This window comes from Frankia sp. ACN1ag (assembly GCF_001414035.1).
Classification (GTDB): domain Bacteria; phylum Actinomycetota; class Actinomycetes; order Frankiales; family Frankiaceae; genus Frankia; species Frankia torreyi.
Genome location: NZ_LJPA01000024.1, coordinates 56,516 through 112,425, shown reverse-complemented (window position 1 = coordinate 112,425; position 55,910 = coordinate 56,516). Strand labels below are relative to the sequence as shown.

Annotated in this window: 49 protein-coding genes and 13 pseudogenes (2 of these 62 running past the window's edge); 39 read left to right on the top strand and 23 right to left on the bottom strand. The window is 72.4% G+C overall.

Going from position 1 to position 55,910, the window contains the following annotated elements; translation table 11 throughout:
* The 16 genes and pseudogenes from UK82_RS20950 to UK82_RS39085 form a co-directional block, all read left to right on the top strand.
* Window positions 1–214 carry the final stretch of an MsnO8 family LLM class oxidoreductase gene (locus tag UK82_RS20950; RefSeq protein WP_044885005.1) on the top strand. 857 nt of this gene lie to the left of the window's left edge, so 214 of the gene's 1,071 nt are visible here — the last part of the coding sequence; its start codon lies off the left edge, out of view; it ends in the stop codon at window positions 212–214.
* 91 nt (window positions 215–305) lie between these two features.
* Complete coding sequence (locus UK82_RS20945; RefSeq protein WP_044885004.1) at window positions 306–1,415, top strand: Gfo/Idh/MocA family protein; 1,110 nt, start codon at window positions 306–308, stop codon at window positions 1,413–1,415.
* 144 nt (window positions 1,416–1,559) lie between these two features.
* On the top strand, window positions 1,560–1,964 hold the full coding sequence (locus UK82_RS20940; protein WP_044885003.1) for a PPOX class F420-dependent oxidoreductase: 405 nt from the start codon (window positions 1,560–1,562) through the stop codon (window positions 1,962–1,964).
* 136 nt (window positions 1,965–2,100) lie between these two features.
* Window positions 2,101–2,595, top strand: a pseudogene (locus UK82_RS20935) (NADPH-dependent F420 reductase); the annotation flags it as partial.
* Between the two features lies 1 nt (window position 2,596).
* Window positions 2,597–2,793, top strand: a pseudogene (locus UK82_RS43025) (NADP oxidoreductase); the annotation flags it as partial.
* Window positions 2,794–2,967: 174 nt separating this feature from the next.
* Window positions 2,968–3,816 (top strand): aldo/keto reductase, encoded by an 849-nt coding sequence (locus tag UK82_RS20930; protein WP_055408846.1) that lies wholly within the window; start codon window positions 2,968–2,970, stop codon window positions 3,814–3,816.
* 247 nt (window positions 3,817–4,063) lie between these two features.
* A complete protein-coding gene (gvpO, locus tag UK82_RS20925; RefSeq protein WP_082121838.1) occupies window positions 4,064–4,366 on the top strand; it encodes a gas vesicle protein GvpO in 303 nt (100 codons plus the stop codon).
* Between the two features lie 27 nt (window positions 4,367–4,393).
* Window positions 4,394–4,942 carry a gas vesicle protein gene (locus UK82_RS30740; protein ID WP_082121837.1) on the top strand — a complete coding sequence of 183 codons (549 nt, stop codon included), beginning with the start codon at window positions 4,394–4,396 and terminating at the stop codon, window positions 4,940–4,942.
* Window positions 4,920–6,161 (top strand): GvpL/GvpF family gas vesicle protein, encoded by a 1,242-nt coding sequence (locus tag UK82_RS20915; RefSeq protein ID WP_055408844.1) that lies wholly within the window; start codon window positions 4,920–4,922, stop codon window positions 6,159–6,161. Before UK82_RS30740 ends, UK82_RS20915 begins: the two co-directional genes overlap by 23 nt.
* Window positions 6,121–6,441: a gas vesicle protein gene (locus UK82_RS41610; RefSeq protein WP_313949820.1), complete on the top strand. Its 321-nt coding sequence runs from the start codon at window positions 6,121–6,123 to the stop codon at window positions 6,439–6,441. The genes UK82_RS20915 and UK82_RS41610 overlap by 41 nt, the downstream gene beginning before the upstream one ends.
* Window positions 6,438–6,836, top strand: coding sequence for a gas vesicle protein GvpK (gene gvpK / locus UK82_RS20905; protein ID WP_082121836.1), 399 nt, complete (start codon window positions 6,438–6,440; stop codon window positions 6,834–6,836). The genes UK82_RS41610 and gvpK overlap by 4 nt, the downstream gene beginning before the upstream one ends.
* Entirely contained in the window at window positions 6,833–7,264 is a 432-nt protein-coding gene (locus UK82_RS20900) for a gas vesicle structural protein GvpA (RefSeq protein WP_044885000.1), read from the top strand. The genes gvpK and UK82_RS20900 overlap by 4 nt, the downstream gene beginning before the upstream one ends.
* Before the next feature lie 5 nt (window positions 7,265–7,269).
* A pseudogene (locus UK82_RS39090) lies at window positions 7,270–7,384 on the top strand (gas vesicle protein GvpFL); the annotation flags it as partial.
* 1 nt (window position 7,385) lies between these two features.
* The coding region (locus UK82_RS20895) for a GvpL/GvpF family gas vesicle protein (protein WP_236706228.1) at window positions 7,386–8,088 on the top strand (703 nt) is incomplete at its 5' end.
* Entirely contained in the window at window positions 8,085–8,735 is a 651-nt protein-coding gene (locus UK82_RS20890) for a hypothetical protein (RefSeq protein WP_044884998.1), read from the top strand. The genes UK82_RS20895 and UK82_RS20890, both read left to right, overlap by 4 nt.
* Before the next feature lie 188 nt (window positions 8,736–8,923).
* The gene (locus UK82_RS39085; RefSeq protein ID WP_313949821.1) at window positions 8,924–9,766 is read left to right on the top strand and encodes an SRPBCC family protein; all 843 of its coding nucleotides are present in this window, start codon (window positions 8,924–8,926) and stop codon (window positions 9,764–9,766) included.
* A gap of 138 nt (window positions 9,767–9,904) precedes the next feature.
* Here the strand turns inward: UK82_RS39085 and UK82_RS20880 are convergent, their stop codons facing one another.
* On the bottom strand, window positions 9,905–10,402 hold the full coding sequence (locus UK82_RS20880) for an SRPBCC domain-containing protein (RefSeq protein WP_044884996.1): 498 nt from the start codon (window positions 10,400–10,402) through the stop codon (window positions 9,905–9,907).
* Window positions 10,399–10,788: a helix-turn-helix domain-containing protein gene (locus UK82_RS20875; RefSeq protein WP_236706227.1), complete on the bottom strand. Its 390-nt coding sequence runs from the start codon at window positions 10,786–10,788 to the stop codon at window positions 10,399–10,401. The genes UK82_RS20880 and UK82_RS20875 overlap by 4 nt, the downstream gene beginning before the upstream one ends.
* Before the next feature lie 174 nt (window positions 10,789–10,962).
* Here UK82_RS20875 and UK82_RS20870 point away from each other — a divergent pair.
* Window positions 10,963–11,403: pseudogene (locus UK82_RS20870) on the top strand (transposase); the annotation flags it as partial.
* A 398-nt stretch (window positions 11,404–11,801) separates the two neighbouring features.
* Here the strand turns inward: UK82_RS20870 and UK82_RS20865 are convergent.
* Window positions 11,802–12,389 carry a DoxX family protein gene (locus UK82_RS20865; protein WP_052681055.1) on the bottom strand — a complete coding sequence of 196 codons (588 nt, stop codon included), beginning with the start codon at window positions 12,387–12,389 and terminating at the stop codon, window positions 11,802–11,804.
* A 259-nt stretch (window positions 12,390–12,648) separates the two neighbouring features.
* Between UK82_RS20865 and UK82_RS20860 the strand changes: the two genes are divergently transcribed.
* The 8 genes and pseudogenes from UK82_RS20860 (at window position 12,649) to UK82_RS20830 (ending at window position 19,748) form a co-directional block, all read left to right on the top strand.
* On the top strand, window positions 12,649–13,272 hold the full coding sequence (locus UK82_RS20860) for a TetR/AcrR family transcriptional regulator (protein ID WP_055408860.1): 624 nt from the start codon (window positions 12,649–12,651) through the stop codon (window positions 13,270–13,272).
* A 363-nt stretch (window positions 13,273–13,635) separates the two neighbouring features.
* Window positions 13,636–14,378, top strand: a pseudogene (locus UK82_RS39080) (aromatic ring-hydroxylating dioxygenase subunit alpha); the annotation flags it as partial.
* Between the two features lies 1 nt (window position 14,379).
* Window positions 14,380–15,036: SRPBCC family protein (locus UK82_RS39075; RefSeq protein ID WP_304438065.1), on the top strand; the 657-nt coding region annotated here is incomplete at its 5' end.
* Complete coding sequence (locus UK82_RS20850; protein WP_044884993.1) at window positions 15,033–15,443, top strand: 2Fe-2S iron-sulfur cluster-binding protein; 411 nt, start codon at window positions 15,033–15,035, stop codon at window positions 15,441–15,443. The genes UK82_RS39075 and UK82_RS20850, both read left to right, overlap by 4 nt.
* Window positions 15,444–15,497: 54 nt before the next feature.
* The gene (locus UK82_RS20845) at window positions 15,498–17,354 is read left to right on the top strand and encodes an FAD-binding protein (RefSeq protein ID WP_255354331.1); all 1,857 of its coding nucleotides are present in this window, start codon (window positions 15,498–15,500) and stop codon (window positions 17,352–17,354) included.
* Window positions 17,351–18,379 (top strand): thiamine pyrophosphate-dependent dehydrogenase E1 component subunit alpha, encoded by a 1,029-nt coding sequence (locus UK82_RS20840; protein WP_082121835.1) that lies wholly within the window; start codon window positions 17,351–17,353, stop codon window positions 18,377–18,379. Before UK82_RS20845 ends, UK82_RS20840 begins: the two co-directional genes overlap by 4 nt.
* Window positions 18,376–19,386, top strand: coding sequence for an alpha-ketoacid dehydrogenase subunit beta (locus UK82_RS20835; RefSeq protein ID WP_044884992.1), 1,011 nt, complete (start codon window positions 18,376–18,378; stop codon window positions 19,384–19,386). The genes UK82_RS20840 and UK82_RS20835 overlap by 4 nt, the downstream gene beginning before the upstream one ends.
* 131 nt (window positions 19,387–19,517) lie before the next feature.
* Window positions 19,518–19,748: a lipoyl domain-containing protein gene (locus UK82_RS20830; protein ID WP_044884991.1), complete on the top strand. Its 231-nt coding sequence runs from the start codon at window positions 19,518–19,520 to the stop codon at window positions 19,746–19,748.
* A gap of 472 nt (window positions 19,749–20,220) precedes the next feature.
* Here UK82_RS20830 and UK82_RS20825 read toward each other — a convergent pair whose 3' ends face one another.
* On the bottom strand, window positions 20,221–21,048 hold the full coding sequence (locus UK82_RS20825; RefSeq protein ID WP_044884990.1) for an SDR family oxidoreductase: 828 nt from the start codon (window positions 21,046–21,048) through the stop codon (window positions 20,221–20,223).
* Window positions 21,049–21,572: 524 nt separating this feature from the next.
* Here UK82_RS20825 and UK82_RS20820 point away from each other — a divergent pair.
* On the top strand, window positions 21,573–21,743 hold the full coding sequence (locus UK82_RS20820) for a hypothetical protein (RefSeq protein WP_370657147.1): 171 nt from the start codon (window positions 21,573–21,575) through the stop codon (window positions 21,741–21,743).
* A gap of 38 nt (window positions 21,744–21,781) precedes the next feature.
* Here the strand turns inward: UK82_RS20820 and UK82_RS20815 are convergent.
* Window positions 21,782–22,027, bottom strand: a pseudogene (locus UK82_RS20815) (SDR family NAD(P)-dependent oxidoreductase); the annotation flags it as partial.
* Here UK82_RS20815 and UK82_RS20810 point away from each other — a divergent pair.
* Window positions 22,008–22,247 (top strand): annotated as a pseudogene (locus UK82_RS20810) (LysR family transcriptional regulator); the annotation flags it as partial. The pseudogenes UK82_RS20815 and UK82_RS20810 sit on opposite strands and share 20 nt — an antisense overlap.
* 64 nt (window positions 22,248–22,311) lie before the next feature.
* On the opposite strand, the gene UK82_RS20805 reads toward UK82_RS20810, so the two are convergent.
* The 5 genes from UK82_RS20805 to UK82_RS20780 form a co-directional block, all read right to left on the bottom strand.
* Window positions 22,312–22,761: an SRPBCC family protein gene (locus UK82_RS20805; protein ID WP_055408837.1), complete on the bottom strand. Its 450-nt coding sequence runs from the start codon at window positions 22,759–22,761 to the stop codon at window positions 22,312–22,314.
* A 75-nt stretch (window positions 22,762–22,836) separates the two neighbouring features.
* Window positions 22,837–24,087 (bottom strand): NAD(P)/FAD-dependent oxidoreductase, encoded by a 1,251-nt coding sequence (locus UK82_RS20800; RefSeq protein ID WP_055408835.1) that lies wholly within the window; start codon window positions 24,085–24,087, stop codon window positions 22,837–22,839.
* 33 nt (window positions 24,088–24,120) lie between these two features.
* On the bottom strand, window positions 24,121–25,779 hold the full coding sequence (locus UK82_RS20795) for a carotenoid oxygenase family protein (RefSeq protein ID WP_044884986.1): 1,659 nt from the start codon (window positions 25,777–25,779) through the stop codon (window positions 24,121–24,123).
* A 177-nt stretch (window positions 25,780–25,956) separates the two neighbouring features.
* A complete protein-coding gene (locus UK82_RS20790; protein WP_055408833.1) occupies window positions 25,957–28,242 on the bottom strand; it encodes a hypothetical protein in 2,286 nt (761 codons plus the stop codon).
* Window positions 28,243–31,141: 2,899 nt separating this feature from the next.
* Window positions 31,142–33,028 (bottom strand): hypothetical protein, encoded by a 1,887-nt coding sequence (locus tag UK82_RS20780; protein WP_055408828.1) that lies wholly within the window; start codon window positions 33,026–33,028, stop codon window positions 31,142–31,144.
* 304 nt (window positions 33,029–33,332) lie between these two features.
* Here UK82_RS20780 and UK82_RS43020 point away from each other — a divergent pair.
* The 4 genes and pseudogenes from UK82_RS43020 to UK82_RS20760 all read left to right on the top strand — a co-directional run.
* A partial coding sequence (locus tag UK82_RS43020; RefSeq protein ID WP_396230604.1) for a CATRA conflict system CASPASE/TPR repeat-associated protein occupies window positions 33,333–34,930 on the top strand: 1,598 nt, incomplete at its 5' end.
* A 98-nt stretch (window positions 34,931–35,028) separates the two neighbouring features.
* Window positions 35,029–36,024 (top strand): annotated as a pseudogene (locus UK82_RS43015) (caspase domain-containing protein); the annotation flags it as partial.
* 89 nt (window positions 36,025–36,113) lie between these two features.
* Entirely contained in the window at window positions 36,114–36,590 is a 477-nt protein-coding gene (locus UK82_RS20765; RefSeq protein ID WP_044884980.1) for a hypothetical protein, read from the top strand.
* Between the two features lie 33 nt (window positions 36,591–36,623).
* The gene (locus tag UK82_RS20760; RefSeq protein WP_152989959.1) at window positions 36,624–37,067 is read left to right on the top strand and encodes a hypothetical protein; all 444 of its coding nucleotides are present in this window, start codon (window positions 36,624–36,626) and stop codon (window positions 37,065–37,067) included.
* 259 nt (window positions 37,068–37,326) lie between these two features.
* Here the strand turns inward: UK82_RS20760 and UK82_RS20755 are convergent, their stop codons facing one another.
* Both UK82_RS20755 and UK82_RS20750 read right to left on the bottom strand, forming a co-directional pair.
* On the bottom strand, window positions 37,327–37,986 hold the full coding sequence (locus UK82_RS20755; protein WP_052681052.1) for a hypothetical protein: 660 nt from the start codon (window positions 37,984–37,986) through the stop codon (window positions 37,327–37,329).
* Window positions 37,987–38,176: 190 nt separating this feature from the next.
* Window positions 38,177–40,132 carry a bifunctional 3-(3-hydroxy-phenyl)propionate/3-hydroxycinnamic acid hydroxylase gene (locus tag UK82_RS20750; protein ID WP_236706223.1) on the bottom strand — a complete coding sequence of 652 codons (1,956 nt, stop codon included), beginning with the start codon at window positions 40,130–40,132 and terminating at the stop codon, window positions 38,177–38,179.
* 249 nt (window positions 40,133–40,381) lie between these two features.
* On the opposite strand from UK82_RS20750, the gene UK82_RS20745 reads away from it, so the two are divergent.
* Window positions 40,382–41,197, top strand: a complete 816-nt coding sequence (locus tag UK82_RS20745) for an SDR family NAD(P)-dependent oxidoreductase (RefSeq protein ID WP_044884978.1) — start codon at window positions 40,382–40,384, stop codon at window positions 41,195–41,197.
* A gap of 603 nt (window positions 41,198–41,800) precedes the next feature.
* Here the strand turns inward: UK82_RS20745 and UK82_RS20735 are convergent.
* From UK82_RS20735 to UK82_RS20725, 3 genes are read right to left on the bottom strand one after another with little or no spacing between them, the layout of a single operon-like run.
* On the bottom strand, window positions 41,801–42,505 hold the full coding sequence (locus UK82_RS20735) for a TetR/AcrR family transcriptional regulator (RefSeq protein ID WP_055408819.1): 705 nt from the start codon (window positions 42,503–42,505) through the stop codon (window positions 41,801–41,803).
* Window positions 42,502–43,563: a phosphotransferase family protein gene (locus UK82_RS20730; RefSeq protein ID WP_044884975.1), complete on the bottom strand. Its 1,062-nt coding sequence runs from the start codon at window positions 43,561–43,563 to the stop codon at window positions 42,502–42,504. The genes UK82_RS20735 and UK82_RS20730 overlap by 4 nt, the downstream gene beginning before the upstream one ends.
* On the bottom strand, window positions 43,560–44,933 hold the full coding sequence (locus UK82_RS20725; RefSeq protein WP_236706222.1) for an acyl-CoA dehydrogenase family protein: 1,374 nt from the start codon (window positions 44,931–44,933) through the stop codon (window positions 43,560–43,562). The genes UK82_RS20730 and UK82_RS20725 overlap by 4 nt, the downstream gene beginning before the upstream one ends.
* A 207-nt stretch (window positions 44,934–45,140) precedes the next feature.
* Between UK82_RS20725 and UK82_RS20720 the strand changes: the two genes are divergently transcribed.
* The 4 genes from UK82_RS20720 to UK82_RS20705 all read left to right on the top strand — a co-directional run bounded on the left by UK82_RS20720 (window position 45,141) and on the right by UK82_RS20705 (window position 48,777).
* The gene (locus UK82_RS20720) at window positions 45,141–46,109 is read left to right on the top strand and encodes an LLM class flavin-dependent oxidoreductase (protein WP_236706221.1); all 969 of its coding nucleotides are present in this window, start codon (window positions 45,141–45,143) and stop codon (window positions 46,107–46,109) included.
* Between the two features lie 61 nt (window positions 46,110–46,170).
* Complete coding sequence (locus UK82_RS20715) at window positions 46,171–47,028, top strand: SDR family NAD(P)-dependent oxidoreductase (protein ID WP_044884973.1); 858 nt, start codon at window positions 46,171–46,173, stop codon at window positions 47,026–47,028.
* A gap of 73 nt (window positions 47,029–47,101) precedes the next feature.
* Window positions 47,102–47,596 (top strand): nuclear transport factor 2 family protein, encoded by a 495-nt coding sequence (locus UK82_RS20710; RefSeq protein WP_044884972.1) that lies wholly within the window; start codon window positions 47,102–47,104, stop codon window positions 47,594–47,596.
* Complete coding sequence (locus tag UK82_RS20705) at window positions 47,593–48,777, top strand: cytochrome P450 (RefSeq protein WP_044884971.1); 1,185 nt, start codon at window positions 47,593–47,595, stop codon at window positions 48,775–48,777. Before UK82_RS20710 ends, UK82_RS20705 begins: the two co-directional genes overlap by 4 nt.
* Window positions 48,778–48,850: 73 nt before the next feature.
* Here the strand turns inward: UK82_RS20705 and UK82_RS20700 are convergent, their stop codons facing one another.
* Window positions 48,851–50,056, bottom strand: a complete 1,206-nt coding sequence (locus tag UK82_RS20700; protein ID WP_055408816.1) for an ABC transporter substrate-binding protein — start codon at window positions 50,054–50,056, stop codon at window positions 48,851–48,853.
* Window positions 50,057–50,419: 363 nt separating this feature from the next.
* On the opposite strand from UK82_RS20700, the pseudogene UK82_RS20695 reads away from it, so the two are divergent.
* Window positions 50,420–50,674, top strand: a pseudogene (locus UK82_RS20695) (nuclear transport factor 2 family protein); the annotation flags it as partial.
* A 115-nt stretch (window positions 50,675–50,789) separates the two neighbouring features.
* Here UK82_RS20695 and UK82_RS20690 read toward each other — a convergent pair.
* From UK82_RS20690 to UK82_RS43010, 6 genes and pseudogenes are all read right to left on the bottom strand, one after another.
* Window positions 50,790–51,633, bottom strand: a pseudogene (locus UK82_RS20690) (D-alanine--D-alanine ligase); the annotation flags it as partial.
* A 1-nt stretch (window position 51,634) separates the two neighbouring features.
* A pseudogene (locus UK82_RS39065) lies at window positions 51,635–51,758 on the bottom strand (D-alanine--D-alanine ligase); the annotation flags it as partial.
* Between the two features lie 94 nt (window positions 51,759–51,852).
* Window positions 51,853–51,972, bottom strand: a pseudogene (locus tag UK82_RS41865) (hypothetical protein); the annotation flags it as partial.
* Between the two features lies 1 nt (window position 51,973).
* Window positions 51,974–52,298 (bottom strand): annotated as a pseudogene (locus tag UK82_RS39060) (PLP-dependent aminotransferase family protein); the annotation flags it as partial.
* Window position 52,299: 1 nt separating this feature from the next.
* Window positions 52,300–53,058 (bottom strand): PLP-dependent aminotransferase family protein (locus UK82_RS39055; protein ID WP_236706233.1); only part of this gene is annotated, 759 nt, incomplete at its 3' end.
* A complete protein-coding gene (locus UK82_RS43010) occupies window positions 53,045–53,368 on the bottom strand; it encodes a DUF1028 domain-containing protein (protein WP_370657146.1) in 324 nt (107 codons plus the stop codon). The genes UK82_RS43010 and UK82_RS39055, both read right to left, overlap by 14 nt.
* 106 nt (window positions 53,369–53,474) lie before the next feature.
* Here UK82_RS43010 and UK82_RS20680 point away from each other — a divergent pair, with 106 nt between their 5' ends.
* Together UK82_RS20680 and UK82_RS20675 are read left to right on the top strand one after the other, a co-directional pair.
* Window positions 53,475–53,939, top strand: a complete 465-nt coding sequence (locus tag UK82_RS20680; protein WP_055408812.1) for a Zn-ribbon domain-containing OB-fold protein — start codon at window positions 53,475–53,477, stop codon at window positions 53,937–53,939.
* On the top strand, window positions 53,936–55,111 hold the full coding sequence (locus UK82_RS20675) for a thiolase family protein (RefSeq protein WP_055408810.1): 1,176 nt from the start codon (window positions 53,936–53,938) through the stop codon (window positions 55,109–55,111). Before UK82_RS20680 ends, UK82_RS20675 begins: the two co-directional genes overlap by 4 nt.
* A 37-nt stretch (window positions 55,112–55,148) precedes the next feature.
* Here the strand turns inward: UK82_RS20675 and UK82_RS20670 are convergent, their stop codons facing one another.
* On the bottom strand, window positions 55,149–55,910 hold the 3' portion of the coding sequence (locus tag UK82_RS20670; RefSeq protein WP_044885028.1) for an SDR family NAD(P)-dependent oxidoreductase. The gene runs 30 nt beyond the window's last position; the window shows 762 of its 792 coding nt (coding positions 31–792); the start codon falls outside the window, past its right edge; the stop codon is at window positions 55,149–55,151.

The following is a 55,910-nucleotide window of genomic DNA, read 5'->3' as shown; positions in this document are numbered from 1 at the left end:
GTTCGTCGCCGGCGACGTCGACGGGGTCCGAGCCACACTGGAGCGGATGCTCGCGGAGAGCCGGGCCGACGAGCTGATGGTGCAGAACCTCATCGCCGACCCCGCCGACCGGCGCCGCTCCCACGAGCTGCTGGCCGCCATGTTCGACCTCCAGCCCGCCGCGGGCGTGGCGCCGGCGGGCGCGCACCCCGACCTGAGCGGCACCCCGACCTGAGCGATACCCCGACCTGGCCGACGGCAGGCCGCCTGAGTGGCAGCCCGCCAGAGTGGCACCCCGACTGAGAAACCGAGAAGAGGACATTCTGATGGCATCGGATCTCGAACGCACGGTGGGCGTCGGCATCGTCGGCCTGAGCGCCAACGGCGGCTGGGCGGCCGGGGCGCACGTGCCCGCGCTGGCCGCCGTCGACGGCTTCGCGCTGCGGGCGGTCGCCGCCAGCAGCCCGCAGTCGGCGCGCGCCGCGGCCGAGGCCCACGGCGTGCCCGCGGCCAGCGGGAGCGTCGAGGAGTTGGCCGGGCGCGACGACGTCGACCTGGTCGTCGTCTCGGTGAAGGTGCCGCGCCACCGCGAGCTGGTCCTGCCCGCGCTGGCGGCGGGCAAGGCGGTGCTGTGCGAGTGGCCGCTGGCGGCCGGTCTCGACGAGGTCCGGGAGCTCGTCGAGGCCGCCGCGGGCGTGCGGTCGTTCGTCGGTGTGCAGGGGCGCTTCGCCCCCGCGGTGCGCTACCTGCGCGACCTCGTGGCCGACGGGTACGTGGGCGAGGTGCTGTCGACGACGCTGGTGGGCAACGGCGGCGTGTGGGGACCGGTCATCCACCCCGGCGGTGAGTACCTGCTCGATCGAGACCTGGGCGCCACCATGCTGACGATCCCGTTCGGCCACACCGCCGACGCCGTCGCCAGCGTGCTGGGGGAGTTCGCCGACGTCGTCGCCACCACCGCGACCCGGCGGCCCCAGGTCCGCAACGCCGAGACCGGCGCGTCCGTCCCGATGACCGCCGAGGACCAGATCGCCGTCTCCGGCACCCTCGTCGGCGGGGCCGTCGCGAGCATCCACCTGCGCGGCGGGACGCCACGCGGCACCAGCTTCCTGTGGGAGATCAACGGCACCGACGGCGATCTCCAGGTGACCTCGTCGACCGGCAGCCTCAACTACGGCCAGATCACCATCCTCGGCTCCCAGGGCGGCGAGCCGCTCGCCGAGCTGACCACGCCGGCGTCGTACGACGCCTTCCCCGCCCTGGCCGGGCAGCCGGCCGCCGCCGTCGCCCACGCCTACGCGCAGATCGGCCGCGATCTCGCCGAGGGCACCACGGTGGCGCCCGACTTCACCCACGCGCTGCGCCGCCACCAGCTCCTCGACGCGGTCTCCCGGTCCGCCGCCACCGGCCGGCGCGTCCAGGTTCCCGAGAAGTGACGTCCTCTCCCGGCGGAGGCGTCAGGGCGGGGCATCCACGCCGACACCATGGTGAGCCGTCGCGTAGGACGGGACCGGGCGCCCGCGCGGCGGTGCCCGGCCCCGCCGGTGCGCAGGGCGGGCAGAGGAGGTAGGCATACAGGGGTGAGCACACCCGAGCCGGCCGAGTTCCCGGCCTCCCACCGCGACCTGATCGACAACCCGCTGACCGGCGTCCTGACCACGATCGGCGCGGGCGGTCGGCCCCAGTCGACCGCCGTCTGGTTCCTCCCCGACGGGCCGACGGTCAGGGTCTCGATGATCAGTACCCGGCAGAAGCTGGCGAACCTGCGACGCACCCCGGTGGCGACCCTGTTCGTGTTCGACCCCACCAATCCGGGGCGCACCCTGGAGATCCGTGCCGACGTCGAGCTCGTGCCCGACCCGGACAAGTCCGTCCTGGCCCGGATGACGGACCGCTACGGCGCCGACTTCGCCCGGCTCAGCGCCCTCGACCCCGAGCGGACCACGGCCGTGCTGCATCCGCGCCGCGTCGTCGTCCGCGGCTGAGGCCGGGCCGCGGCAGGCCGGGCCGCGGCAGTGCGGGCCGCGGCAGTGCGGGCCGCGGCAGTGCGGGCCGCGGCAGTGCGGGGTCGGAACAGTTTCCCGATCGGCAAGGTTGGAGACGGCGCGTGGCGAGGCGCAGGTGCCTCGCCCCGGTCGTCGAGGAGCGCGGACCATGAAAATCGGGATCATCGGGGCGGGTCAGATCGGCGGGACGCTGACGCGGCGGCTGAGCGAGCTCGGCCACGAGGTGCGGGTGGCCAACTCGCGCGACCCGCAGACCCTGGCGGAGCTCGCGGAGCAGAGCGGGGCCACGGCCGTGTGGGCGGCCGACGCCGCCGAGGACGCCGACGTGGTCATCATCAGCATCCCGCAGAAGAACGTTCCGAACCTGCCCGCGGGCATCCTCAAGGGGGCGAAGCCGGGGGCGCCGGTGATCGAGACGAACAACTACTACCCCCAGCAGCGCGACGGCCGCCTTGACGCGATCGAGGCCGGCACCACGGAGAGCGTCTGGGTCGCCGAGCAGATCGGCGCGCCGGTGATCAAGGTGTTCAACGGGATCTTCTGGAAGCACCTGCTGGAGCGTGGCCGGCCGAAGGGCGCCGAGGGCCGCATCGCGCTGCCGATCGCGGGCNCGGACGGCCCCGGCAAGGAGCTGGTGTTCGCGCTGGTCGACGAGCTGGGCTTCGACCCGGTCGACGGCGGCACGCTGGCGGAGTCCTGGCGTCAGCAGCCCGGCACCCCGGTCTACGGCGCGGACCTCGACGCCGCCGGCACCGTCAAGGCCCTGGCTGCCGCCTCCCCGGACCGCCCGGCGGACTTCCGCGCCTGACAGCAGCCGCCGCGGACTCGACCGCGTCAGCCGACGGTCCCGCGCCGCCGACGCCGGTGGCGCCGGTGGCGCACTGGCCGCAGGGCCCTACCGTGAGAGGTACGGGAGGGTCCGCGACCGGACGGTCTCCGGCAGGCGGGGACCGTCGGAGCGCACCCGGTCCGGGAGGTCTGCATGCCGACCGCCGCCCTGCGCACCGTCAATCTTCCGTCCGGCGAACCGATCCCCGCCTTGGGCCTGGGAACCTGGCGTTTCGCCGAGGATCCCCGCCTGCGCGATCAGGAGATCGAGGCGATCCGGACCGGGTTGGATCTCGGGATGTCCCTGATCGACACCGCGGAGATGTACGCCGACGGGGCGGCGGAGGAGCTCGTCGGCGAGGCGATCGACGGCCGCCGCGAAGGCGTGTTCCTGGTGAGCAAGGTGCTCCCGCAGCACGCCACGGCGCGCGGGACGATCGCCGCCTGCGAGGCCAGCCTCGCCCGGCTGCGCACCGATGTTGTCGACCTCTACCTCCTGCACTGGCGGGGGCCGGTCCCGCTGGCCGAGACGCTGGAGGCGTTCGCCGAGCTGGTGGAGGCCGGCAGGATCCGGCGCTGGGGGGTCAGCAACCTCGATGTGGAGGACATGGCGGAGCTCGTGGAGCTGCCGGGCGGCGAGGCCGTGCAGACCGACCAGGTGCTGTACAACCTGAACCGCCGGGGCACGGAGCTCGACCTGCTTCCGTGGTGCCGCGAACGGGGAATCCCGATCATGGCGTATTCCCCGCTCGAGCTCGGCCGCCTGGCCCACGAGCCGGCGCTCACCGGGATCGCGACCAGCCATGGCGTGACACCGGCCCAGGCCGCGCTCGCCTGGGTGCTGGCGCAGGAAGGCGTGGTCGCGATCCCGCGCTCCCACGATCCCCGCCACGTCCGCGAGGACCGGGAGGCTCTCGACCTGCGGCTGGCCCCCGACGAGCTCGCCGACCTCGACCGTGCGTTCCCGCCGCCGCCCGAGCCGGTGCCGCTGGAGATGCACTGAGCCCGGTCGGCCCGCAGGCCGGCCGGCCCCGCCGCGGGTCGGTTCCCCGGGTCGGCGGCGGTGGTCACCTTCTCCGCTATAGCGGCACTTCTCCTGTCCTGCCAGGAAATGTCTCCGCCGGTTCTTCCGCCCGGGGAGCCGTGTTTGGAGCGAGCGTTCCTGGGCAGATGCGCGTTGTCGATGTTTTCTCGGTGTGATTCCGATCCCCTGGCCCGGAGACGGGCCTTCGACGGGGGGTTTTCGCGCCATGCACCCGGACGACGACCCACCACGGCGCCGAAGTCCGGATCACGCGATACGTGGCGAGTTGGCGACGGTGCTGCCCGACGCGCTCGCCGAGTTCGAGTCCATTCTCGGTCATACTCCAGAGCGAATTTCGGGGGTGCGGAGGACGGACGACGGTTGGTCGATCCTGGCGGATGTCGTGGAACTGGATCGCATACCGTCCACGACGAGCGTGCTGGCTACGTATCGGCTCGATGTGGATGCTCGCGGCGCGCTCGTGGGTTATGAGCGCCTACGACGATTCGTTCGGGGTGCTACCGACTAAGTTCCCTTGACCGTGCCAGGACCGCTGATGACCGTCGATCGAAGCCTCGCCACCGGGCCGTCTCGGGCACGGGCGTGGAGTGGGCCACGTTCCGACTCCCTCGCGGATGTGCTGGAACGGGTGCTCGACAAGGGCATCGTGATCGTCGGTGACGTGGTCGTCAGTGTGCTGGACGTCGAGCTGCTCACCCTGAAGCTGCGACTGTTCATCGCCTCGGCGGACACGGCCCGCGAGATGGGTCTGGACTGGTGGACGGCCGATCCCTTCTTCAACTCCAAGGCACGCTCGTTGCGGGAGGAGAACGAGGAGCTGCGCAGCCGGCTGGCGGCCCTGGAGGCCGCCGGCCGTATGCCTGCGACCGAGGTCGGGCGGGGTCTGCCGGACCGGGCCGCGGTCGAGGCGCCGGCGAGGATGGTCGACGAGCGGCGATGGGCGGCCTCTGCCCCGGTCGCCGCCGCCTCTCGACGGCCGTATCTGCCCTGGGCCGATTCCGTGGCAAGCGGAGGAGCGGTGAGCGCAGGAGCGCCGGACGCGACGAGGGGGGAGAGCCGCCATGCCCGCGGCGAGCGACGCTGACAGCCTCGCCGCCCTTGCCCGACAGCTCGCACCCGGCGTGCTCGAGGAAGCCGTCTCCGAGGCGCGCAGTGTGGCCCGGCGCCAGGTCGCGCAGCGCCTGGCGCAGGAGATCACGCGGGTCGTGTTCGACGCGGGGGTGCCGGGACTCGCGCAGGGGTGGACGGCCCTCGCGGAAGGGCTGCCGGGCGAGGCGCCGCCGAAGCCCGACGAGGGGCTGCCGGGTGAGCGCGGGCTCGTGCGGGAGGCCGAGGTCCCCACCGACGACCGCGTGTCAGACGACCGCGTGTCAGACGACCGCGTGTCAGACGACCGCGTGTCAGGAGACCTCGCGGTCCCGGGCGGTGAGGGGACTGCGGCCGCATCCACGGGCGGGTCTCGCGGGCGCGGTTGCGGCGTCGACGTAGACCACGGGCTGTACGCCTACGGGATCGTCCCGGAGCAGAGCCGGCACGTGTCCGATCTCGAAGGTCTGGTGGCCGGGACCGAGGTGCGCGCCGTGGTTCGCCCGCCGGTGGCCCTGGTGGTCTCCGACATCGAGCTCGCCCTGCTGCGTGACCTTGAGGAGGACGTCTCGGAGACGGGACGGCTTGCGGACCTTGCCCGCCGGCACGATCAGGTGCTGCGGGCGTTGGCGGAACGCGGTGGGGTGCTCCCGCTGCGTTTCGGCACGGTCCTGCCGGACGCGGAGCACGCCTACGCGGTGCTCGATGATCCGGAGCAGACGCTTTCCCGCACGCTGGCCCAGGTTCAGGACACGAGGGAATGGGGCCTACGGGTCGACGCGCCTCAGCCGGTGGCCGACGCGGCGCCTCTCGACCAGCCCATCGATCTTCCGGTGGAGGTGGCGGGACTCGCGCCGGGATCGGGGACGGCCTATCTTACGGCCCGGCGCCGGGAGATCCGGGCGCAGGAGGCACGCCGGGAAGAACTCGGCACGCTGATCGAACAGGCGGACGAGGAACTGACCGCCTTCGCCCGGGACACCGCGCGACGCCGGGGCGGCCGGGTCGGGCGGATGCTCGACTGCGCGTACCTCGTGCCGCGCTCGGCCGACGAGGAGTTCCTCGCGGCGGCGCGGACGCTGGTGCGGCGACTGACGCAGGCCGGTCTCGACGCCGAGATCACGGGGCCCTGGCCGCCGTACTCCTTCGTGCACGTCACCCTCGGCGGTGGTGCGGATGGCGGCGGTGGTGGGGATGGTGGTGATGGGGATGGCTGAGTCGGGTCGGAGGTGCGAGCCGGGCGGCGGGCCCGTTCCCCGGGGCCGGGCCGGTGTCGCCGGTCTGGTCCGACCCCGCACCCCGGCCACCGCCGGCACGCCCTGCTCTGCGGCCCAGCCGCTCGCAGACCTGTTGGACCGGCTCGTGGATCGCGGTGTCGTGATCAGTGGAGACGTCGTGATCGCCCTGGCCGGGGTCGACCTGATCCGGCTCGATCTGCGGCTGCTCCTCGTCGGCATCCAGACGGCCGTGGAGGGTGCTGGGGAGGTGGCGGAATGAGTGGTTCCGGCGGTGCCGGTCGCCCGTTGCGCCTCAACGCCGACCCGGACCAGGTCGGTCGAGGTCTGGGACAGCTCGTCGTGGTCGTCCTCGAACTGCTGCGCGAGGTCCTGGAACGCCAGGCGATCCGCCGGATGGACGGCGGCGAGCTGACGGTGCAGCAGCTCGACGACCTGGGCCAGGCACTGATCGAGATCCGGCACAGCCTCGAGCGGGTCCGCACCTCGCTCGGTGTCACCCAGCGGGAGGCCGACGACGCCGTCGCCCGGGCGCGTCGCCTCGTCGAGACCGGCTCCGAGGCGGTCCCGGACCGCGGGCCGATGGCACCCACGCGGCGCTCCGCCCGATCCTGCGCCGACCAGCAATCCTGTCAGAAGGCGAGGTCAGCGCCATGACCGTTGCCAGTCGTCCGATCAATCGAGCTCCCCAGCCGAGCAGTCTTGCCGACGTCCTCGACGTGGTTCTCGACAAGGGGATCGTCATCGACGCCTACGTTCGCGTCGCGCTGGTGGGAATCGAGATCCTCACGATCGACGCGCGGATCGTCATCGCCAGCGTCGATACCTACCTGCGGTTCGCGGAAGCGGTGAACCGGCTCGATCTGCAGCCCAGGGAGCAGGTCGCCGGACTTCCCGGGCTCATGCACGAGGTCACCGAGGGCACCGCTCGGCACAAGACGAGCGGAGCACTCGCTGGACTCAAGGACACGGCCGAGGACGTGGTCGACGCTCTGCGCGGCGCGCCCGCCGAGGAACGTCGCGGGCGGGACCTGCCGGCAGGTCGCGAGGCCCCGGCAGAGCGCCGCGGCGGCAAGAAGGAGTGAGGGCCATGCCCGTCATCGTGTATGGCGTCACGCGAGCGGGGCATCCGGCTCCCGAACCCGCCCCGCCCGGCCTTGGACACCCCCCGGAACCGGTGCATCTGGTGCGGTTCGGGCCGTTGTNGGCCGCGGTGAGCTGCACCGCCGACGTCGGGGTCCTCGGCGACCAGGAGGCGGTGCACCATCTGGACATCCTGCAGCGGCTGCTGGCGCGAGGCCCCGTGCTGCCCCTGCGGTTCGGCACGGTCGCTCCCGACGAGGATGCCGTGCGCGAGGAGGTCCTCGCGCCGCTGGTCGAGGTGATGCCGGAGCGGCTCGACGCCGTCGATGGTCTCGTGGAACTGCGTCTTGACGTGGACGAGGACGAGCAGTCCGCGTTGCAGGCGGTGCTCCCCGGGTCGCCGGCGGCCGCGTATCCGCCACCGGACGATCTGGACGAGCGGATCAGGTTCGGGCAGGAGATCGCCGAGCTGGTCGTGCAGCGGCGGCAGCGGCAGGCCGACGAGATCCTCAGTGAGCTGCAGCCGCTGGCCCGCTCCGATCGGCCGAGACGGCGACACGGCGGGGCGGAGGATCCCGTGCTCAGCTGGGCCTTTCTGCTGGCCGCCGACGACATCGAGACCTTCGACGCCGCGGTCGCGCGGCTGCGTCGGGCCCGACCGGAGCTCTCGATCGAGTACGTCGGGCCGTTGCCCGCCATCGATTTCATAGAAATCCCCACCATCACCCGGGCTTCAGCGGCAGGACCCGCCGACTCGTTTGCGGGCACCGGCCGCTGGGGCTGGGGACCGGAGGGGGACGAACGCAAGGGAGATGACCAACCGTGAGCAATGCGAAGATCGCCGCGGCGCTCGTCGGTGGCTACGTCCTCGGCCGGACCAAGAAGGCGAAGGCGGCCATCGGCGTGGCGCTCTGGCTCACCGGACGCAATCACGATCCCAAGGATGTCCTGCGGGATCAGGCCGTGAAGCTGCTGAAGTCCCCCCAGGGCGAGCAGCTGCTCGCCCAGGTGCGCGGGCCGGTCGTGGAGGCCAGCCGGCGCGCCGCCCTGTCGGTGTACGAGGCCCAGGTCGAGCGTCTCACCGAGAACCTGCAACAACGTACCCAGCAGTTCACGGAGACCCTCACGGAGAAGGGCGGCACCACCGCGAAGGCGGCGGCCGGAGCCGTGAGCGACGTCCTGAAGACAGTGCCCGGCGCCGGCGGAAAGACCGACGAGCAGGCACCCGCGGGACAGGAGACGGACGGCGGCCCCGGCGATCAGGCGGACGGGACCACCAGTGATCAGGCGGACAGCGGCCCCGGCGATCAGACCGAGGAATCCGACCAGGGGCCGGCGGAAGCGGAGCAGGAGGAGGCGGAGACCGAGGAACAGGGGCCCGACGACGGTGATGAGGGCCGCCGCCCCGCCGGCCGTGCCCCCGCACCCGATCGCGGCGCTCGTCGTCGCCCTCTCATGGCGGAAGCCGAGTGACGGCAGATCGACGAGGAGGGGACATGACGCAGACGACTGCGAAGCAGACGGGCATCATCGGCGCCNTGCGCGAGAACCCGGCGACGAAGAACCTGGTCGACCAGGCGAAGAACCTGGCGAAGGCGCGGGGTGCCCAGCTGGTCGGGAAGACGACGGAGCGGCTCACGTCGAGTACGGAAAAGCTGAACGTGCTCGCCGACCAGGGTGGTGCGGTCTCCGCGCTCAAGGCTGGTTCCCAGCAGCTGGCCAGTGGGAAGTCGCCGCTGCGGGCCGCGTTCGCGACGGCGGCCTCGGCGGCGAAGGACAAGGTCACGTCGGTGCTGCATCTCGGTGGCAAGGGGTCCGGTGGAAAGGGTGGGCCGCCGAAGGCCACGAACATCGAGGAGACGATCGACGTCGGGGTGCCGGTCTCCGTGGCGTATGACCAGTGGACGCAGTACCCGCAGTTCTCCCGCTTCATGAAGGGTGTCGAGGCGGTGGACGCGAAGAGCGAGACCGAGCAGAACTGGCGGGTCAAGGTCTTCAAATCCCGCCGGACCTGGGCGGCCAAGGTCCAGGAGCAGATACCGGACCGGCGGATCGTGTGGACCTCAGAGGGCCCGAAGGGCTCCACCAAGGGAGCCGTCACGTTCCACCCGCTTGCCGACGACCTGACCCGGGTGCTGCTGGCCATGGAATACTATCCGTCCGGACTCATGGAGAAGATCGGTAATATCTGGCGGGCCGGTGGTCGACGGGCCCGGCTCGATCTCAAGCATTTCCGCCGCTACATCACGATGCAGGGTGAGGCGAGCGGTTCGTGGCGGGGTGTGATCCGCGACGGCGAGGTCGTCCAACAGCCCGACGAAGGAGAACAGGGCGCGGAGGAGTCCGAGGGCACGCGGGACGCCGACGACGCGGCCGACTCGGGCCGCGGCGACGCCGGGCGGCCCGCGGGCGCGACACCCGGGCCCTCGGACGAGGACACCGGCGGCGAGTCCGAACAGACCTCCGACGCTGAAGCCAGGCCCAAGGCGTCGGTCGGCGGCTGATCGTCCATGCCGGCGGGACGTGCCGGAGGGTGATCTCGGCAGGCGGGCCGGGCCCGACGCCCGGGAGCCTCGTCGTCGCCGGCGAGGCTACGGCCGCGCGCAGGGCACGCGGTCAGGGCACGCGGTCAGGGCACGCGGTCAGGCCGGGGCTCCGGCCAGCAGGGCCTCGATCTGTCCCAGGGCCTCGGACATGCCCTCGACCATGCCCATGGACACCATCTGCTCCATCGCCTCGGACGAGGGGAAGGTGCTCTCGATCGTCATCACGGTCGCCGACTCGCCGTCCGCGGTGAGCTGGACGCGAACGATCGTGGTGGGCAGGTCGAGGTTGGGGCGGCCCGAGTCGTCGGCGAAGCCGTCCTCGAACTCCAGCCGGTGCGGGACGTCGACCGTCCGGACGCGCCACCAGCCATAATGCTTGTCTCCCTCCGGCCCGGTCATGAAGTACGTGACCGAGCCGCCGGGAGCCAGGTCGTGGTCGACGACGGTCGCCGGGTACGTCGGCGGCCCCCACCACCGCTCGAGCTGGCGCGGGTCGGCCCAGATCCGCCACACTCGCTGCGGCGGCGCCTCGAACCTGGAGCTGATGGCGAGACTGAGGGCCTCAGGATCCTTCTTCACGTCGATCACGGTCATGCGCGTCGCTCCTCGCCGTCTGCTCGTTCGTTGTCTGCTGGCCTGCCGTCTGCCGTGTCGCTGCTGGCTGTGTCGCTGCCTGCCCTGTCGCTGCCTGCCATGTCGCTATCGGATGGGTCGCTGTCGAACGGGTCGGGTTCGGCGAGGATCGCGGCCATCCGGTCGATGCGTCCCCGCCACAGAGCCGCGAGCTCGTCCAGCAGCCGATGAACCTCGCGCAGTGCGTCCGCGTTGCCCCGCACGCGCTGCTCCCGACCCTGCCGTCGCTTCGTGACCAGCCCGGCGCCCTCCAGTACCGCCACGTGCTTCTGAACGGCCGCGAAGCTCATCGGGAACCGCCGGGCGAGCTCGGAGACCGAATGCTCACCGGTCAGGGTGAGCGCCACGATCTCGCGCCTCGTCGCGTCGGCCAGGGCATGGAAGAGGCGATCGGCGTGCTCGACGGGGCCCTGATCTACAACCATTGAGTTGTACGTTAGCGGACACCGGCGAGCGAGGCAAGACGGGCGACTCCGGAACCGTCGGTCCGTGCGGTGGCCGCCGACCCGCCCGCCCCGCCCGCACCGGTGCTGCCGATGATGCCGGGCACGCTGGCGCGGATGACCCATGGCTACGTTCGGCGCGGCACGACCAGCCTGTTGACCGCCCTCGATCCGGTGTCGGGGTCAGTGATCGCCCAGACCTACCGGCGGCACCGCCACCCGGAGGTCCTGCGTTTCCTCAAGCTGATCGACTCCTCGGTCCCGGTCGGCTACGACCTGCGCCTGATCTTGGACAACTACGCCACCCGCAAGACCCCGGCAGTGAAGAACTGGCTGCTGCGCTACCCGCGGCTCCACCTGCGCCTCGCCCCGACCTCGGCGTCGTGGATGAACCTCGTCGAGCGCTGGTTCGCTGAACTGACCACCCGCAAGCTGCGCCGTTCCACCCATCGCCGTGTCGTCGAACTCGAAGCCGACATCCACAAACGGATAAACGCGTGGAACAAACGAAAGGTCCCGCGACAAGCATCTGTCACCCCGGCCTGCGATCAACCAAGAAACGTGGGACGCGGTGTGATGATGCAAGAGTATTCTTCCGAGTAGAGTCGCCGTTGCGCATCCGGGAATGGGAGTGTGTCTGCGGGGCGGTACATGATCGGGATGTGAAAATGGCGAGGACGGTCGGCTTCGGGGGAGGGTGGTCGTCCGCGCGGGGACGGCCGGCCGGTCTGCGGTCCGCATCGCCTTGCCGGCCGGCCGCCACGACCCACGCCCAACCCGTGGCTGTCGCGGATGCCCGGTACGCGCCCCTCATCCGGCCCTCATCCGGCGGTTGTCCGCGCGGTGCCGCCGCCGGGACGTCACAGTCGACGATCCCCGGTCAGCCCCGGGCGAAACCCCGACGGTCGCCGACCCGCTCAGCCGCGGATGAGCAGTACGACGGCTGCGGTCACGCCGCCCAAGGCGACGGCGCCGACGGCGACGTCGAGGCGGTTGTCGCGCAGGACGGGCAACCGGGCGTCGACCGAGAGGCGACCCGGGCCGGTCAGGGCGAGGGACAGGGCGGCCATGGCGATCAGGATCTCGTACTCGATGCCGTCCGGTACGAAGAAGCCGCCGCCCCAGCGGGTCGCCATGGCGTTGATGAGCGTGCCGAGAAGCGCGGCGGCGGCGAGCGGGGTGAGCAGGCCGAGGGCCAGGCCGATTCCGCCGAGGGTCTCGGTGAGCCCGGCGACGACGGCGAAGGCCCGGCCCGACGGGTAACCGGCGCTGGTGAAGAACGCCGCAGTGCTGTCGAGGCCGCCGCCGCCGAACCAGCCGAACAGCTTCTGGGTGCCGTGGCCGGCCATGGTGACGCCGACGGTCAGGCGCAGCAGGAACAGGCCGAGGTCGAACCCCATCGGCGCCGGACGTCGTCGTGCCTTCTCTGCGCGTGCGTCGCCTGCTCCGATGATCGCTTCGTCTCCCGTCCGGCCAGGGGCTGCTTGGTGCGCATCCAATGTCATTAACGCATCGTATACAAGCGATCACTTTTCGCATCCGCTGCTCCGGCCACGATCGACCCCTGGGGAGGGATCACATCCGGCTGGATGCGTCGAGGTCCTCGTAGAAGTCGCGGACGGTCTGTGCGGTGAGCGACGTCCCACGTCCCACGTCCCGAGGCGCGAACGCGGGCCGGTGCACGCCGGGGATACTCGGGGTTGGCCCGCACCACACCGGGCGGTGGCGACCTCGGCCCGGCGGGCCGACCTGGAGGAGCGTCGGATGAAGTCGTCGGCCCGCCTCGGCCGCCCGGTGAACGCCGACGCCGAGCGCACCCGGCGGCGCATTCTGCTCGCGGCGATGACGCATGTGGCCGAGGTGGGGTACTCGAGGGCGACGATGAAGTCCATCGCCGAGCAGGCGGATCTGACGAGCGCGGCGATCTACCGGTACTTCCCGTCCAAGGCGGATCTGGTCCTCCAGGCGCTCGACGACGTCTTCGCCGACGTGGTGGGGCGGCTCGAGGCGGCGGCCTTCTCCGCGGGGGGTTTCCGAGACCGCCTGGTCGCGTTGCTGGAGGAGGCCCTCGCATGCATGGCGGATCACCCCGCGATGACCCGTTTCGAGGCGAGCCTGCTGTTCGAGTCGACCCATTCCCCGGAGTTCGCGGCCGCGGTGGGATACCGCCGCCACACCGAGGAGACGCTCTACCGCCGGCTGGTCGTCGAGGCGGTCGAGGTCGGTGAGCTGCCCGGCGGCACCTCCGTCCAGGCCATGGTCGACCTGCTCACCTCGGTGAGCTGGGGGTTGACTCATCTGTCGGTGACCGCCACGGCCGACCGGCATCGGGCGGCCATCCGACTGACCGAGTCGCTGCTCGCCCAGGGGTTCCCGGTCGGCTCCTGAGCCCGCCCCCACCCGGCGGGGACCCGCTCGCCCAGCGCGAACCCGCCCGCGCCCCGCATCGGCACCGGCCCGCGTCCCGCATCGGCACCGGCCGGCGCCCCGCGTCGGTACCCGCGCGGCTTCGCGTCGGCCTCCACGCGGTGCCGCATCAGCACCTGCGCCGGGCCCGCGAGCCTGTCGCGAGTTCCGCGCCGCGAGTTCCGCGCCGCGAGTTCCGCGCCGCGGGTGTCGGGCGGGTCGCGCCGCCGACGTGGCCGATTCCTGCCGATCCATCGTCGTTCGACCGTTGACATGAGCTGCGTCACATCTTAAAGTAAGTAACTGTTCATTTACTTCCTCGCAGTTGCCGAACGATGCCGCCGGATGTGGCGCGCCGGGGGACCGGACGCGCACCGCAGCGGGCGCACCCTCGAAGGAGGAGATGAGTTGACCATCCACGCCGAACCAGAAGCTCCCGGGCGGGCGGCGCCGGCCTTCCCCCACGCGATCACCGATCCCTCGCGCGTACCGGTCGAGCGGTACTTCGACCGGGAATTCGCCCGGCGGGAGAAGGAGAAGCTGTGGCCGCACGCCTGGCAGTTCGCCTGCCGACTCGACGAGATATTACGCCCCGGTGACTTCACCGAATACCGCATCAACGACCAGTCCATCCTCATCGTGCGGGAGAGCGCCGACACCGTGAAGGCGTACTTCAACGCCTGCCGGCACCGGGCGACCGCGCTGGGAAACGGCACCGGCACGTTCCACGGTGGCCAGATCGTGTGCCCCTACCACGGCTGGCGGTGGAATCTGGACGGGTCGAGCTCCTACGTCTACGCGCGACGCGGTTTCGCGCCGGACTGCCTCGCCCCCGACTCCCTGCGCCTGCGCGAGTGCCAGGTCGGGACCATGTTCGGGCTGGTCTTCATCAACATGGATCCCGCGGCCCCTCCGCTGGCCACGGCGATGGCCGGAATCGCGTCGACCCTGGCCCCGATCGGGTTCGAACGGATGCGGGTCCGCTGGTGGCGCCACCTCGTTCTTCCGGCGAACTGGAAGATGGCGCAGGAGGCCTTCATGGAGGCCTACCACATCATGCAGGCGCATCCGTCGCTGAGCATGGGCGCNGCGGACGACGACTACGACATCGACGTGCTCGGCGGCAACTTCGAGTGCTTCGCCGGCGGGCATGCGCACCTGCGGCCCAGTGACGGTTCGGTGCCCGTCCCCGGCATGTCCGTGGCCGACTACTTCACCCAGTTCAACAATGCGCTGTACGTCGGGACCGACGCGTACGCGACCGATCGGGAGATGTTTCTCCAGCAGAGCCTGGCGAAACGCGACATCGACCCGGACGAGTACCCCATGGCCTTCTTCGGGGCGCTCTACGAGTATGCCGCCGGCGCCGGCATCCCGCTCCCGCCGCCGGCCACCGACACCACCGGCTACGCGCACATCTTCCCGAACATGACGGTGCTCCCCGCGTACGGGAACTCCATCATCTACCGGGTGCGGCCGAACGGGGACGATCCCGAGTCCTGCCTGTTCGAGGTGTGGGCGGTCCAGATTCCCGCCGACGGCGACGACGAGCCCGACCCGCCGGTTCTCGAAGGCCCGATCGCGATCGAGGACTGGCCGCAGATCTTCAAGGAGGACTTCCAGAACATCTCGGCCCAGCAGAAGGGCGTGCACACCCAGGGTATGCGCGACCTGGTCCTCTCCGGCCGGTACGAGTCGATGATCGTGAACAGCCATCGGGTGATCGACGAATACCTGTCCCGATGACGCGTCGCCCGTCGCGGGTCCGGGTCGAGCCCGCCGGGATCGACCTGCAGGTCGGGGTGGGGGAGACCGTCTTCGCCGCCGCGCTGCGCACGGACCTGACCTGGCCGACGATCTGCTACGGCCAGGCCCGGTGCACCGCCTGCGCGCTGCGGGTCATCGACGGCCACCAGAACCTCGTCCCGCCGGATTCCGTCGAGCAGGGTGTACTGCGCCAGCTCGCCAGCCGACACGGCAGGCGGTCCAGCCGCGACACCAGGCTGGCCTGCCGGCTCACCGTCACCGGCGACGTGACGGTCGAGAAACGGGGCGTCCGACCGAATTCCCAGGACGCCCCGGACGACGGTTCCGTGGTGGCACCGGCGCGGACCGCGGCCACCCTCCCCGAACCGGAAAGCCTGAATCCCTGACAGTCGTGCCGGAGCTCACCGAGGGAGTGCTCCGGAACCGAGGAGCGAGCATCCATGGATTCATCTGAACCGGCCCACTTAGCTGAGCCGACCCACTTATCTGAACCGGCCCACTTAGCCGAACCGGCCCGCTTGTCCGCGACCGCTGGTTCCGAGACAGCCGCCGGCGAGACAGCCGCCGAGAAAGCCGCCGAGACTGCCGCACAGAAAGCCGCCGAGACGTTTGACGTGGTCGTGGTCGGGTTCGGCGGGGCGGGGGCGTGCGCGGCGATCGCGGCCGCCGAGCGCGGCGCCTCCGTCGTCGTCCTGGACCGTTTCTACGGCGGCGGTTCGACGGTGCACTCGGGCGGCGTCGTCTACGCCGGCGGTGGCACGGCCCAGCAGACCCAGGCCGGGGTCACCGATACGGTCGAGGGCATGTACGAGTACCTCCGCCTGGAGGTCGGCGACGCCGTCTCCGCCGAAACGCTGCGCCAGTTCGTCGAGGGCAGCCGGGAGATGGTCGAATGGCTCGGCCGGCAGGGGGTCGAGTTCGAGGGCAGCCTGTGCCCCTACAAGACGTCCTACCCGACGAACCGGCATTACCTCTACTACTCCGGCAACGAACTGGCCTCCGGCTACGCCGACGTCGCGCCCCCGGCGCCGCGGGGGCACCGTACCCACGCGAAGAACTTCTCGGGGGCGACCTTCTACGGCCGGCTGCGGGATTCGGCGCTGCGCCTGGGAGTCACGTTTCGCCCGCTCGCCGAGGCCCGCGGCCTCGTCGTGGAGAACGGCCGCGTGGTCGGCGTCGACTACGACGCGCCACCGCCGGGACGCCAACCGGGCGGATGGCACCGGACGTACACGGAGCTCGCGGCGAAGGCCCACGTGTGGAATCCGGCGCTCGGGGCCCGACTCGGCGCGGTCGGGGTCGCCGCCGCCCGCCGGCGTTCGGTGCCCCGGCGGGTCCGGGCGACCGGCGGGGTGGTGCTGACCACCGGCGGGCACGGCTTCAACCGGGAGCTCGTCGCGCGCCACGCCCCCGCCTGGGCTGGGCTGACGGCGCTCGGCACGGCCGGCGACACCGGGGCCGCCCTCGACCTCGCCGCCACGGTGGACGCCGCCACCTCGCACCTGGAGAAGATGTCCGGCTGGCGGTTCCTCTCCCCGCCCTCGGACTTCATGCGCGGGATCGCCGTGAACGACCAGGGCGACCGCTTCGCCAACGAGCAGCTCTACGGCGCGACCTTCTCGGCGCCCCTCGTCGAGGAGCAGCACGCCCGCGGCTACCTCATCGTCGACGCCGAGACGTGGCGTCGGGCCCGGGGCCAGATCCGCACGCAGTCGGCGTTCTTCCACCTCCCCCAACTGGCCTACCTGTTCGGCCCCGCCGGCCACCGGCGCGCCGCGACTCTCGGCGAGCTGGCCCGCCGGGTGGGCATCGACCCGGCCGGTCTGGACAAGACGGTCCGGGAGTACAACGACACGGCGGCGGCCGGCCTGCCGGACCGGTTCGGCAAGACCGGCGAGTTCCACCGTGCGATCGGCGACGGCCCCTACTACGCGGTGGACGTCTCGGCCCGCACGTCGTCGCTCTACCCGTTCCCGTTCATCACCCTCGGCGGCTTGGTGGTCGACGGGGACAGCGGCGCGGTTCTGCGCCGCGACGCATCGATCGTGCCCGGCCTGTACGCCGGCGGTCGGGCGGCGGTCGGCCTGTGCAGCAACAGCTACGTGTCCGGGCTCTCCCTCGCCGACGCCGTCTTCTCGGGCCGGCGCGCCGGTGCACATGCGGCGGGCAGAGCCGGCCATTTCGGTCAAGCCGTCCATTCCACGCAGTCGGGCCACTCCGCGCAAGCCGGCGGCCATTCCAGTCAAGCCGGCCGTCCCGGCCACGCCGTTCACTCCAGGCAAGGGGAGCTCACGTGAGCATCTCGGCACCCCCGGACTCCGCCGACGCGGTCGACTTCTCCGCGTCGCCGGGGATCGACGTCCAGCTCGGCCTGTTCCGCACCGCCACCCGGATCGCGCGGTTCGACGAGAAGTACCGCTCCCTGATGACCAGCGGCGCAATCGGGGGCATGTACTACTCGCCGCGCGGGCAGGAGTTCGCCGCCGCGTCCGTCGCCGCCCACCTGCGTCGCGACGACTACGTCGTCACCACCTACCGCGGGTTGCACGACCAGATCGCCAAGGGTGTGCCGCTGCGCGAGCTGTGGGCCGAGTACCTCGGCAAGGCGGCCGGCACCTGCGCGGGCAAGGGCGGCCCGATGCACGTCACCGCGCCCGAGTACGGGCTCATGGTGACCACCGGCGTCGTCGGGTCGGGCCTGCCGATAGCCAACGGGCTGGGCCTGTCGGCCCAGCTTCGCGGCACCGACCAGGTCACCGTGGTCAACTTCGGCGACGGTGCGTCCAACATCGGTGCCTTTCACGAATCGTTGAATCTGGCGTCGATCTGGCGCCTGCCCGTCATCTTCGTCTGCCAGAACAACCAGTACGCCGAATACACCCCGCTGCGCGAGGGAACGTCGGTCGACCGGATCGCGAAAAGGGCGGCCGCGTATTCCGTTCCCGGGGTCACGGTGGACGGCAACAATCCGATCGAGCTGTACAACGCCGCCGGCGCCGCGGTCGAGCGGGCCAGGTCCGGCGGCGGCCCGACGCTGCTGGAGGCGATGACCTTCCGGTTCTGCGGCCACATCATGGGCGACCAGCAGGTCTACATGCCCGCGGAGGAACTGCGGGCCGCCATCGCCGCCGACCCGCTGGTCCGCTTTCGGGCGCAGCTCGCCGTCCACGTCGGCGAGGACGAGCTCGCCGCGGTCGAACGCGCCGCCGCGGACGAGGTGGCGGACGCCTGGGAGTTCGCGCGGACCGCCGAGCTGCCCGCGGTGAGCGAACTGACCACCGACGTGTACGCGGACACCGCGCAGGACGGAGTGACGGCATGACGACCGCAGGGACGGCGACGCCCGAGACGGCCCGCACGCTCGGCATGGTGCAGGCCATCAACGAGGCCCTCGACGTCGCGCTGAGCACCGACCCGGCGGTCTTCGCGCTCGGGGAGGACATCCAGGAGCCCGGCGGCGGGGGGTTCGGCGTCCACAAGGGCCTGGGCGTGAAGCACGGCGCGCACCGGGTGCGCATGACCCCCATCTCCGAGCAGGCCATCATGGGCGCGGCCATCGGTGCGGCCATCTCGGGCCTGCGGCCGGTCGCCGAGATCATGCTGATGAACTTCGTGCACGTCTGCATGGACCAGCTCGTCAACCACGCCGCGAAGCTGCGCTACATGTCCGGCGGCCGGACCCCGGTGCCGCTGACCGTGCGCACCGCCACCGGCGCGGGCGGCGGCTTCGGCGCGCAGCACTCGGACATGCTCGAGGCCCAGCTCGTGCACGCGGCCGGGCTCAAGGTGGTGGTGCCGAGCAACCCGGCGGACGCCAAGGGCCTGCTGCTGTCTTCCATCTTCGACGACGACCCGTGCGTGTTCGTCGAGGTGACCGGGCTGTACTTCGCCGCCCGCGGCCCGGTGCCCGAGGGGGACTACCGGGTTCCGCTGGGCCAGGCGAACATCGCCCGCGCGGGCGATGACGTCACGGTGATCACCTACGGACGCCAGGTGGCCGACTGCCTGGCGGTCGCCGAGCAGCTCGCGGGCGAGGGGGTGGGAGTCGAGGTGATCGACCTGCGCACCCTGCAGCCACTCGACACCGCGACCCTGCTCGGCTCCGTCGCCCGGACCCGCCGGGCCGTGATCGTCCACGAGGCGGTGCGGCGCAACGGCTTCGGCGCCGAGCTCTCCGCGACGATCCACGCCGAGCTGTTCGGCCAGCTCGCGGCACCCGTCGTCCGGGTCACCGCGCCCGACACGCCGGTGCCCTACGCGCGGTCCCTCGAGGAGGCCTACATCCCGAGCCGGTCGCGGATCGCGGCGGCCATCCGATCCACGCTCTGACCGAGCCGGCGATCCGTGCACGGATCGGTGCCCCGGACCGTGCACGGATACCTGCACCCAACCGTGCGCCCAACCATGCGCCAAAGCAGGCACCGGCCGAGGGCCGCGAACAGTCGAAGGAGACACGCCCGGTGGCGGAGGAACTGCGCATTCCCCAGCTCGGAGTGACGATGACCGAGGGCATCATCGGCGAATGGCTCGCCGACGACGGCGCCGCCGTCGAGGCGGGCCAGCCGCTCTACGTCCTGGCGACCGACAAGACCGAGACCGAGATCGAGGCGCCCGCCGCGGGCACGCTGGAGATCCTCGGTGTGCCGGAGGAGACCTACCCGGTGGGCACCCTGGTCGGCCGCATCGAATGACNGCGGGGCACCCCTGCGCCGGATTCACGTCCGTCGTCAGACACGTCCGCCGTCAGACAGGTCAGGCGTCAGACAGGTCAGGCGTCGACGCGCTCGAAGGCGGAGACGCGCCGGTTTCCGCCTGGTCCGCTGCCCGCGCACGACGACCAGCAACTGAGGTGACCGTGACAACGACGTCAGCTGCGGCCGTTGCGTCCCGAAACCCGATGCGGGTGGGCCTGCGGTGCGACATGCGGGTGCCGGCCGAGTTCGGGCGCTCGACACAGGAGCTGTACGGTGCCGCCGCGGCACCACGGTCCGGGTGACACCCGTGCCGGTGCGGCAGCCGGGGCCGCCGGTGCTTCTGGGCGGCTCGTCCCGCGCGGCGGCCCGGCGCGCGGAACACATCGCCGATGGATTCGCGCCGATCGACGCACCGCTGATCGACTGATCGCGGGGTTCCCGCCCGGCCGGGCGGGAACCCCGCCGCGGTCTACCAGGCGGGGTGCAGCTCGCGGGCCCGGCAGAGGTCCTGGGCCTCGATCGTCGTGCCCAGCAGGGAGTCGGCGTCGGGGCTGTCCAGCAGCCAGCGCACGGTCGCGCCGATCGCCGAGGGGGGAGCGGCCCCGACGAGTTCCCGGCCGTAGTCGCGTACCGAGATCTCGTTGCGCTCGGTGGCGACGAAGCCGGGCTCGACGTTGAACACGCGCAGCCCACGCCCGGCGTATTCGGTGTGCAGGACCCCGACCAGCGGGTTTCCCGACGCCTTGCCGACGGCGTAGGCCAGCCCCCAGCCGCCCTGCCCGGCCGGGGCGGGCGGGACGAGCCACGCCGCGCCGGAGGTGATGGTGACGACGGCCCCGCCGCCGCGGGCGAGCATCGCCGGCAGCAGCGCGCGGGTGAGGATGACCGGGGCGATGCAGTGGGCCTCGAACATCTTCTCGTAGGCCTCGAGCGGGGTGTCGAGGAAGACGTCCATGATCCCGGGGCCGATGTAACGCCCGTTGTGGACGATGACGTCGACGCCGCCCCAGGTGTCGAGGAGGCGACGCGCGGCCGCCTCGACCGACGCCCGGTCGGTCAGATCGCACGGCACGATCAGGGCCTCGCGACCGCGGGCCTCGACCTCGGCGGCGGTCTCGGCCAGGCTGCCGGGTAAGGGTCGGGAATCGGTGTGGTGCACCGTCAGCGCGTTGTCGCGGATCTCGCCCGGCTGGACGGTGCGGGCCGAGACGGCCAGGTCGTAGCCGGCGTCGGCCAGGGACAGGGCGATCGCCTTGCCGATGCCCCGGCTCGCGCCGGTGACGAAGGCTGTAGCCATGGAACCTCCAGAGCAGAATTGGATCATCGTCAACCTATCGCCCTGCGGTGATCGCCGTCACGTCTGGCGGGGAGCCGGGCGACCTGCTGCGGCTGCTGGCGAGCCGGGTGCAGTTCCTGGTGGGCGCAGGGATCGCGTGCCCGGTGGCGCGACGACGAGCTGAGCAGGGTCGAGCGGCGCAGCTCGCCCGGTCCGAGCTGGTGTCCTGGACGACGCACAGCCGGCTGACGACCCGACCCCGGGGGCGGCCGACCTTGACAGGACGATCCGCTTTCGCCAGAATCGAATGTATGTTCGATCTCTTCGGAGTCCGGCCCCGCCTCGCCCCCGAGGGTCGCATCGCGCCCAAGAGCCACCTCGCGCCCAGGGGTCACGCCGCCCCTACGGATCATGCCGGTCCTACGGGTCGCGTCACGCCGGACGGTCGGATCCCGTCGCAGGTGGTCGGTCCCGGCGATGGCCGCCCGCTGTCGGACCGGGCGTCCTGCGGCCTCCCGCCGAGCGTGGCGCGGGTGGCGGCGCGGATGAGACTGTCCGCGGAGCTCCTCGCCGCCATCCTCGAGGTGGAGGGACGATCCCGGGCCACCCTCGACGACATGGAACGCGCGGACGCCCTCGCGGATGTCCTCCTCGCCCGCCGGCGGCAGCGGATCAACCGGCATCGCCCCGAGCTTGCCCGGACCGGTAATCCGTGACCACGGCCCGGCGGGCTGATCGCGGGCAGCCGGGCACGTCACCAGGGCACCACCCCCGCGTCGTCGAAGAAACCGCCGGTCGGGCCGTCGTCGGGCAGGGTCGCGAGCCGGATCGCGATCGCCGCGCCCTGCTCCGGGCTGCGGACGCCGCGGAAGCCGTTGAGGCCGGTCGCGGTGAATCCGGGGCACGCCGCGTTGATCAGGATGTTCGTGTCGTGCAGTTCCTCGGCGTACTGGACGGTGACGGCGTTGAGGAACGTCTTCGACGGCGCGTACCCGGACGGCCCCGGTCCGCCGGTTCGCGACCACACGCAGTTGCTGCAGCTCATCGCGCTCGGTCGCGCGTGCGCGATCCTGCCGGACTCGTGCCGAGCCCACCTGCGCGGCGACCTCGCCGCCGTGCCGGTGCTGGACGCGCCGACGGTTACGACGGTCATCGCGTGGCCACCGCACAGCCGCTCCAGAGCCGTCGCCGGCCTCGTCCGGACCGCGACGCGTCTCTAGCCAGGGCGGCCGGGCGGCCGGCGGGCGTTCCGAGCGGACCGGAGGAGGCGCCGGCCGGGCGGGGTCATTCCACGGGGTCGGCGGCAGGGTCGGCGGCGCCCTCGGTCAGCAGGCGGGCGAGGTTGGCGAGCCCCTCGACGGACTGCGCCCGCATCGCCTCGGCGAACGCGGGGCCCAGCTCGGGGAAGTCCACCGTCCGGCGAAAGCGGGTCCGTCCGTCGGCCAGAACGGCGAGGTCGTAGCCGATCCGCACCCGGCCGGCGTCGACGTTGGTGGTCAACTCCAGCCGGTGCGGACGGTCGCAGCCGACGATCGTCCAGGTCACGGTGTTGTCGACACCGGCGACAGTGACCTGCTCGCCGATTCGGTCGCCGAGTTGGGCCGGGCGGTCGACCTCCCCCGCGACACGTCGGGCGGCCGGGTGCCACCGCGGCCAGTACCCGGCCGTCGTGGTGAAGTCGAACACGGCCTCGATCGGCCGGTCGGTGACGAGCTCATCGCTTACCTGCGGCATGACAGCTCCCGAATGGCTGGTCAGGACTGAATGGCTGGTCAGGACCGAGTGGCTGGTCAGGACTGGGTGGCTTGGTCAGGACGGGGTGACGGGCGCCGGAGCGGGGGGCAGCAGGCGCAGGGCGGGGGGCATGCCGACCTCCTCGTAGAGGTCGGCGAGGCGATCGGGGGCGAAGAACTCCTCGCCGGGGTAGCCCCCGCCGACCATGGCGAAGAACTTCGCGCGGTAGGCCGGGCTGCGCGTCGCCGCGGACAGCGCCGCGTGCAGGAACGGCGGCAGCGTGAGTGCCGCCACGGCGACGGTGAACGCGAAGGTGCCCGCGCTTTCCCGGTCGCGTTGTGACGCGTAGTCCGCGACGGCCCCGTCGATCGGGGACTCGTCGGCCAGCCCTCGGTGCAGGGCCTCGGCGAGCAGCTCGGCGTGGCGGAAGGCGTCGGTGATGCCCCAGGCGGTGAGCGGGTCCTTGTGGTAGCCGGCGTCGCCGACCAGGGCCCAGCCGGGTCCGTGGGACCGGCGGTAGAAGCTGTCGGCGTAGCGCAGCCCTCGGAAGCGTTCCGTCCGCGTGGCGGCCTGCAGGTCCGCGCCGAACTCGGGCACGACGGCGGCCAGCACGGACCGGAAGCTGCCCTCGACGTCGGCTCGGAACTCGCCGTAGGCGTCCCGACGGCGCATGACCGCGACCATGGTGCGCCCGTCGTGGGTGGGGCAGCTCGCGAACTGCCGCCCGTGCGCCGTCCGGTTGTGGAAGCCCCAGTCGAGGCCGTCGAAGTAGGAGTAGTAGACGAACCCGCTCGCGGGCACGTCGCGGTAGACCTCCGCGCCCACCAGCCGGGCGATCGCCGATTCGACACCGTCCGCGCCGACGACGAACCGCCCGGCGAAGGCGTGCTCGGTGCCGTCGGAGTGGTATCCCCGGATCCCCGCCACCCGGCCGTTGGCGACGATCGTGGCGGTGACGGTGAAGCCCTCGATCACCTCGGCCCCGGCCGCGCGGGCCGCGTCGACGAGCAGCGCGTCGAGCACCGTGCGGCGTGGGCAGAGGACCTCGGTGATGCCGTCGATCGCCTCGGCGAAACCCTCGGCGTGGATGCCGTCGTAGGAGAAGGTCATGTGCCGCACCGGCGGCACCCCCGTCGCCCGCAGGCGGTCGAGCAGCCCCCAGTCCCGCAGCCGGGCGAGGCCCGTCTGGTGGATGAAGTGCGTCGACACGGTGTCGCTCGGGAAGGTGGCCCGGTCCACGACCAGCACCCGGTGGCCGCGGCGGGCCAGCAGCATGGCCAGCGGCGAGCCCGCGCAGCGCGCCCCGACGATGATCACGTCGTACATCGCTTCCTCGCTTCCTCGCTCCCTCGTCGTGCCTCAGCCGTACTGCTCGAGAACCCGGGCGATCACCGTGCGGGCGGCCGCGGGCAGGTCCCTCCAGCTCGGGTCGAGGTCATCGGCGAAGGAGCGCCGGTAGTCGGCCGGGCGCGTACGCAGCGTCGGGCTGTAGGCGGAGTGGAACTGGACGGAGAGCTTCAGCCCGGGTGCGCCGGCGATCGCCACCGGTCCGGCCCCCAGCGCCAGCGCGTCGAAGACCTGCAGTTCACTGCGGTCGGCGTGGTGCACGACGATGACCGCCCAGCCTGCGCCGCCCGCCGGATCGGGCACGTACACCGGCGACTCGCCCACCGTGCCGGCGGGGAACGACCAGGAGGACTGCTCCGTCATCGCCTCCGCGTCGAGGCAGACCAGCGAGGACGGGATCTCCTGGGACGGCAGCCGGTGCACGGGGACGACGCGCCAGGGGTGCGCGGCGTACAGGTCGACGATCCGGTCGACGAGCATCTCCGGGTCGCATCCCCAGTACGCCTGCCAGAGGTACCGGCCTCGTTCGAGCGCGCCGCGGCGCAGGTCGCGGCCGTACAGCAGGGTCGCCCAGTGCTGGTGCGGGGCCAGGAACAGCCGGCTGTCGCGGACCTCGCCCGTCCGACCGTCGATGACGTAGCGCCCGACGGGCGAGGCGTCGACGGGCGCCGAGATGAACCCGTGCAGCCCCGGGGCGAGGGCGGCGCCCGACCGCCAGACCCGGTCGGTGGCGGCCAGGCTGTAGTTGAGGTCCCAGCCGTTGGAGTGCGCGATGTACAGCGTCACGTCGTCGCCGTCCTGACGGTAGTCGGCGAAGTGGTGGAACGACTCGTAGGGGACGCGGGCGTGGGTCACCGGGACCGTGCGGCCACGCCGGGCCGCCGTCAGGTCCCGTTTGGCGACGAGGTAGATGTCGGTGAACGGCAGGTGCGGCTTCGTGCGGTTGCGGCCGGCGACGCTGCCCGGCTCCTGCTGGAAGCCGATCTCGGTGACGATGACGTAGTCCTGCGTCACCGTCACCTCGTGGACGCCCTGCACGAGATGCGCGCCGGGCACGCACCACGTCTCCACCGCCCCGGCGCCGTCCCAGCGCGCCACCCACAGCGTGCCCTCGACGTCCGTCGTCGACGTGCCCTGCGGGCGCAGCCGCGTATTGCACCACCACATGCAGCCCTCGTCGAGATCCTCGACCGGATGGGCCGCCGTCCGCACCCCGGCGAACAGCGGGTGCGCCGCCACCTCCGGATACTCGTCGACGCCCCCGAGGAAGCTGTGGAAGTCGAGAGTGATCGGGTCGACCTCGACCGGGCGCTGGCTGATGCCGGTGAGGATCAGCCGGTCACCGAACAGGTGCGGGGCGACGTTCGTCAGCGACGGCCGCGCACCGAGGGTGAGCGCGGCGAAGTCCGCGGCCGGCAGGGCCTGGCGCAGAGCGGCGAACAATGCCAGGTCGGGGGTGCGCACCCGGCTCGTCCGCCAGTGCCGGGCGCCAAGATCGACGTGGGTGAGAATCCCCGGTCCGGCGAACATGAAGCCGACCTCGGTCGGCTGGGCGGGGCCGATGAGATACAGGTGCCCGGCGAGGCCGGCCGGCCATCGGCCCGCCGTCACGGTCAGGCCGAGGTCGTAGTCGGCGCTCGTCTCGAGGGCATGGTGAAGAGCGTGGCCCACGGTGTACCCCTTCGCCGGGTGGCGTGCGGCAGCGCGCCGTCCGCGAGCCGCCCCGCGCCGGGTGCGGCACGCGCGGCCGACGGTCGGCGTGCCCCGACGCTACGACCCGCCGCCGGGTCCGTCCGGTGCGGATCAGGGTTTCCAACCGTGCCATAGGGAGCCGAACCGCCGCCTCGGTCAGGGGTACCAGGTTGGTGGGCCGGGGTAGGCGAGTGCGGGGCCGGGTTGGGGGCGGAAGTAGCGCCCCGATGGTCTGCTCCACAGCAGGCAGAGGGCGGTCGCGGCGACGAGGAGGACGGTCAGGTCCAGCAGGCGGCCGCTGAGGGTCGTCTCGACGAGCAGTCTGATGAGGATGCCGAAGGTCGCCACAACGAAGTAGATGGTGGCCAGTATCCGCCCCCAGTGACCGCCTCGGCGGCATCCGAGCACAGCCGAAAGCCAGAGACCCTCGCAGATCAGGCCGCCGGCCACCAGGAGCACGAGACCGCCGACGAGGCGCGCGTACGCATCCTGGGCGGTGAGTGCGTCGCTGTGGCCGGCGAGGTGGCGATAGCCGAAGTAGCGGGTGATCCCGATGTCGACGACGTCCGCCAGGGTCAGAGCCATGCCGAGGTACATGAGCCGCAGCGCGGTCCGCACGGACGCGGGCATCGCGGTCGCCCGCGTGGGCGAGTCGAAGTGCTGTTCGGAATCCCCGGCCCACATCAGCCCGACCCCGGTGACACCCGCCAGCGCCGTCGCCGCGTCTATGGAGCTGACCCATGAGTGTGCGCGGGTGTCTCCGAGCAGCTTGGCCAGCAGGAAGAGGGTGCCGAGCAGGCAGCCGCAGGTGGCCAGGACCCTGCCCCAGTTGTTTCCCTTCCGGCAACGGAACGCGACCCAGGTCCACGCGGCCGTCGCCGCGAGACCGCCCAGCTCGAACCAACTGATTGTCATGGCGGCCTGGCTGACGACGAGGTCACTGTTACCGATCGGGTCCTGGCTTGCCTCGCGCAGCGCGGCGTTGCCGTAGTTCCGGCTCAGCATGGGCACGGTGACCAGGGTGTTGAGAAGAGTCAACACGATTCCGGCGTACATGAACCGCAGCCCGACGCGGACGGTCGCCGCCATCGGCCGGTGCCGCGCGGCCGCCGGTCGGGCGTCGGCGAGCCAGGGGGCCGTCCGCTGCCACGCCTTTGTCGCGTAGTCCAGGCAGCCGCGCACGGCAAGGACATAGGTCCATTCGGTGCGGGTGGCCGCGCCCCAGGCACGCCAGCCCTCGCCAGGAACGTGCACCAGCAGATGGGCGGCGCCGGTCGGGTTCGCCGCGCGTGCTCCGTCGAAGAAGGCCCAGCCGGAGACCGCGTTGCAGAAGGCGGTCCAACCCTGCTCGCTCTCCCGTTTCCGTCGAGGTGGCAGCAGGAGGATGACGCGCTGGTGGGGCAGTCTTTCCGCGATCATCCGGAGCTCCCACAGTAGTCCGCAGTTGATCTCTGTCGGGGTGGCGGAGATCACGACAGCCAGGCTGTCCGCGGCGTAGGCCTCGACCTGATCCTTCCAGTTGACGTGCGGGAGATGCATTTTGGCGGCACCGAGTGTGCGAAGCCGGATGTTCGGGTCGTTGGCGGCGATCAGCGGGCCGTACTGGTTGAGTCGCCAGGCGAAGGTCTCCTCGAACGGTCGCGTCCGGCGAAGGGCCAGCTTGCCCACGAGGCCGCGCCTGCTGGGGCCGGCCGCCTCGATCCTGAATTCGTCGTCGCCGAAGTTGCGCAGGTACAGGATCGGTCGGCGCGGATCACGCTGCAGCAACGTCTGTGCCTCCTCGGTCAGCAGGCGCAGTCCGAGCCGGTCGAGGGCAACCGCGGCGGCTCCGAGCAGGGCGAGCATGGCTGCGGCCAGGCCATAGCGGAAAATCTCGCTCAGCAGAAAAGAGCCCGCCACGCTGGTGAGCGAGGGGCCGGCTCCGTCGGCCTGGCTCTGGCCCACACTCCCGAGCGTGATCAGGTCACCCACCTGGAACGCCGCGGCGGTGAAGACCGCTGGGAGGATCAACAGCTTGGCGATGAAACGCAGGCCAAGACCGATGGCGCTGCTGGGCCGGCGTTCGTCGGTCTCATAGACCTCGTCGGAGTAGAGCGGGTCTCGCAGAGCACGGCAGAGCGGAGTGAGCGCCAGTCCGCCGAGTATCAGCGCACAGACTGTCGCGAAGAACGGGACGCCTCCGCTGGGGCTCCGGTCGCCGGTCAGGTTTTCTGCCGCGCCGAAGTAATCGGCCACGAAGACCACAACGCCGCCACCGACCATCGTCCGGCGCGTGACCGCCACCGTCGCCCACGCCAGCGAACGTCGCCGGATCCGGCCGACCTCCGAACCGACGTCGGTCCAGGACGGTGAGGCCGGGGGCAGGTCGTACGTCTCCCTGCGCCGACGTGCGCGCACGGCCCTGACCGCGATGAACACCGCGATGGCGATGAACGGAAACAAGAAGATCGTACTGGCGATGACGCTTTTCATTGCTCGGCCCCCGTAGTCAAGCAATCCCCCCGGATTACCTTAGCTAGGAAAGCAGCAACCGTGGCGCCTCGTCAGGTGTCGCCTGGGGTGGCCCTCCCGGTCGGGAGGAAGATCGTCCCCGGCTATCCTGGCGAGGTGCTGGGGGGAAAATTCTTTCGTATCGCGCGGCCGAGGGCGAAACGGCCTGGTCGCTGGTCTCTGGTCGCTGGTGCGGTCGCCGGCGTGATGCTGGTGACCAGCACCGCGGCGGCCTCGCCCGCGCTCNCCGCCTCGACGGGGACGTCGTCCCCGACACCGGCGATGATCGACCAGCCGCAGGTCGAAGGCGTGGGGAGCTGGACGCTCGCCTCGCGCGTGACCGGCCGGCTCTCCGTACCGGGCGCGGACGCGGGATGCCCGGCGGCGGCGCGGGCCTGGCGCGCGACCGGCGTGACCGTGTCATTGCGGGTGGTCACCTGCCGGACGGCGACGGACGCCGGGGTCTACGCCTGGCGCTTCCTGCGCCCGTTTGACCGCGACCCTGTTCGGCTGAAGCGGCACGCCGACCGTGTTCTGATCCTGATTCCGCCTCTCGACCGCGGCCTGCCCAGGCTGACCGGGGAGGTCCTCGAATCAGGTCGGACCGTTGTGCTCAGCTCGGTCGAGCTGGCGGACACCTCCCACCTCGACGCGACCGCCGTCCTGGACACGGTGACCGCGCAGCAGGCCGCGCTCCTGCCCGATCCGCCGGACCGGGGCGGCCCACCAGACCCGCGCTCGTCGACCGGCTTCCTCTCCGGCCTGCTGACCCTCGGCTGGTGGGCGCTGTTCTTCCGACCGTATGCGCTGTTCAATGCGGTCTGGCGAAGCCGCTACGCGACGCGGCGGGGCGACCCGCGCTGGTGCGACGTCACTCGCCTCGCCCGTCGCCTGGCCTGGGCGCGCCGCGTGCGGGTGGCCGCGCGCGCCGCGACGGTGGTGCTGGTCGTGGGCATGGTTCTCGCTGCGCGGGTGCAGATCTGGTCGCTGTGCTCGGCGGCGGTGCTCGCGATCGTCGCCTGGGCGCCGCCGCCGGCCATGTTGGCGCCGAGGACGGCGCGCGTCGCCGCGGCGATGCGGGCGACCACCCGCACACTCCCCGGCCGGGACGCCCGGTACCGGGCGCTGACCAGCGCGGCCACGGTGCTCCTCGGCGCCGGACTCACCATCCTGGTCGCGCAGTACCTGCTGTCGACCGGTGGGCTCGAGGACGCGCCGATGCTCCGGGGTGGCTGGTTCGACCCGACCTACCTGGACGCGACCTCAGGCACGAGCCGAGTGTGCGCGCTGGTGCTCTGGCTCGCCCCGATCGGGCGGGCCGCCAGCGCCGGACCCCTCGCCGGAGCCCTATGCCTGGCCGCGGCGGTCGTGGCACGGCGCCTGGCCGCCCGCATCGCCCTGGCCGCGCCGCCGGTGCCAGCCTCGACCGCGGTGCCAGCCCCGACCGCGGTGCCAGCCCCGACCGCGGTGCCAGCCCCGACCGCGGTGCCAGCCCCGACCGCGGTGCCAGCCCCGACCGCGGTGCCGGTGCCGAGCACTGCGGCTGGTGGAGCGTCGGGCCCGTCGCTCGGGCCGCCCGTCCGCGCGCTCTGGCCACCGGACGAGTTCCGGCTCGCCGCCCGCGTGGTGGCCGCGCCGCTCGTCGATCGCTTCGCCTGGCCGCGCCGTCGCCCGTTCCGCCCGTTCGCACAGCAGTGGCTGGGGCGGCTGGGACCGTTCGCGCCGTTCGAGCGGGCGACGGAGCCGAGCGCGGCCGTGGTCGCCCTGGTGGGTGGGTCGGAGCATCTCGCGGCGGTGGACCGCGCCGCGCCGCGGCTCGACGCTGCGGCGGCCAACGCGCCTCTGTGCCTCGTTGTGCCGCCGCTTTCGGCCAAGGACCTGACCCCGCGGTGGCGGCTGTTCCTCACCGCCGCCGCCGGGCAGCCTCGGCTGGCTGGGCTGCTTCACTACGTTCGCCACGCCGGGCCACCGGAGCGGCTGGAGCAGGTCGTCTACTCGGGGACGCTGGTGGCGGTCCAGGCCGCCGACGGCTCCTGGCGGGTATGGGGCGCCCGCCGCCGCACCGAGTGGACCTACGCCGTCGCGATGAGCCTCGCCGCCGAGTTCCTCCTGGCCGAACGGGGATACGACCGGTCAGCGGTCGCGCGCCTGGCACTGACCGAGGCCCCTGCGGCCCCGACGGGACCGGGGATGCCGGAGGTGCCGGAGGCTCCGGTGATGACGGGACCGGCGGCGACGCGGCCCGGGGGCGCCCTCCCGCGTGCCGGCGAGGGGACGGCACCCGGCGCGTCGTGTGACTGGGATCCGCTGCGCGGCGCGCCGGTGGCATCCACGGTGACCGACGTGTTCCGCGACCTGGCCAGCAGGACCGAGGGACGCCCGGTCGACACCCGCGATGTCCTCCTCGCGCTACCCGCCGTCGACCACGGCGCGGACTGGCGGCGTGTCTGGATCGACACCGCTGACCCCGACTACCTGGCAGGGCTCCACGTCGCCGACGCGGATTCGGCGCCGGCCCTTGCCTACGCCGGTGCACGGCTGACCGGGACCTGCCTGCGTGCCCTGCGGCTCGCCGGCCTGATAGCGGCCCACTGGGAGCTGGGGCCGGTGCCGCCGGCAGTACTGGCCCTCGCGGTTGTGGTCGACCCGGACGGGGCGGCCGTGCAGGCGCTGGCCGCCGCCGGCCTGAGCGAGCGCGACGTCGTCGGCCTGGTCCGGGACGCCGTGCTCGGCATCAATCTGGAGAACCTCGACGAGCGCCTGCCGGAGTTGGCGCGGGCGGCCGGCATCCTGCCGCGAAGAGATGTTCCCTAGCGGCAGCCAGGCGTGGGCCGCCACGGGGCGTCGACGACTACGCGGCCGGTGCGATCCGGCCCGATGCCGGGCCCAGGGCGCGGGCATAGTCGATCGCGGAGGACAGCGCGGCGGCGTACGTCCACTCCGTGCGCGCCCCGGCGCCCCACGTCACCCAGCCGACCGCCGGGTCGAGCACCATGACGATGGCTCCGCTGTGACCGTCGTCCCGGTAGGAATCCAGCGCGCGGAAGCGGGGGTAGACCCGGGCTGCGGCCACGAACAGGCTCCAGCGGGTGACGAGGTCCCTGCGGGGGTGCGGGCCGAGGACGAGGAGTACCGGCCCGATCGCGCGGTCGCGGTCGAGCAGAGCGAGTTCCCAGCGCAGGCCGGGCTGTACGGCCTCGGGCGTCGCGGCGACCACCACGGCGCTCGCCGCGACGGCGTACCTTTCGACCACCTCCTTCCACGCCTCCCCGTCCTTCCCGGTGGGCAGGGTCAGCCGCGCGGCGCCGATCGTGGGTAGGCGGCTGCCCGGCGGCTTGGCCGTGACGACCGGCGCGAGCCGGTTGAGGTGGCGGGCGAGGATCTCCTCGAACGGCTGGCGGGCGAACGGGTTGAGGCGTTCCACCAGGCTGGTCCGCCCGATCGCGCTGGGGGACATCTTGAGCTTGTCGTCACTGAAGTTCCGCAGATACAGGACGTACGGCGGCGGCAGGTGAAGCTTCGAGGGAAGCGCGAAGCGCCGGCCGGCCCGGCGCAGCAGCGTCGCGGCCGCCACCAGCCCGACGGCCGTGGCCAGCGCGATCTCGAGAGCGTACTGCGGCGGCAGGGTCAGCGTGAACACGAACAGCCGCAACACCGGATTGAGGCCGGCCACGTTGACGTAGCGCAGGTCGAGCGAGCCGTCCACGAACAGCGGCGACTGGGAGATGCCCGACGCGAGCGCCGCTACCGGGACCAGGACCGCCAGCACCGCCGCCGCGAGCAGGCCGACGCTGACGATCCCGAGCACGAGGCTGATCCAGGCGCTGCGCGACGCGAAGACCCGCAGGCCGCGTACCCGGGCCGGCCGCCAGCCGCCGATCCTGCCCAACGGCCGGATCCACCCCAGGATCGCCAGCACGAGGAGACCCAGAACTGAGCCGATACTGATACTGCCCGGGGCCGCGGTCGCGGCGGCGAGAAGGAGGAACAGGGCTCGCGCTGTCGCACGCAGCCGGACCCAGTGCTTCAGCCGGCTGGCGGGTCGCGTGACGTCGATCCACCGACTGTCACCGGCACGGACGCCGTACCGTTCGCCGCGCAGCGGCCTGGTAGCCATCGCCCACGGACCGATGATCGTGAGGTAGGCGACCAGCAGCGCGGCGAGGGTCTGGTTGACGCGTTTGGAGCTGATCGCCCGCCACTGCGAGACGATGTCGGTGTTCGGACCCGGGGTCAGCCGGGCCTGGGCCGCCGCCGTCCGCTCGACCACGTCCACCTCGTTGAGGGTCGAGCCCGGTGGCGCCGCGGCCCCGACGACGATGAGCAGCCGACCCCGGGCCAACGCGTCCAGCGAGCAGGGGCCGGATCGGCTCTGGGCGCAGACCAGCAGGAGCGAGTGATCCGGAAGCTCCGTCTGCGTGTAATGGGCGTGGTTGACGGCCTGAACCGTCAGCGACCAGAGCGCAACCGCAGCGTCCTGGGCCGTCTGGCAGTCGAACAGCGTCACCGTCACGCGGAACCCGGCGACCCCGTCCCAGCGTCGCAGTTGGCTCGGGCACCGTGCCGGGGTGCCCGCGAGAATCGTCTGGCCCGGCCCCTGCCCGACGAACCGCCAGCCCGCTGGCCCGGCCGCCGGCATCGGCGGCGGTGCGGTGATGAACCGGGGCGCCGAGGTGGTGGTGGGGGTGGTGGCTGCGGAGGCCTCGGCCGGCGCGGTGAGCCAGCTCAGGCTGAACATCGCTGCCAGGACCGCGGCGGCCAGACGGGCGCCGATCCTGGCGCGCCTGCGTCCGTGGCCCGGTCGTCGGCTTTCTCGTCGGCCCGGTGTCATCGCCATGCTGCCCCCCGTTATGGCGCGACGTGCTGCCGGATCCCGCCCTGAGCCGACCGGACCCGCGCGATCGGAGCACCTCGGGGGCAAGCACGTCGGCGACGGCCGCGGCCTCGGCCGTGGCTGATCGAGTCCCGCCGTGTTCCCGCCACCGTCGAAGGTCGACAATAGCTGCGTCGATCATCGGTCTCGGCGTGGGGAGGGTGTATGNGCTCGGCCGAGCTCGTCGTCCATCTGGTCACGCCGTTCGACGAGGGCCCGCTTGGGGAACGGGCCTACGCGCGGATGCGCGGCCTGTGGTACGCCTGCCGCGAGGTGCTGGGCCTGTCGCAGCCGGCTCACGTGGTCGGCGTGCCGGCCGACCTGCCCTGTTCCCTGCCCGCCGCTCGGGCGGGCGACCTGCTCGCTGTCCAGCAGGCACCCGATGACGGGCGTGGCGTGTTCCAGACGGTGCTGCGGCGCCAGCACGCTCTGCTGTGTCTTTCGGCGATCCTCGCGCCCGCCGAGTCGCCGCGCCGCTCAGGGGACGGTGCCAGCGGAGACGGTGCCAGCGCAGACGGTGCCAGCGGGGACGGCGAGGGCGGCGCGTCCACCCGTGCGTCCGGCGGCGAGACCGTGGCCGTGAGTCGAGGTGGCTGGTCGGCGCTGGACGCTCGCTGGGAGACGGCAAGCGCGCCGTTCCGCTCGGAGTTCGTGGACGAGACCAGGATCTACCAGGCGCTGCTGCCCGAATTCGACGTCTTCGCGCACTACCCCCACGCGGCGAGTCCGTCCCTGGCCCGGGCGTGCTCGGCGGCGTTACCGGAGTTCACCCGTGCCGCGGGCTGGGAGGCCCGCGGGGGCACGACCATGTCGGGGTTCGCCGTCTGGGAGCCGGGGGGCGGTGGGGACTACCGGACCCTCCGTCGGCTGGTCGTCCTGGCCGCTGCGGCGCGCGAGGCCGCGCTGGGTACCTGGACCTGGTCGTCCGGGGACACCGCGCCCCCAGCCCTGGCGCTCTACCTGGCGCAGGCCGCGAAGATGCGGCTGCAGGGCCGGGTCTGGTCCGCCGGAACCACTGCCGACCGGCTGCGCCACCGCCTGGACGGCACGGCGAAGGAGATCGGCGGACGGCTGGCCCAGACGGGCCTGCTCGGCGCCGGCCCGTCCTCGCGGCTCGTCAACAGCGTGGACGCGGACCTCGCGGGACGGCTCGCCCAGCTTCGTACCGACTCCTTCCATGAACAGACCGTCCGGATGACCATCGACGACCTGCGCCGCAACGTGGAGGTCGCCGCCGCCAACATGCGGGCGCTCACCGCACGGGAGGTCATCCCGACCGGGTATGCCGACCCGTTCGGCGACGACCAGCGGTGCGCCGAGCACCTCCTGGGTGTGCTGGCGGACGGCGCGGGCTACCTGCGGACGGCGGGGCGGCGGGCGCGCGAGGTGGTGCGTGTCTGCGAACGGCTCGGCGTCGTCTCCGAACCAGTGGACGGGGCCGTGTTCGACCTGCAGCTCGCCGGCGAGGACCGCCTGACGCTCCTGGACGAGCTGGCCGACGTCTACGCCGACCTGATCAGGGCACGCCAGCTCCTCGAGGAGCTGGGCGTACCGCGTCGCCGCCTGCCGGCGGAAACGGGACTGAGTGCGCGGGCCTGGTGGGGCGAGGTGTTCCACGAGCTGGAAAGCGGGCTCGTGGCGACGCCGTACCGCGACCTGCTGCGTGCGGTCCTGCGGCACTATCGCCACAATCAGGTCTTCCGGGCGATCGCCGACCGATACAGCGCAGGCACGTGGGCAGATCCGCCCGGCACCCCGGCGGAGTGAGCGCGACGCGCCCGCCCAGAGAGCGCTTCGACTCGCCGTCCCGCTGCCCAGGCGGCGGCACCTGAAGACCGGGCTGGCGACGCGGCGCCCGGTGGCCGGTGGCCGGCGGGGGGCTTACGGACACGGACCGCACGAGACTACACTCTGCGGTACATCATCTGGAGCGCCGGAAACGGCGTCCAGAAGCAGGATTTACGGGGGTTAATCTTGTTGACCAGGCATTCGGGTGGGCTGTGGTGAAGCGCGCCCTGCTCGTGGGCATCGACGAGTACGACAGTTTCCGGCGTCTGCGAGGGTGCTGTGGTGACGTTCGCGCGCTCGAGCCACTGCTCCAATGGAACGAGGACGACGAGCCCAATTTCAGTTGCGTCTCACTCACCAGCGACCGCGAGCTGATCACCCGGGACGACCTGCTGGCCAACCTGCAGAGACTGCTCGCCCCGGCGGCCGACGTCGCACTGCTGTACTTTGCCGGCCACGGGTACCCGGAGCAGAACGACGTCGTCCTGACCACCATGGACGGAACCGAAAAGACGCCGGGCGTCCCGCTATCCCAGGTTCTCGCGCTGGTTCAGCAATGCTCGGTTCCCGAGGTCGTCATACTCCTCGACTGCTGCTTCTCCGGTAGGGCCGGCAGCGTGCCGCAGCTCGGATCCGCCTCCGCGACATTGCGTTCGGGTGTTTCGATCATCACCGCCGCCCGTGGTGACCAGACCGCTGCGGAGACCGCTGGGCGTGGGGTCTTCGCTACGCACCTTGAGCATGCGTTGAAGGGGGGCGCGGCGGATCTGCTGGGCAGGGTGACCCTCGCGGGGCTATATGCCTACCTTACCGAGATGTTCGGGCCCTGGGACCAGCGTCCCACGTTCAAGGCCAACATAGACCGACTTCACGAGCTCCGGCAGATACGACCTGACCTGTCGCGCAAGAAGCTGCGACAACTGGCCGAAATCTTTCCGGAGTCGACCTACCATCTACCACTCGACCCGTCCTACGAGCCGACTGAGCAGCCGCACGACGACAGACATGAGGCAGAATTCTCGTTGCTCCAGGCCGCGCGCGCCGTGAAACTGGTCGAGCCGGTCGGTGAGGATNACCTCTATTGGGCCGCCATCAACTCGAAGGCCTGCCGGCTCACCCGGCTGGGCGAGCACTACTGGACACTCGCACGCCAGGGGAAACTATGACCACCGTCGGGTTCTCCGGTCATCAGAACCTGCCGCCCGAGGGCGTTCCGTACATCACCCGCGAGATGCAGGCGTACCTCGCCTCGGTCGGGCGCCCGCTGGTCGGCCTGAGCTCGCTCGCGGCAGGAGCCGACCAGCTCTTCGCGCGAGCCGTGCTCGCGGCCGGCGGCTCGCTTCGGGCGATTATTCCCAGCCACGACTATGCCGCGACCTTTCAGGTGGAGACAGATATCGCCGCCTATCGTGAGCTGCTCGGGCTTGCCGACGAGTCGTGCCTGCTGGATTTCGGGGCCGCCTCCGAAGAGGCGTTCTTCGCGGCGGGCCGTGCCGTCGTCGATGAAGCCGACGAGCTTCTCGCGGTCTGGGACGGACTGTCGGCCCGCGGTCTTGGTGGTACGGCCGATGTCGTCGCCTACGCCGGTCAGCTGGGAAAGCCGGTCACGGTCGTGTGGCCGGCGGGCCTACGGCGCTGACGGGGTGGTGATCCCATGTCCGCGGAGGGACGGATGACCAACAGTAAACCGGACGTCCAGCCGTGGCCGGACGAAGACTCGCGAGCGTCGGCCGCGCGGACGCTCCGCTCGGCGGCCCGCTGGTCGCTGCCCCCGCACCACTGGCAACGGCGCGACGCCAGAACCAGGACGGTCGCGACGGCCCTGCGCCAGCTTGAACAGGCACTCGCGGACCAGGACCCGCGCTTGTTCGCCGCCGCGGTCCGCGACCTGAGGTACTTCGCGGACCGCGCCCTTGGGGACACCGACACCCGCGCAGTCCTGGCCGGAAGCATCCCGCTCGCCGTGGACCCCGCAGACTCCTCCGCCGGTCTCGTGAACGGACCACCGACAGAGCTTCGGCTGCGCATCGACGTGCTGATCACGGCGTTGGACGTCCCGGCCGAACTCGGCTCCGCCACGGTCACGGCACAGTCCCCGAGCCAGATCGATGAGTAGCCCCGTGCGGACTTTCTGGTACGCGCTGAGGCCCGGCGCGGGGTGACGCGGCGCGGCGGGTCCGTGTCCGCGCTCCGACCGTAGCCGAGACGCCGTCGCGGTCAGCTTTTGCCTGCTCTTCACCTCCGGTGCGAGCGACGCGCCGCGCTCTGCGAGAGCGTTCGGTGGCCGGTCGGGTGGAGTCCGCGAAGGGGATGGGGACCGGCCATCCTCCGACGCCGGGGGCTATCGGGCGTCGGGGGCTATCGGGCGTCGGGGGCTATCGGGCGTCGAAAATCTGGATGCGGCTGGTTGCGCGCAGCGCGAAGATGCCGATGCAGTCCGCCTGGCCGGTGGCGGGTAGCCACGCGTCACCCAGGTGGCTCGCCACGGAAACGCTGCGGCCGGACGCAATGCTGGTCTGCGCGATCCGGTTTCCCGTGGCGTCGAGATAGTAGAGCTGGATGAGCTGGGAGCTGCGGTTTTCCACCACGAGTTGCACCGGCGCCTGGAACAGGGACCGGATCCGGCCCTCCGACGAGCACGGGTACTGACTCGCTCCGGCGAAGGTGTACTGCAGCGGCCGGGGACCGGCCGGTGCCGTCCCGATGGGCGGCCGGTATGGCGAGGTCGCGGCCCCGCCGACGGTGGCGAACGGCCACGGCGGAGCCGTCCGCGCGGTGGGGGACGGGCCGGCGTCCTCGGACGGCGTCGGGGTGGGCGATGGCGACCGGGTGGCAGATGGCGACCGGGTGGGAGATGAGGTGGGGTAGGAGATGGTCGGGGCCGGGGTGGGAGTGGGCCCGTCGGGCCCGGCCGTCAATCTGGTCGCGACGCCTACGCTGAAGGTCACCACCGCGAGAATGCCCGTGACCACCGCCCAGAAGGCGACGGCCCTGCTGCCGAGCAGGCCGCCGTCGGAACCACCGGAACTGCTCACAGGCCCCCCAACCCATGACGCACGGCCGCCGCGGATCCGGGAATCGACTGTGACCGCGCCGGATATCGCCGCCCGTGAAGTGATCTGATCGCACTGTACCCGCTGCCTCGGAGGCATCGGAGCGGTGCTGGATGGCACAGCGCGACGGAGCACGTCGGACTGGGCCCGTCGGACTGGGCCCTTTTCGGTACTACGGCGACGGGTTCGCCGCCGCGGCGATGAGGTCGACGGAATCGGTGCAATCGACCTGATCGAGATCCGGACGGGGCGTGTCCCGGAAGCCGGCAGGCGTGGCGAATCCCGGGAGATCAGTTCCCCGCGGTGGCGTCGGGAAGATACCGAGCAGGAAGCGGTCGGGTCGGACGACGGCGACTCTCGGCGCGTTCACTCTCGGCGCGTTCACTCTCGGCGCGCTCGGTCTCGGGGCGAGGGCCCGTGATGCAGAGCTTCCGTCCACGCCCGGGCTCCCCTGGCCCACGCGGCTCACGCGGCTCACGCGGGCCAGGGGGCTCACGCGGGCCAGGCGGGGGGCGGTCAGGAGGCGTACCAGGGTGCCGTCCAGGTCCTCGAAGACCGGGCAGGTCACCTCGGCGACCGCTCGCAGACCGCCGGGTGGCACGACAGCGAACGCGGTGGCGCCGCGCCGGTCCGCCCAGGCGCGCGCCGTTGGATCCAGGCCGGCGACGGGGTCACCGCCGAGGCCGATCAGTGTCCACCCGTCGGTAAGAAGATCGTCGAGCTGGCGGCGGTGGCCGTCGAGGGTACGCAGGCGGGGATTGGGCAGGACGAGGCCGGCGCCCGGCAGCGGGCCGGCGACCCGGCCGGGCAGACGGGGGCGCTGTTGGGTGGCACCGCCACGCAACGCCTGGCGCAGACCCGGGGTCCGGCCGAGGGTGAACAGGAGGGTGCGGGTGAGCCGGGAGAGGGCCGGGTCGGTCGTCTGCAGGACGCGGCCGATCCGGAGCGATCCGGCGATCACCGTCTCGACGTGCCGGCGTCGTTCCCGTTCGTAGCTGTCGAGCAGGTCGTCGCGGGCAAGGCCGCGCAGGATCTCGTCGAGTCGCCAGGCGAGGGCGGCGGCGTCACGGACGCCCGCGCCCAGGCCCTGCCCGCTGAACGGTGGCATGCTGTGCGCCGCGTCGCCGGCGAGCAGGACTCGCCCGCGCCGCCAACGGTCGGCCGTACGGGCGTGGAAGGTGTAGACGGCCGTGCGCGTGACCTGGACCTGGTCCGGGTCGACCCAGGGGCGCAGCAGCGCGCGCACGCCGGCGGGCGCGGCCATCTGCTCCGGATCCTCGCCGGGGAGCAACATCCACTCCCACCGGTGACCGCCGGGCATGGGCATGCTGACCGACGGGCGCCGCGGATCGCAGCTGTAGGTGAAGTACGGCAGGTGCGCCAGCGGCGCCGGGGTGGTGACGTCGACGACGAGCCAGCGTTGCGTGAAGGTTGATCCCTGGTAGCCGATGCCGAGCATGCGTCGCACGGGGCTCGCGGCACCGTCGCAGCCGACGACCCACCGAGCGCGTAGCCGGCTGCCGTCGTCCAGCTCGACGGTCACGCCGTCGTCGTCGTGGCCGTCGTCGTGGCCGTGGCGGGCCGCGTTCCCGGTGCCGGACCTGGTGTGCTGGTGCAGGGCGGTGACGGCGCGGCCGAGGTGAAGCCGGACCGTCGGCAGGGTGGCGATGCCGGCGCGCAGGTCACGTTCGAGGGTGGGCTGGTGGAAGAACGCGGCGGCGGGCATGCCGAGCTCGCTCTCGCCGAGACCCAGCTCGATCAGGACCCGCCGGCCTGGCCCGAGGATCGTGCTGCGCTCGGAGGCGTGGACGTGGTCGATCAGGTCACCGAGGCCCGGCAGCCGGACCAGGAGGCGCAGGACCTCCTCGTCGAGGCTCACCGCGCGGGGCAGTGGTACGGGCTCGTGCTGCGGCTCGACGACGGCCACCGACAGCCCGCGTCCGCCGAGCAGGGCGGCCAGCACCGCGCCGACCGGGCCGTAGCCCGCGATCAGCACGTCGACCTGCGGGTCGTCCTGGACCTGCGGGTCATCCCGGAGTTGCGGGTCATCCCGGAGCTGCGGGTCCTTGTGCGATCCGGCCGGCCGCGGTGATGGCAGCGACAGTGCCGGTCGCCCTGGGGCCAGCACCTGGACATCGTCGTCCACAGGTTCGTGTCCCTTCATGTGGCCGTTCCGCGAACCGTCCAGTGACGGAAGGTAGATGACCTTTCTGCGCTGCGCAACGGCCGGCTCCGCTGTGGCACGAAGTCTGTCCGTCAGCGGATACCGAAAGGCGAACGAACGCCTCCATCGGGTCCGCGAGGACGGTGAGTGCCCTTACCTGCACGGTTCAGGCCGACGTCGACGTCCGGGGGTGATTCCCGGCAGGATGCGGACATGAGGATCGAGCAGGGGCAGGTCGCAGTGGTGACGGGGGCGGCCAGCGGGATCGGGTACGGGCTGGCCGAGGCGCTCGCGGCCCGGGGCGTGGCCGTCGTCCTGTCCGACGTGCAGACCGACGCCGTCGAGCGGGCCGCCGCCACGCTCGCCGCGACGGGGGCCACCACGCTCGCGGTCGCGGCCGACGTCGGCGACGCCGACCAGGTGGGCGCCCTCGCCGCGGCCACGATCGACCGGTTCGGCCGGGTGGACCTGGTGTGCAACAACGCCGGGGTGGTGAGCCGGCCGGCACCGATGTGGGAGCAGAGCCTGGCCAGCTGGCGCTGGCTGATCGACGTGGCGCTGCTCGGGGTGGTCCACGGCGTGCACCACTTCGTGCCGCATCTGATCCGCCAGGGCGGCGGCCACGTCCTCAACACCGCCTCCGTCGGCGGCCTCATGCCGCTGCCGACGCTGACGCCGTACAACGCCGTCAAGCACGCCGTCATCGGGCTGACCGAGACGCTCAACCTGGAGCTTCGGGGGGTCGCTCCCACCCTCGGCGCGAGCGTGCTGTGCCCGGGGCCGGTGGCGACGGCGCTCGGCGAGACGTCGCGGGCGAACCAGCCGGCGGGGGCGGCGACGCCCGACCCGACGGACACCCTCGCCGACCGGGCGGCGCAGCGCGGCGCCGGCGTCCTGCTGCCGGCGGACGTCGCCCGGATCGCGCTCGAGGGCGTCGAGGCCGACCGGGTCCACATCCTCACCAACCCGGAGACGGCCGCGGGGGTGCGGGCGCGCGTCGAGGCGCTGCTCGCCGACCTCCCCTGGTAGGCCCCCGTTCCCGGGGACGGGACCGGGCCTGGACGACGCCCGGCGTGGTGCTCAGGCGAGCAGGAGCCGCTCCAGGCCGGCCCGCTGCTCGGGGGTGAAGGGCATCGAGTGCAGCCGGTCGTCGTCGACCTTCACCAGGGTCGCGGTCAGGCTCGCCGCCGGGTGATCGTGCTGGGTGAGTTCCAGGGCGAAGGTCAGCGAGCTGGTGCCGAACTTCGCCAGGGTGACGTCGAACAGGACGTCGCCGGTGAACAGCTCCCGGCGGTAGCTGCTGGCCACNTCGACGACGGCGAGGTCGGCGGGGGCGAGCAGCCCCGAACAGGTCGTCGCGAGCGCCCGCGCCCAGGCCTGCGAGGCGATCTCCAGAGCCAGGAAGAAGGGGACGTGGCGGTGCTGGCTCAGCACGCCGTCGCGGTCCGGCCGGTGCGTCACCGGCAGCGTGTACCGAAGCATCGCCCGCGGTGCCTCGCTCCCCCTGAAGGCCGCGCGGCACGGCCGCGGGCACTACCGATCCCGGGCCGCCCCGGTTGCTCGACCCGCCCGGGCTCGACCCGATGAGCTGCGCGTTCGGCCCTCATCCGGCGGTCGCGCCGCATTCCGACCCTACCGGTCGGCGGGGCTCGGCGTGCCGGAGTGGATGTGCCGGCTGGTCTGCGCCGAGACCGGGGCGGCGAGGATCGCCGTCACCAGATCGACGAGGTGACTGGCGAACAGGCGGTGGTCCGGGCGGTGGTGCTCCCGGGCGCGGGTGGCCAGCTCCCCGTTGAGGAAGCGGATCGCCGCGAACCGGCGGTGCAGCGGCGGGCCCACCGCGGCGGGCGGCAGAAAGGGCGTGACCAGGGCGCGCCAGCGGACCATGCTCGGCGCGGCCGACGCCGCCGCGAAGCTGGCCGCGAAGCGTTCGGGGCGCGCGGTCACCTCGGCGATGATCTGCAGGTACTCGGGTCCGCCGTCGTGATGGTCCAGGCGGGCCGCCTGGGGGAGCACGAGCGCGGCGGCCAGCGCGCGCAGCCCGGGCTCGCCGGCGGGCTCCCCAGCGGGCTCCCCGTCGAGCTCCCCGGGGGGCTCCCCGTCGAGCTCCAGGGCGTCGAGCAGGCCGAGCCGGTGGGTCTCGATGTCCCGGTGATGCCGGTCGATGATCGCGGCGAGGACGGCCTGCCGGTCGCCGAAGTGGTACTGCAGCGCGCTCGTGTTGAGCTGCCCGGCGGCCTTGCTGATCTCACGCATGCTGGGGCCGTCGATGCCGCCGGCGGCGAACAGCCGCTCGGCGGCCAGCAGCAGGTCGCGGCGGGTGTGCTCGCCGCTCATGCCGTCGCGATCCGCGCGCTCGCCCGGGCGAACAGCCGCCGGGCGGTGGCGCGCAACTGCCGGCCGACGGCGGGGTCGGCCTGGCCGGCGCAGGCGCGGGCGTAGGTCCCCTCCAGGATGATGCCGATCTTGTAGCCGGCGAGGACCTCGTACCAGGGCAGGGATCGCAGGTCCCGGCCGCTGATCTCGCCGTAGCGGGCGACGAGCTCGGCTGCCGTGGGGAACCCGTCCCAGGGACGCACGCCCGGTGCCCCGGGCGGCGGCCCCTCGGGACCGGGCCAGGTGGTGAGCAGGCCGCCCAGGTCGAGCAGGGGATCGCCGATGGTCGCCAGCTCCCAGTCGATGATCGCGGCGAGCGCCGGGCGGTCCGCCGTCACGAGCACGTTGGCGAGATGGTAGTCGCCGTGCACCAGCCCGGGGCGGAAGTCGTCGGGCCGGTGGGCGTCCAGCCAGGCGCCGATCGCGTCCAGCTCCGGCGCCTCGGGTCCCGGGTAGCCCGGCAGGGTGCGGTAGCCCTCGAGCTGACCGCGCCAGCGGCCGACCTGCCGTTCCAGGTAGCCGGCGGGTTTGCCCAGGTCGGCGAGGCCGGCGCCGGCGTGGTCGACGGCGGCGATCGCGGCGGCCCCCTCGGCCATCGCGAGACCCAGCCGGTGTCGCCAGCCCGCCGAGGTCCGGTAGCCGGCGGGCAGCTCGACCGTCGGATTGGCGCCGTCGACCGGTTCCATCAGGTAGAACGCCGCGCCCAGGACGGCCTCATCGGAGCAGGCGGCGATCAGCCGGGGATGCGGAACGTCGGTGGACGCCAGGGCGGCGAGCACACGTGCCTCCCGGCGCATCGTCCGGTCGCTGTCGGGCCGCTTGTGCACCGGCGGGCGGCGCAGCACGAACCGCAGCCCACCGCGGTCGAAGCGCACGAGCACGTTCTGGGTGCCGCCGGCGAGCCGCTCGACGGCGGTGATCGGCCCCGCCGGCAGACCCTGACCGTCCATCCACGCGGCCAGCCGGCCGAGGTCCACCCCGGGCACGGTGCCCGCCGGGTCGTCCGCGCCGCCGTTCATGCCGGCGCGGGGGCGGCGCCGTTGACGGGACCGCCGTTACCGAGCCCGACGCCGACGTTGTCGTTGTCGATGTCGTTGTCGTTGTCGACGGTGCCGAGGCGGCCCGCGAACTGGCGGAGGGCGGCCTCTCGCAGGGTGGGCAGGTGGTCGCTCGGGAACAGCGTCTCGACCGCGCGGTGGTCCTTGAGGACCTCGCGGGCGATCGTGACCCGGTGCACCTCGGTGGGACCGTCGGCGAGGCCGAGCAGCTCCGCGGCGACCAGCATCTCGACGAAGTTCATCTCGTTGGAGATGCCGAGCGCGCCGTGCAGGTGCAGCGCGCGGCGGGAGATGTCGTGCAGCACCTTCGGCATCGCCACCTTCACCGCGGCGATGTCGCGGCGGACCCGACGGTAGTCGTTGTGCTTGTCGATCAGCCAGGCCGTGCGCAGCACCAGCAGGCGGAACTGCTCGATCTCGATCCAACTGTCGGCGATCTGCTCCTGCACCACGCCGAGCGAGGCCAGCGGGCCGGAGCGCACCTGGCGCGACAGCGCCCGCTCGCACATCGCGTCGAAGACCCGGCGGGCCATGGCGATGGTCCGCATGGCGTGGTGGATGCGGCCGCCGCCGAGCCGGGTCTGGGCGATGGCGAACGCCCGACCGCGCTGCCCGAGCAGGTGATCGGCCGGGATGCGCACGTCGTCGTAGCGGACGTACCCGTGCGCGCCGAGCTCGGCCGCCTCGTGGCCGAGCGCCACGTTACGGATGATCTCCAAGCCGGGAGTGCCCGCCGGCACGATGAACATGCTGGCGCGCTCGTACGGGCCGGCGTCCGGATCGGTGATCGCCATGACCAGGAAGAAGCTGGCGTAGCGGGCGTTGGTGGAGAACCACTTCTCGCCCCGCAGGACCCAGGTGTCGCCGTCGAGGTGGGCGGAGGCGCGGAACAGCGTCGGGTCGGCGCCGGCCTGCGGCTCGGTCATCGAGTAGCACGAGCTGATCCGGCCGTCGAGCAGCGGCTGGAGGTAGCTGGCCCGCTGCTCGGGCGTGCCGAAGTGGGCGAGGATCTCGGCGTTGCCGGAGTCCGGCGCCTGGCAGCCGAACACCGACGGCGCCCAGCGTGAGCGGCCGAGGATCTCGTTGAGCAGCGCGAGGTGTACCTGCCCGTAGCCGGACCCGCCGAGCTCGGGGCCGAGGTGGGCGGCCCACAGCCCGCGCTCCCGCACGGACTGTTGCAGCGGACGCACGATCGCGTTCGCCACCTCGTCGGTCTTGTCGAACGGCTCCCGCAGGACGTGATCCAGCGGCTCGACCTCCTCCCGCACGAACGCGTCGACCCACTCGAGCTGCTCGGCGAACGCCCGGTCCGTCTCGAAGTCCCACGCCATGACGTCGATTTCTAAGCCACCTGCTTTAGAACGTCAAGCGGAGGACTTAGGGGCGGGTCTGTTTGCGATCAAGGGGCGGTACGGGGGGCGGGCTGTTCCGTCGACCGTTGGGTTGACAAAAATCGGGAGCGATCTTACGGTCGGCGAATCCTCGCGGCGACGGTGCCGGGGGACCGGCCGCGCCGGTGCTGGAGGGAGATCGCCCCCGTGGACCTCTGCCTGTTCGCCCGGCCCGGCCTGGCTCCCGGCGGCGACTTCGACGCCTTCCTCGCGATGGCCCGGCAGGCTGACGCGGCCGGGCTGCACTCGCTGTGTTTCGGCGAGCACCTCGTGATGGCGCCCGACACCTCGCGCTACCCGTACGGGCCGTGGGGCCACCCGCCCGACACCGCCTGGCCCGATCCGCTGCTGTCGCTGGCCGCGGTCGCCGCGGTCACCGAGCGGATCCGGCTGTCGACCGCGGTGCTGCTCGCCCCGTTGCGGGCCGGCCTCGTGCTCGCCAAGGAGGTCGCGACGCTTGACGTGATCTCCCGCGGGCGGGTCGAGCTCGGCGTCGGGACCGGCTGGCAGCTCGAGGAGTACGCCGGCGTCGGGCTGGCCTGGGCGCAGCGGCGGCACCGCTTCGACGAGGTGATCGAGACCTGCCGGCTGGCCTGGGGCGAGCAGCCGTTCTCCCTGCCGCTCGACGCCGCCCGCGGTGACGACGCCGCCCGCGGTGACGCCGCCGCCCGTGACGCTGCCCGCGGTGACGACGCTGGCCCTGGCGCCGGCCGCCTCGAGGGCCTGATCGCCCGGCCCGTGCCCGTCCAGGGCCGCATCCCGCTCTACTACGGCGTGGCCGCGACGGCGGCGAACGTCCGCCGCATCGCCCGTCTCGGCGACGGGTGGACGCCGGTGGGCGTCACCCCCGAGCAGGTGCGCGCCGGCGTGGCCGCGCTGCGCTCGGCGTACGCCGATGCCGGGCGCGACCCGGCGACGCTCGTCGTGCGGGTGCCGCTGCCGCCGGTGCTCGACGCGGCCGGGGGGATCGACGCGGCGCGCACCGTCGCCGCCGCCGAGCCCTACCTCGAGGCCGGGGCGACCATGGCCGTCGCCGGCCCCAACCACCGCCTGCGCTCGGCCGCGGAGGCGGGAGAGCTGATCGAAGGCCTTGCGGCCGCGGCGAAGGCACTCTGAGCAGCCACTTCATCACAACTGTTGCGCGGGCCCATCGGAAGATCCAGGATCGGAGATCATCATGAGTCTGCGGGGGAGGGTGGCACTCGTCACCGGGGCGGCGTCGGGCATCGGCGCCGCTACCGCGAGGGTGCTCGCCGCCGACGGGGCCAGGGTCATCGTCGCCGACATCGACCAGCAGGGGGAGGCGGTGGCGAAGGAGATCGTCGCGGCCGGCGGCGAGGCCATCTTCCACCGGGTGGACGTGCGCCGCGCCGACGAGGTGCGGGCGGCCGTCGCCGCCGCCGAGTCCACCTACGGCCACCTCGACACGGTGATCGCGAACGCGGGCACGGTGGGCGGTCCGGCCGTGGCGCGGCGACTGGAGGACCTCGACGAGGAGCGGTGGACGGCCATCCTCGACATCAACCTCGCGGGCACCATCCGCACCTTCGCCGCCGCTGTCCCGGCCCTGCGCCGCGCGGGTGGCGGGGCGATGTCGGCGACCGCGTCGATCGCCGGGCTCACCGGCGTGGCCGGGCAGGCCGCGTACAGCGCGTCGAAGGGCGGCATCGTCGCCGTCGTGCGGGCCCTCGCCTTCGAGCTGGTCACCGATCGGATCCGGGTCAACTGCGCGTGCCCGGGCGGCGTCGCCACCAACCTGCTGGCGAACACCGACGTGCTGCCGGTACTCATGGCCCAGGCCGAGGCGCAGGCCCGGGCGGACGCGGCGGAGGCGCCGGCGTCGGTGTCGGCCTCGGCCGGGCCGGTCGGCGGGCCGGGGGCGCAGGCGCTGATGAACCGGGCCGCGGACCCGGCGGAGGTGGCACGGGTGCACCGCTTCCTGGTCTCCGACGAGGCCTCGCTCGTCAACGGGCAGGCGGTCGTCTGCGACGCCGGCAGCTCGGTGGCGAACCTCTGGATGGTCATCGACCGCTGATCCGGCGTAATCGCTGATCCGGCGAAAGCGGTGATCGGACGACAACGCTGATGGGACGAAAAGGAGAAGCTGCATGCCAGACTTACCGGACGACCGCGGGCCGGCCGAGATCGGCTGGCGCGCGGGCAGGGTCCTGTACCGCTACTGCCGGGCGATCGACCAGGGCGACGCGGGCGCCCTGCGGGAGGTCCTCGCCCCGGACGCCGCCCTCGTGGTGGCCGGCGGGACCGTCGAGGGCGGCCCGGGAAGCGAGCAGGTTTTCGCCGGGCGCGACACCGTGGTGGACATCCTCGCCTCGCTGTTCGACCAGCGGCAGTGGGCCCGCCACCTCGTGTCCAACCTGCTCGTCGACGTCGAGCCCGACGGCTCCGTCGACGTGCGCAGCTACTTCCAGTACTGGCTGGGCCGGGCCGACGGCACCGCCCACGGTGTCGGCGATTATCACGTGACGATGCGCGAGGCCGACGGTCGCCTCGCGATCACGACCCTCTCGGCGACCATCCTCGAGGAGATCACTCTGCCCGCCGCGGCGCCGGCGGTCTCGACCGCGGGAGCAGCGAGCGCATGACGATCCTGGAGACCGAGTCGATCGACCTGTACTCCCTGGCGAGCTTCGAGCACGGGCATCCGTACGGGCTCTACGCCCGGCTGCGCGAGCATGATCCCGTGCACTGGAACGACGAGCCGAACGGGCCGGGCTTCTGGGCCGTCACCCGCTGGGAGGACATCCGCGCCGTCAACCGCGACGACGAGAACTTCTCCCACTGGCCGGTCTCCATGATCGAGGACTTCATGGAGACCGAGGACAAGTCGATGGTGAACCTCGACCCGCCGCTGCACACGGTGATCCGCCGCGCGGTCGTCCCCGGGTTCATGCCCTCGGCGGTGCGCCGCCGGATGACCCGCTTCGTCGACGCCGCCGAGGCGATCGTCGCCGAGATCCGCCCGGCCGGCGGGTGCGATCTCGCCGTGGACGTGGCCGGGAAGATCGCGGCCTACGTGACGGCCGACGTGCTGCGCATTCCCCGCGACGACGCGGTGCGCCTCTACGAGTACATCGAGATCGGCCTCGGCGGCGGCGCCTACACCGAGCAGGAGCGCCAGGGCGCGACCGAGGCGTTGATCCAGTATTCGATCCAGGTGTGGGAGGACCGCCGGGCGAACCCCGGCGACGACGTCTGTTCGATGCTCGCGGCCTGCGAGCTGGACGGGGCGCCGATGAGCCTGGAGAACTTCTCGGCCAACATGACCCTGCTCATCGTCGGCGCCGGCGACACCACCCGGCACCTGATCGGCGGCGGCCTACACGCCCTGTTCACCCATCCCGACCAGCGCGAGCTTCTGCTGGCGGACCTGGACGGCCGGATGCCCGCCGCCGTCGAGGAGATGCTGCGCTGGGTCACGCCGGTGGTGTACAACCGCCGGACCGCCCTGCGCGACGTCGAGATCGGCGGGCGGCGCATCAGCGCCGGGGACAAGGTGTGCGTCTACTACGGCGCCGGCAACCGGGATCCGGGGGAGTTCACCGACCCGGAGCGGTTCGACATCACCCGCACGCCCAACCGCCACCTCGCCTTCAGCGGCCTCGGCCAGCACTTCTGCCTTGGCGCCCACGTGGCCCGGGCGGAGGCGATCGCGATGATCACCACGTTGCTGCGGGCCTTCCCCGACATCCACCCCGACGGCGAGATGGAGTGGACCCGGTCGAACTTCGTCATGGGCCCCGCGCACCTGCCCGCCACCTGGTGACGGCGCCCCCCCGGGGGGGGCGGGCTCTCCCCGGTCGGGTGACCGGGGAGAGCCCGCGCCGGGCAGCGGACCGCTACGGGGTGATCTCCCGTCCGCAGCGGTCCCGGTCGACCACGTCGAAGGCCGTGCCCGTAGGGTTGACCTGGACGAACGAGTAGCAGTTCGTCGTTCTGCCGAGCCCGTGGGCGATGTCGATCGGCGCGATCAGACCGTCCGCGTCGTAGTCCGTCACCGACCGCAGCCCGTCGATGAACGCCCGCCGGGTGGGGCAGGGCCCGGCCGCCTCCAGCCCACGGATGAACATGTCGGTGTCGACGTAGGACATCAACGCGAAGTCGTGCTGCGCCTGCGGGATCTGGGGGGCGAAGCGGGTCACCGCCTTCTCGTAGGTTTCGACGGCGGCGCCGCCGAGTTCGAACGGGCGGTAGAAGACGGGGATGACGAGCCCGGCCATCTGCGCGCCCGCGGTCTCCAGGAGTTGCCGGTCATAACCGGTGACCGCCATGACGAGCCCCGGTAGCCGACCGGCGCCGCGCAGGGCGCTCAGCACCTGGAGGTAGTCGGGCGGCTGGATGAGGAAGATGACCGTGTCGGCGCCCGACTCGGCGATCCGTCGCGCGGTTTCCGCGGGATTGTCGGCCTGCGACGAGTAGCTCAGGATGCCGGCCAGGTCGAGCCCGGCGGCCCGGATGCTCTGGTCGTATTTCGAGGTGAGCTCCGAGACGCTCGCGGACAACGCGGCCTGAACCAGCAGGACGCGTTTTCCCCCACGGTTGTGCACGAAGGTGCCGAATGTGTCGACCGCGTTCCCGTCGGTATAGGAGAACGAGAACATGTTCCGGTAGTGCGACCAGATGTTCTCGGTCGCGATTCCGGTCACGGGGACGCCACGGTCGGCGAGGTACTGGGCGCTGCCGCTGGCGGAGAAGGAGGACTCGATGACGCCGAAGACGTTCTGCCGTTCCACCAGGGTGCGGGCACCCTGGCTGTTCGCGTCGGCGGTCCCGCGGTCGTCCTGCCAGTCGTAGACGATCTTCCGGCCGTGGACGCCGCCGCGCTCGTTGGCCAGGCCGATGCGGGCGTCGATGCCGGCCCGGGAGGAACTGAAGGTAGGCGCGAGAACACCGGAGTCGGGATAGAGCAGCCCGATTCTCACCTCGTTCGGCGTGACTCCGGGACTGACGCACCCGGCCGCTTTCGCCTCATGGGACGCACAGCCGGTCAGCGTCGCGGCGGCGAGCAGGGCCAGTGCGGGGGCTAGGCGGGAACAGCGGCGCATAAGAGGGGAAACTCCGGGGTCGGACGGTCGTCGGGGGAAAGGGCATGGGTCAATTCGCCGTGCGTCCGGTCGAGCGGACGGGCGCCCGGAATGGGGCCGCCAGGGAATGCGGCATCGCCGCCGGCGGCGGCCGCCGGGCGGGAATGCGGTATTGGTATCGAACGGGTATCCGTCATCTCGGCAGCTTAGGGTGCACGTATACAGCAGGTAAACCAATATGCCGGCGGGGCATGAGCGGGATTTCCGGCCGGCCGCGGGCCGCCGGGCGAGTGCCCACCAGGGCATCGTCGCGGGTCGGCCGGCAACCACGGCCCGCCCGCGTCACGACACGCCCGGTTCTCTTCGGCGAAGCCGCCTGGCTGCCGCGCGACCATCGCGACGCAACGCGGTGGCCATCCGGCGGATCGCCATTTCACGGTGCTTCGGACCAGCGGCGGCGGGGATCTGTGGGTGAGCGAGTGCGTGATCAGCTACGACGGCGTGCCGTCCCACCCGGTGAGCATCATGGAATTCTCCGGCGGCCTCGTCGTCCACGAGACCCAGTACTTCGCCGACCCCTTCGCCCCGCCCCCGTGGCGGGCGGCACTGGCCGAGCCGATGCCACACCGCTCGCCCTGATGCGGGCGCGGCTGTCAGGCCAAGGCCGGGTGGGTTGACCGCGTTCCGCCGGAGTGTCGGTCGGAGTGTCTGTCGAGCCGGCGCCGCGATCGGCCGCCGCGGTCAGCCGTCGCGGTCAGCCGGCGTGAGCGGCGTCGCGGCGCGTGCGCGCTCGGGCCGCCAGGTCGCGGCAGAGCACGGCGAAGTCGAGGCCGGCGGCGTGCAGGCCCATCGGCCAGGTGCTCGTGTCGGTCATGCCGGGGGCCACGTTCACCTCCAGGAACTGCGCGACGCCGGCCGCGTCGACGATCATGTCGGTGCGGGACAGGTCGCGCAGGCCCAGCACGCGATGCGCGGTGACGGCGGTCGCGGCGGCGGCGCGCAGCACCGCGTCGTCGAGGCGGGCCGGGGTGAAGAACGCGGTCGCGCCCGCCGTGTAGCGGGCGGCGTAGTCGTACACCCCCGCGGCCGGCTCGATCTCGACCGCCGGCAACGCGACCGGCCCGTCGCCGGTGTCGACGACGCCGACGGTGATCTCGATGCCGGCGACCGCCCGTTCGATCAGGGCCGAGTCGTGGTAGCCGAAGCAGCTCATCAGCGCCTCGGCGAGTCCGCCCGCGTCGTCGACCCGGCTGACCCCGAACGCCGACCCGCCCGCGCGGGGCTTCACCACGACCGGCAGTCCCAGCCGGGCGACGATCCGCTCGATCAGCGCGGCGGCGCCCAGGTCGTGGAACGCCTCGCGGGGCAGCGTCACCGCCGCCGGCGTCGCCACCCCGGCGGCGCCGACGGCCGCCTTCGCCGTCGCCTTGTCGAACGCCACCCGGCAGGCCGGCGGCGCGGCGCCCACGTAGGGCAGGTCGTAGAGGTCCAGGACCTCGCGGATCGTGCCGTCCTCACCCGACGTCCCGTGCAGCACGGGGAACACCACGTCGGGCGGGTCGGCGGCCAGCGCGGGCAGCGTCGCGGCATCGACGTCGNCCAGGTCGGCCTCGACCCCGATGCGGGTCAGCGCGTCGCGCAGCCTCCCGCCCGATCGCAGCGACACCTCGCGCTCGGGCGAGAGCCCCCCGGCGAGGATCAGCACACGGCCCAGATCGGTCATCATCGCGTCCTTCGCGGTGTCGGGCACATCAGGGCCGGTCGGCGACGGGGTCATGGGCAGTCGGCGACGGTGTCATGGGCAGTCGGCGACGGTGTCATGGGCAGTCGGCGACGGCGTCAGGGGCAAAGGTGTCCCGAAGGGCCAGCTCGTCCCGCACGACCCGGCCCAGCCGGCCGACCCCGTCGCGGATGCGCTCGGGTGGTGGGTAGCAGAANGACAACCGCATGCTGCTGCCACCCGACCCGTCGGCGTAGAACCCGGCCCCGGGAACGTAGGCGACCCGGGCGGCGATCGCCCGCGGCAGCATCGCCCGGGTGTCCACCCCGCCCGGCAGCGTCACCCAGACGAAGAACCCGCCGTCCGGCCGGGTCCAGGTGGCGCCGGCGGGCATCGACTCGGCCAGGGCGTCGAGCATGGCGTCGCGACGCTCCCGGTACATCTCCCGGAACACCTTCACCTGCTCCGCCCACGGCTGGGTCGCCAGATACCGTTCGACCACCAGCTGAGTGAACATCGACTGGGACAGGATCGCCGACTCGGNGGCCAGCACCAGCCGGGCCGCCACCGGCGCCGGGGCCAGCGCCCACCCGACCCGCAGTCCCGGCGCCAACGTCTTCGAGAACGATCCCAGGTACACGACGTCGTCGGGGGCGTCGGCGCGCATCGCCCGCACCGGCTCACCCGTGAACGACAGCAGCCCGTACGGGTTGTCCTCGACGACCAGCACCCCGGCGCGCCGGCAGATCTCCAGCACCTCGGCCCGCCGCGGCGGCGTCAGCGTGATCCCGCCGGGATTCTGGAAGGTCGGGACCGTGTAGAGCAGCTTCACCCGGGCGCCCTCGGTAGCCAGCCGCTCCAGCGTCTGCGCGAGTGCGCCCGGCGACAGGCCGTCGCCGTCCATCGGCACGTGCACGATCCGTGCCTGGTAGGCCGCGAACGTGTTGATCGCCGTGACGTAGGTGGGCCCCTCGGTGACGACGACGTCGCCGGGATCGACGAACACGCGGGTGAGCAGGTCGAGCGCCTGCTGCGAGCCCGCCGTCACCACCACGTTGTCGGGATGGGCGTCGGTGATGCCCTCCATCGCCATGACGTCGCAGATCCGTGCCCGCAGACCCGGATCACCCTGCGCCGAGCCGTACTGCAGCGCCACCGCCCCGCGGCTCAGCACCAGCTCCGACACGGTCGCCGCAACCGCCTCCAGCGGCAGCGCGTCGACCGCCGGCATGCCCCCGGCGAGCGACACGATCTCGGGCCGGGAGGCGACCGCGAACAGCGCCCGAACCTCACTCGCGATCATCCCCTGGGCGCGCTGCGCGTACCGATCCCGCCACCGATCGAGAGTCACGCCCCGCGACACTACCCTGCCCCGCAACGGATGACGCCGTCAGCGCCCGGTGTCCGGCGACGCCGGGGCGTGCGCCAGATTCCCCACCGCCGCGGCGCCCCGCCTGCACCGCCACGGCGCCCACTCCCGGACGCGGGTGCGGGACGCCCGCGCCCACGGCAAGGACCCGGCTCGCGGTCGCGACTCCCAGCCGACCGGTCTCGGGATCACGCGCCACGATCGAGACCGTCACCCATACGACCCTGACGGTCGACGCCGCCATCCCTACTCGATCCCTTCGCTATCCCTCCGCGGGGTCGGCGACCAGGCCCTGGATATATGCTCGACTCGCGAGTCGAGAAAAAGTTGCCGGGCGGCTGGGGGTCAGGATGGCTCGGATCAATCACGACACCGTCGAGCTGTGGCAGGGGTGGCAGCGGCGGGAGCTGCGCGTCGACCGCTGCAAGGACTGCGGCACCTGGGTCTTCCCGCCGCGGCCGTTCTGCCCCGGCTGCTGGTCGGATGCCCTGGTGGGGACCGCGCTCGGCGGGGCGGGACGGCTGGTGTCGTACTCCCTGCCCCGCGTCGCGCCCGGGTCGCCACCGGTCGTCAGCGGGGTCGTGGCACTGGCTGAGGCGCCGGGCGTCCGACTGTTGGCCCGCATCGTGGGGATCGAGCCGGAGCGGGTCACGCGCGGGATGCCGCTGGCGCTCGGCTGGTGGGAGGACGCCGGCGGTGTGTATCCGCAGTTCGGGCCGGTCGACGCCGCCCCGGCCCGGCCGGACGGCGGTGCGGTTGGCGGTGTTGCGGACGAGGGCGCTGCGGACGGCGGCGCGGGGGAGGCGGGGGCGTGAGCGGGCGGGAGCGGGCCGCGATTGTGGGGATCGGGTGGTCGGAGTTGGCGCGTGACAGCGGCGTGGGGCCGGGCAGTCTCATCGCCCGGGCCGCCCGGGCGGCGGTCCTTGACAGCGGGGTCGCGCGGGACGCGATCGACGGGGTCATCGGCGTCTACGGCACGGACTCCCCGACACTGTGGCCCGGGTACGTCGTCGACGCGCTGGGATTACCCGACGTCCGCTGGTGGGACACGGCGCAGCCGCCGTCGGTCACGGCGCTGTCCACGGCGGCGAACGCGGTGCTGACGGGCAACTGCGACTACGCGCTGTGCTACCACGGCAAGTATCGGTGGGCGAACACCTCGGTCGTCGGCCGCGGTGACCCGCTGCGCCAGGCCCCGGCGCACGAGTTCGACCCCGGCCTCGACCACGCGCTGGTGGAACACGGCGGTTCGATGCTGTGGGCCGCGCGGGTGATGCGGGAGCACATGGCGCGCCACGGCAGCACCCGGGAGGACTTCGCCCGGATCTCCGTCAACAACCGGACGAACGCCGCCCGCAACCCCCGGGCGGTCTTCCGCGCCCCGCTGACCGTCGAGGACTACCTCGCCGCCCCGATGATCGACGATCCGATGTGCCTGCTCGACATGGACGCGCCGATCGACGGCGCGCTCGCCGTCGTGGTCACCACCGAGCGCCGGGCCCGCGACCTGCCGCACCCGCCCGTGCTCGTCGAGGCGTTCGCCAGCGCCCTGCCGGAGCGCAACGACGGGCTGCTGTGGCCCGAGGCGGACGGGCTCGCCGCCCGCCGCGCCGTCGCCAACCTGTTCGCCCGCAGCGACCTGACCCCCGCCGACATCGACCTCGCCTACCCGTACGACGGGTTCACGATCCTGGCGATGCTGTGGCTGGAGGCCCTGTACACCGGGCCGGGGGAGGGCCCGGCGCTGCTGCGCGAGTCATGGTCCGACGATGAGCAGCGGCTGCGGCTGCACGGCCGGGTTCCGGTGTGCACGCACGGGGGCAACCTGAGCGAGGGGCGCGCCACGCAGGGCTTCGGCTCCGTGATCGAGGCGGTGCAGCAGTTGCGTGGCGACGCGGGGGATCGCCAGGTCGACGCCGCCCGCAGCGCGGTGATCACCGGTGGCATGGCCGGCACGAACCGCTCGACGATCCTCGTCAGCGGCTGACCGGCCGCCCGCCGAGCCACCGCCCCGGCGGCTCGGGTCAGGCCGGGAGGTGCCGGCTCGGGAGCGGGGCGCCGCCCCCGTCGACGACGAGCGTCTGGCCGGTGAGGTAGGACGCTGCGTCGGAGCACAGGAACAGCACGACGGTCGCGATCTCGTCGGCGCTTGCCCAGCGCCGCAGCGGGATGCCGGCCGCCGTCGCCCGGCGAAACCGCTGGTAGCCCTCCTCGCCGAGGGCCGCGACCAGTGGCTGCCAGATGTCGGTGTCGACGAAGCCGGGCGCGACGGCGTTGACCCGCACCCCCCGATCGCCCCAGGCGGTGGCGAGATTCTGGGTCAGGGTGTTCAGCCCGCCCTTCGTCGCCGCGTAGACGGCCTGTTCGACGTCCCCGCCGTAGGCCGCCGCCGACGACATCGTGACCACGCATCCCCGCGTCCGCAGCAGCGACGGCGCGAGCCACGAGGTCAGCAGGATGACGTTGCGCAGGTTGAGGTTGAGCTGCAGGTCCAGCGGCTTCGCGGTGATGGCCTCCGGCGGCTGGTGCCAGCCGAGCCCGGCGTTGTTCACCAGGATGTCGACGTCGCCGAGCTCCTCGAGGGCCTGGTCGGCCACCCGCCGCACGTCGGCCTCGACGGTGAGGTCCGCGCTGATCGTGACCGGCTTGTTGACGAGCTGGTCGGCGACGGCGGCCAGGCCCGCGCTGCCGCGGGCGACGACGGCCACCCGCGCGCCCGCGGCGTCGAGAGCACGCGCGCACGCCGCGCCGATGCCCCTGCTGGCGCCGGTGACCACGGCGGCGCG

Excerpts from the sequence above, each read along its gene's own strand:
- gvpO (WP_082121838.1), top strand. The coding sequence starts at position 4,064 with ATGCACCCGGACGACGACCCACCACGGCGCCGAAGTCCGGATCACGCG.
- UK82_RS20745 (WP_044884978.1), top strand. The coding sequence starts at position 40,382 with ATGAGGATCGAGCAGGGGCAGGTCGCAGTGGTGACGGGGGCGGCCAGC.
- UK82_RS20880 (WP_044884996.1), bottom strand. The coding sequence starts at position 10,402 with ATGACCGTGATCGACGTGAAGAAGGATCCTGAGGCCCTCAGTCTCGCC.
- UK82_RS20860 (WP_055408860.1), top strand. The coding sequence starts at position 12,649 with ATGAAGTCGTCGGCCCGCCTCGGCCGCCCGGTGAACGCCGACGCCGAG.
- UK82_RS20705 (WP_044884971.1), top strand. The coding sequence starts at position 47,593 with ATGACGATCCTGGAGACCGAGTCGATCGACCTGTACTCCCTGGCGAGC.
- UK82_RS20915 (WP_055408844.1), top strand. The coding sequence starts at position 4,920 with ATGCCCGCGGCGAGCGACGCTGACAGCCTCGCCGCCCTTGCCCGACAG.
- UK82_RS20730 (WP_044884975.1), bottom strand. The coding sequence starts at position 43,563 with ATGAACGGCGGCGCGGACGACCCGGCGGGCACCGTGCCCGGGGTGGAC.
- UK82_RS20900 (WP_044885000.1), top strand. The coding sequence starts at position 6,833 with ATGACCGTTGCCAGTCGTCCGATCAATCGAGCTCCCCAGCCGAGCAGT.
- gvpK (WP_082121836.1), top strand. The coding sequence starts at position 6,438 with ATGAGTGGTTCCGGCGGTGCCGGTCGCCCGTTGCGCCTCAACGCCGAC.
- UK82_RS20700 (WP_055408816.1), bottom strand. The coding sequence starts at position 50,056 with ATGCGCCGCTGTTCCCGCCTAGCCCCCGCACTGGCCCTGCTCGCCGCC.
- UK82_RS30740 (WP_082121837.1), top strand. The coding sequence starts at position 4,394 with ATGACCGTCGATCGAAGCCTCGCCACCGGGCCGTCTCGGGCACGGGCG.
- UK82_RS20930 (WP_055408846.1), top strand. The coding sequence starts at position 2,968 with ATGCCGACCGCCGCCCTGCGCACCGTCAATCTTCCGTCCGGCGAACCG.
- UK82_RS20780 (WP_055408828.1), bottom strand. The coding sequence starts at position 33,028 with ATGTTCAGCCTGAGCTGGCTCACCGCGCCGGCCGAGGCCTCCGCAGCC.
- UK82_RS43010 (WP_370657146.1), bottom strand. The coding sequence starts at position 53,368 with ATGGCGGCGTCGACCGTCAGGGTCGTATGGGTGACGGTCTCGATCGTG.
- UK82_RS20825 (WP_044884990.1), bottom strand. The coding sequence starts at position 21,048 with ATGGCTACAGCCTTCGTCACCGGCGCGAGCCGGGGCATCGGCAAGGCG.
- UK82_RS20760 (WP_152989959.1), top strand. The coding sequence starts at position 36,624 with ATGACCAACAGTAAACCGGACGTCCAGCCGTGGCCGGACGAAGACTCG.
- UK82_RS41610 (WP_313949820.1), top strand. The coding sequence starts at position 6,121 with ATGGCGGCGGTGGTGGGGATGGTGGTGATGGGGATGGCTGAGTCGGGT.
- UK82_RS20945 (WP_044885004.1), top strand. The coding sequence starts at position 306 with ATGGCATCGGATCTCGAACGCACGGTGGGCGTCGGCATCGTCGGCCTG.
- UK82_RS20735 (WP_055408819.1), bottom strand. The coding sequence starts at position 42,505 with ATGAGCGGCGAGCACACCCGCCGCGACCTGCTGCTGGCCGCCGAGCGG.
- UK82_RS20845 (WP_255354331.1), top strand. The coding sequence starts at position 15,498 with ATGGATTCATCTGAACCGGCCCACTTAGCTGAGCCGACCCACTTATCT.
- UK82_RS20820 (WP_370657147.1), top strand. The coding sequence starts at position 21,573 with ATGAGACTGTCCGCGGAGCTCCTCGCCGCCATCCTCGAGGTGGAGGGA.
- UK82_RS20850 (WP_044884993.1), top strand. The coding sequence starts at position 15,033 with ATGACGCGTCGCCCGTCGCGGGTCCGGGTCGAGCCCGCCGGGATCGAC.
- UK82_RS20800 (WP_055408835.1), bottom strand. The coding sequence starts at position 24,087 with ATGTACGACGTGATCATCGTCGGGGCGCGCTGCGCGGGCTCGCCGCTG.
- UK82_RS20765 (WP_044884980.1), top strand. The coding sequence starts at position 36,114 with ATGACCACCGTCGGGTTCTCCGGTCATCAGAACCTGCCGCCCGAGGGC.
- UK82_RS20715 (WP_044884973.1), top strand. The coding sequence starts at position 46,171 with ATGAGTCTGCGGGGGAGGGTGGCACTCGTCACCGGGGCGGCGTCGGGC.
- UK82_RS20865 (WP_052681055.1), bottom strand. The coding sequence starts at position 12,389 with ATGACATTGGATGCGCACCAAGCAGCCCCTGGCCGGACGGGAGACGAA.
- UK82_RS20725 (WP_236706222.1), bottom strand. The coding sequence starts at position 44,933 with ATGGCGTGGGACTTCGAGACGGACCGGGCGTTCGCCGAGCAGCTCGAG.
- UK82_RS20805 (WP_055408837.1), bottom strand. The coding sequence starts at position 22,761 with ATGCCGCAGGTAAGCGATGAGCTCGTCACCGACCGGCCGATCGAGGCC.
- UK82_RS20680 (WP_055408812.1), top strand. The coding sequence starts at position 53,475 with ATGGCTCGGATCAATCACGACACCGTCGAGCTGTGGCAGGGGTGGCAG.
- UK82_RS20710 (WP_044884972.1), top strand. The coding sequence starts at position 47,102 with ATGCCAGACTTACCGGACGACCGCGGGCCGGCCGAGATCGGCTGGCGC.
- UK82_RS20835 (WP_044884992.1), top strand. The coding sequence starts at position 18,376 with ATGACGACCGCAGGGACGGCGACGCCCGAGACGGCCCGCACGCTCGGC.